The 56247-nt window shown below is 65.7% G+C and carries 55 protein-coding genes and 1 tRNA gene (2 of these 56 cut by a window edge); 33 read left to right on the top strand and 23 right to left on the bottom strand.

Going from position 1 to position 56247, the window contains the following annotated elements; all coding sequences use genetic code 11:
• Both L2Y96_RS15000 and L2Y96_RS14995 read left to right on the top strand, forming a co-directional pair.
• A protein-coding gene (locus L2Y96_RS15000) for a S46 family peptidase (protein WP_247327879.1) crosses the window boundary here: on the top strand, positions 1 to 562 show its final stretch. Its footprint begins 1559 nt before the window's first position; 562 of the gene's 2121 nt are visible here — the last part of the coding sequence; its start codon lies beyond the left edge, outside the window; the stop codon is at positions 560 to 562.
• A 100-nt stretch (positions 563 to 662) separates the two neighbouring features.
• The gene (locus tag L2Y96_RS14995; RefSeq protein ID WP_247327877.1) at positions 663 to 2825 is read left to right on the top strand and encodes a S46 family peptidase; all 2163 of its coding nucleotides are present in this window, start codon (positions 663 to 665) and stop codon (positions 2823 to 2825) included.
• A gap of 93 nt (positions 2826 to 2918) precedes the next feature.
• Here L2Y96_RS14995 and L2Y96_RS14990 read toward each other — a convergent pair whose 3' ends face one another.
• Positions 2919 to 3257, bottom strand: a complete 339-nt coding sequence (locus L2Y96_RS14990) for a hypothetical protein (protein ID WP_247327876.1) — start codon at positions 3255 to 3257, stop codon at positions 2919 to 2921.
• Between the two features lie 60 nt (positions 3258 to 3317).
• Between L2Y96_RS14990 and L2Y96_RS14985 the strand changes: the two genes are divergently transcribed.
• Entirely contained in the window at positions 3318 to 3674 is a 357-nt protein-coding gene (locus L2Y96_RS14985) for a DUF2750 domain-containing protein (RefSeq protein WP_247327874.1), read from the top strand.
• Between the two features lie 124 nt (positions 3675 to 3798).
• Here the strand turns inward: L2Y96_RS14985 and L2Y96_RS14980 are convergent, their stop codons facing one another.
• Together L2Y96_RS14980 and L2Y96_RS14975 are read right to left on the bottom strand one after the other, a co-directional pair.
• A complete protein-coding gene (locus L2Y96_RS14980; protein ID WP_247327872.1) occupies positions 3799 to 3999 on the bottom strand; it encodes a hypothetical protein in 201 nt (66 codons plus the stop codon).
• A 132-nt stretch (positions 4000 to 4131) separates the two neighbouring features.
• Positions 4132 to 5112: a hypothetical protein gene (locus tag L2Y96_RS14975; protein WP_247327870.1), complete on the bottom strand. Its 981-nt coding sequence runs from the start codon at positions 5110 to 5112 to the stop codon at positions 4132 to 4134.
• Between the two features lie 69 nt (positions 5113 to 5181).
• Here L2Y96_RS14975 and miaA point away from each other — a divergent pair, with 69 nt between their 5' ends.
• The 6 genes from miaA to L2Y96_RS14945 all read left to right on the top strand — a co-directional run bounded on the left by miaA (position 5182) and on the right by L2Y96_RS14945 (position 11443).
• Positions 5182 to 6117 (top strand): tRNA (adenosine(37)-N6)-dimethylallyltransferase MiaA, encoded by a 936-nt coding sequence (gene miaA / locus L2Y96_RS14970; protein ID WP_247327867.1) that lies wholly within the window; start codon positions 5182 to 5184, stop codon positions 6115 to 6117.
• 133 nt (positions 6118 to 6250) lie between these two features.
• A complete protein-coding gene (gene hfq, locus L2Y96_RS14965; RefSeq protein ID WP_247327864.1) occupies positions 6251 to 6508 on the top strand; it encodes an RNA chaperone Hfq in 258 nt (85 codons plus the stop codon).
• A 96-nt stretch (positions 6509 to 6604) separates the two neighbouring features.
• A complete protein-coding gene (gene hflX, locus L2Y96_RS14960) occupies positions 6605 to 7915 on the top strand; it encodes a ribosome rescue GTPase HflX (RefSeq protein WP_247327839.1) in 1311 nt (436 codons plus the stop codon).
• 152 nt (positions 7916 to 8067) lie between these two features.
• Positions 8068 to 9219 (top strand): protease modulator HflK, encoded by a 1152-nt coding sequence (hflK, locus tag L2Y96_RS14955; protein WP_247327831.1) that lies wholly within the window; start codon positions 8068 to 8070, stop codon positions 9217 to 9219.
• Positions 9216 to 10085 carry a protease modulator HflC gene (gene hflC, locus L2Y96_RS14950; protein ID WP_247327825.1) on the top strand — a complete coding sequence of 290 codons (870 nt, stop codon included), beginning with the start codon at positions 9216 to 9218 and terminating at the stop codon, positions 10083 to 10085. The genes hflK and hflC overlap by 4 nt, the downstream gene beginning before the upstream one ends.
• Positions 10086 to 10138: 53 nt before the next feature.
• Entirely contained in the window at positions 10139 to 11443 is a 1305-nt protein-coding gene (locus tag L2Y96_RS14945) for an adenylosuccinate synthase (protein ID WP_247327819.1), read from the top strand.
• Between the two features lie 182 nt (positions 11444 to 11625).
• Here L2Y96_RS14945 and L2Y96_RS14940 read toward each other — a convergent pair whose 3' ends face one another.
• Positions 11626 to 12714, bottom strand: a complete 1089-nt coding sequence (locus L2Y96_RS14940) for a sterol desaturase family protein (protein WP_247327806.1) — start codon at positions 12712 to 12714, stop codon at positions 11626 to 11628.
• Positions 12715 to 12803: 89 nt separating this feature from the next.
• Here L2Y96_RS14940 and L2Y96_RS14935 point away from each other — a divergent pair, with 89 nt between their 5' ends.
• The 6 genes from L2Y96_RS14935 to L2Y96_RS14910 all read left to right on the top strand — a co-directional run bounded on the left by L2Y96_RS14935 (position 12804) and on the right by L2Y96_RS14910 (position 18863).
• Complete coding sequence (locus L2Y96_RS14935) at positions 12804 to 13430, top strand: GNAT family N-acetyltransferase (RefSeq protein WP_247327804.1); 627 nt, start codon at positions 12804 to 12806, stop codon at positions 13428 to 13430.
• Positions 13427 to 14707 (top strand): bifunctional tetrahydrofolate synthase/dihydrofolate synthase, encoded by a 1281-nt coding sequence (folC, locus tag L2Y96_RS14930; RefSeq protein WP_247327802.1) that lies wholly within the window; start codon positions 13427 to 13429, stop codon positions 14705 to 14707. Before L2Y96_RS14935 ends, folC begins: the two co-directional genes overlap by 4 nt.
• An 88-nt stretch (positions 14708 to 14795) precedes the next feature.
• Positions 14796 to 15857, top strand: coding sequence for an SPOR domain-containing protein (locus tag L2Y96_RS14925; RefSeq protein WP_247327800.1), 1062 nt, complete (start codon positions 14796 to 14798; stop codon positions 15855 to 15857).
• A gap of 42 nt (positions 15858 to 15899) precedes the next feature.
• Positions 15900 to 16535 (top strand): CvpA family protein, encoded by a 636-nt coding sequence (locus L2Y96_RS14920; protein WP_247327791.1) that lies wholly within the window; start codon positions 15900 to 15902, stop codon positions 16533 to 16535.
• Positions 16536 to 16546: 11 nt separating this feature from the next.
• Positions 16547 to 18025 (top strand): amidophosphoribosyltransferase, encoded by a 1479-nt coding sequence (gene purF / locus L2Y96_RS14915; protein ID WP_247327790.1) that lies wholly within the window; start codon positions 16547 to 16549, stop codon positions 18023 to 18025.
• A 40-nt stretch (positions 18026 to 18065) separates the two neighbouring features.
• Positions 18066 to 18863: a ferritin-like domain-containing protein gene (locus L2Y96_RS14910; protein ID WP_247327789.1), complete on the top strand. Its 798-nt coding sequence runs from the start codon at positions 18066 to 18068 to the stop codon at positions 18861 to 18863.
• 10 nt (positions 18864 to 18873) lie between these two features.
• On the opposite strand, the gene L2Y96_RS14905 is transcribed toward L2Y96_RS14910, so the two are convergent.
• The 9 genes from L2Y96_RS14905 to L2Y96_RS14865 form a co-directional block, all read right to left on the bottom strand.
• On the bottom strand, positions 18874 to 19602 hold the full coding sequence (locus L2Y96_RS14905) for a UDP-2,3-diacylglucosamine diphosphatase (protein WP_247327788.1): 729 nt from the start codon (positions 19600 to 19602) through the stop codon (positions 18874 to 18876).
• Positions 19599 to 20339, bottom strand: a complete 741-nt coding sequence (locus tag L2Y96_RS14900) for a peptidylprolyl isomerase (protein WP_247327786.1) — start codon at positions 20337 to 20339, stop codon at positions 19599 to 19601. Before L2Y96_RS14900 ends, L2Y96_RS14905 begins: the two co-directional genes overlap by 4 nt.
• A 64-nt stretch (positions 20340 to 20403) precedes the next feature.
• Positions 20404 to 21924 carry a Ppx/GppA phosphatase family protein gene (locus L2Y96_RS14895; RefSeq protein WP_247327784.1) on the bottom strand — a complete coding sequence of 507 codons (1521 nt, stop codon included), beginning with the start codon at positions 21922 to 21924 and terminating at the stop codon, positions 20404 to 20406.
• Positions 21925 to 21968: 44 nt separating this feature from the next.
• Positions 21969 to 22478, bottom strand: a complete 510-nt coding sequence (locus L2Y96_RS14890) for a hypothetical protein (RefSeq protein WP_247327783.1) — start codon at positions 22476 to 22478, stop codon at positions 21969 to 21971.
• Positions 22475 to 23620, bottom strand: coding sequence for an MGDG synthase family glycosyltransferase (locus tag L2Y96_RS14885; protein ID WP_247327780.1), 1146 nt, complete (start codon positions 23618 to 23620; stop codon positions 22475 to 22477). Before L2Y96_RS14885 ends, L2Y96_RS14890 begins: the two co-directional genes overlap by 4 nt.
• Entirely contained in the window at positions 23617 to 25713 is a 2097-nt protein-coding gene (gene ppk1, locus L2Y96_RS14880; protein WP_247327777.1) for a polyphosphate kinase 1, read from the bottom strand. The genes L2Y96_RS14885 and ppk1 overlap by 4 nt, the downstream gene beginning before the upstream one ends.
• A 79-nt stretch (positions 25714 to 25792) precedes the next feature.
• Positions 25793 to 26899 carry a phosphate regulon sensor histidine kinase PhoR gene (phoR, locus tag L2Y96_RS14875; protein WP_247337054.1) on the bottom strand — a complete coding sequence of 369 codons (1107 nt, stop codon included), beginning with the start codon at positions 26897 to 26899 and terminating at the stop codon, positions 25793 to 25795.
• 228 nt (positions 26900 to 27127) lie between these two features.
• Positions 27128 to 27817, bottom strand: a complete 690-nt coding sequence (gene phoB, locus L2Y96_RS14870) for a phosphate regulon transcriptional regulator PhoB (RefSeq protein WP_045827901.1) — start codon at positions 27815 to 27817, stop codon at positions 27128 to 27130.
• Between the two features lie 101 nt (positions 27818 to 27918).
• On the bottom strand, positions 27919 to 29538 hold the full coding sequence (locus tag L2Y96_RS14865; RefSeq protein WP_247337052.1) for a M48 family metalloprotease: 1620 nt from the start codon (positions 29536 to 29538) through the stop codon (positions 27919 to 27921).
• A 136-nt stretch (positions 29539 to 29674) separates the two neighbouring features.
• Between L2Y96_RS14865 and grxC the strand changes: the two genes are divergently transcribed.
• The 3 genes from grxC (at position 29675) to L2Y96_RS14850 (ending at position 31493) form a co-directional block, all read left to right on the top strand.
• Entirely contained in the window at positions 29675 to 29944 is a 270-nt protein-coding gene (gene grxC, locus L2Y96_RS14860) for a glutaredoxin 3 (RefSeq protein WP_247327768.1), read from the top strand.
• Positions 29944 to 30342: a carboxymuconolactone decarboxylase family protein gene (locus L2Y96_RS14855; protein ID WP_247327766.1), complete on the top strand. Its 399-nt coding sequence runs from the start codon at positions 29944 to 29946 to the stop codon at positions 30340 to 30342. The genes grxC and L2Y96_RS14855 overlap by 1 nt, the downstream gene beginning before the upstream one ends.
• A 128-nt stretch (positions 30343 to 30470) precedes the next feature.
• Positions 30471 to 31493, top strand: coding sequence for an isocitrate dehydrogenase (locus L2Y96_RS14850; RefSeq protein WP_247327764.1), 1023 nt, complete (start codon positions 30471 to 30473; stop codon positions 31491 to 31493).
• A 1035-nt stretch (positions 31494 to 32528) separates the two neighbouring features.
• Here L2Y96_RS14850 and L2Y96_RS14845 read toward each other — a convergent pair.
• From L2Y96_RS14845 to L2Y96_RS14820, 6 genes are all read right to left on the bottom strand, one after another.
• Complete coding sequence (locus L2Y96_RS14845) at positions 32529 to 33068, bottom strand: hypothetical protein (RefSeq protein ID WP_247327762.1); 540 nt, start codon at positions 33066 to 33068, stop codon at positions 32529 to 32531.
• Positions 33069 to 33141: 73 nt separating this feature from the next.
• Positions 33142 to 34068 carry an aspartyl/asparaginyl beta-hydroxylase domain-containing protein gene (locus L2Y96_RS14840; protein WP_283248886.1) on the bottom strand — a complete coding sequence of 309 codons (927 nt, stop codon included), beginning with the start codon at positions 34066 to 34068 and terminating at the stop codon, positions 33142 to 33144.
• 100 nt (positions 34069 to 34168) lie between these two features.
• The gene (thiD, locus tag L2Y96_RS14835; protein ID WP_247327757.1) at positions 34169 to 34945 is read right to left on the bottom strand and encodes a bifunctional hydroxymethylpyrimidine kinase/phosphomethylpyrimidine kinase; all 777 of its coding nucleotides are present in this window, start codon (positions 34943 to 34945) and stop codon (positions 34169 to 34171) included.
• Entirely contained in the window at positions 34942 to 36330 is a 1389-nt protein-coding gene (locus L2Y96_RS14830) for a PhoH family protein (protein ID WP_247327754.1), read from the bottom strand. Before L2Y96_RS14830 ends, thiD begins: the two co-directional genes overlap by 4 nt.
• 82 nt (positions 36331 to 36412) lie before the next feature.
• The gene (locus L2Y96_RS14825) at positions 36413 to 36874 is read right to left on the bottom strand and encodes a peroxiredoxin (protein ID WP_247327751.1); all 462 of its coding nucleotides are present in this window, start codon (positions 36872 to 36874) and stop codon (positions 36413 to 36415) included.
• A gap of 24 nt (positions 36875 to 36898) precedes the next feature.
• Entirely contained in the window at positions 36899 to 37465 is a 567-nt protein-coding gene (locus L2Y96_RS14820) for a glycine cleavage system transcriptional repressor (RefSeq protein WP_247327748.1), read from the bottom strand.
• A 174-nt stretch (positions 37466 to 37639) separates the two neighbouring features.
• Between L2Y96_RS14820 and dapA the strand changes: the two genes are divergently transcribed.
• Entirely contained in the window at positions 37640 to 38533 is an 894-nt protein-coding gene (dapA, locus tag L2Y96_RS14815; protein ID WP_247337049.1) for a 4-hydroxy-tetrahydrodipicolinate synthase, read from the top strand.
• 40 nt (positions 38534 to 38573) lie between these two features.
• The gene (locus L2Y96_RS14810) at positions 38574 to 39164 is read left to right on the top strand and encodes a hypothetical protein (protein WP_247327745.1); all 591 of its coding nucleotides are present in this window, start codon (positions 38574 to 38576) and stop codon (positions 39162 to 39164) included.
• A 102-nt stretch (positions 39165 to 39266) separates the two neighbouring features.
• Here the strand turns inward: L2Y96_RS14810 and fdxA are convergent, their stop codons facing one another.
• Together fdxA and L2Y96_RS14800 are read right to left on the bottom strand one after the other, a co-directional pair.
• The gene (fdxA, locus tag L2Y96_RS14805; RefSeq protein WP_045827890.1) at positions 39267 to 39590 is read right to left on the bottom strand and encodes a ferredoxin FdxA; all 324 of its coding nucleotides are present in this window, start codon (positions 39588 to 39590) and stop codon (positions 39267 to 39269) included.
• A gap of 28 nt (positions 39591 to 39618) precedes the next feature.
• Positions 39619 to 39694 (bottom strand) — tRNA-Glu (locus tag L2Y96_RS14800).
• 184 nt (positions 39695 to 39878) lie between these two features.
• Here L2Y96_RS14800 and pcnB point away from each other — a divergent pair.
• From pcnB to pgi, 6 genes are all read left to right on the top strand, one after another.
• On the top strand, positions 39879 to 41246 hold the full coding sequence (gene pcnB, locus L2Y96_RS14795; RefSeq protein ID WP_247327742.1) for a polynucleotide adenylyltransferase PcnB: 1368 nt from the start codon (positions 39879 to 39881) through the stop codon (positions 41244 to 41246).
• Positions 41243 to 41728, top strand: a complete 486-nt coding sequence (folK, locus tag L2Y96_RS14790; protein WP_247327740.1) for a 2-amino-4-hydroxy-6-hydroxymethyldihydropteridine diphosphokinase — start codon at positions 41243 to 41245, stop codon at positions 41726 to 41728. The genes pcnB and folK overlap by 4 nt, the downstream gene beginning before the upstream one ends.
• A 132-nt stretch (positions 41729 to 41860) precedes the next feature.
• The gene (gene panB / locus L2Y96_RS14785) at positions 41861 to 42625 is read left to right on the top strand and encodes a 3-methyl-2-oxobutanoate hydroxymethyltransferase (RefSeq protein WP_247337047.1); all 765 of its coding nucleotides are present in this window, start codon (positions 41861 to 41863) and stop codon (positions 42623 to 42625) included.
• Positions 42626 to 42635: 10 nt separating this feature from the next.
• A complete protein-coding gene (gene panC, locus L2Y96_RS14780; protein WP_247327737.1) occupies positions 42636 to 43481 on the top strand; it encodes a pantoate--beta-alanine ligase in 846 nt (281 codons plus the stop codon).
• A 141-nt stretch (positions 43482 to 43622) separates the two neighbouring features.
• The gene (panD, locus tag L2Y96_RS14775) at positions 43623 to 44003 is read left to right on the top strand and encodes an aspartate 1-decarboxylase (protein ID WP_247327735.1); all 381 of its coding nucleotides are present in this window, start codon (positions 43623 to 43625) and stop codon (positions 44001 to 44003) included.
• A gap of 185 nt (positions 44004 to 44188) precedes the next feature.
• Positions 44189 to 45823, top strand: a complete 1635-nt coding sequence (pgi, locus tag L2Y96_RS14770) for a glucose-6-phosphate isomerase (protein WP_247327729.1) — start codon at positions 44189 to 44191, stop codon at positions 45821 to 45823.
• Positions 45824 to 45985: 162 nt separating this feature from the next.
• On the opposite strand, the gene parE is transcribed toward pgi, so the two are convergent.
• Together parE and L2Y96_RS14760 are read right to left on the bottom strand one after the other, a co-directional pair.
• On the bottom strand, positions 45986 to 47878 hold the full coding sequence (parE, locus tag L2Y96_RS14765; RefSeq protein ID WP_247327726.1) for a DNA topoisomerase IV subunit B: 1893 nt from the start codon (positions 47876 to 47878) through the stop codon (positions 45986 to 45988).
• A 220-nt stretch (positions 47879 to 48098) separates the two neighbouring features.
• On the bottom strand, positions 48099 to 49898 hold the full coding sequence (locus tag L2Y96_RS14760; RefSeq protein WP_247327723.1) for an aminopeptidase P family protein: 1800 nt from the start codon (positions 49896 to 49898) through the stop codon (positions 48099 to 48101).
• A gap of 84 nt (positions 49899 to 49982) precedes the next feature.
• On the opposite strand from L2Y96_RS14760, the gene pyrG reads away from it, so the two are divergent.
• The 7 genes from pyrG to truD all read left to right on the top strand — a co-directional run.
• Positions 49983 to 51662 (top strand): CTP synthase, encoded by a 1680-nt coding sequence (pyrG, locus tag L2Y96_RS14755; protein ID WP_247327716.1) that lies wholly within the window; start codon positions 49983 to 49985, stop codon positions 51660 to 51662.
• A gap of 134 nt (positions 51663 to 51796) precedes the next feature.
• A complete protein-coding gene (gene eno / locus L2Y96_RS14750; protein WP_247327713.1) occupies positions 51797 to 53095 on the top strand; it encodes a phosphopyruvate hydratase in 1299 nt (432 codons plus the stop codon).
• Positions 53096 to 53104: 9 nt separating this feature from the next.
• Positions 53105 to 53449, top strand: a complete 345-nt coding sequence (gene ftsB, locus L2Y96_RS14745) for a cell division protein FtsB (protein WP_247327706.1) — start codon at positions 53105 to 53107, stop codon at positions 53447 to 53449.
• Complete coding sequence (ispD, locus tag L2Y96_RS14740; protein WP_247327705.1) at positions 53449 to 54138, top strand: 2-C-methyl-D-erythritol 4-phosphate cytidylyltransferase; 690 nt, start codon at positions 53449 to 53451, stop codon at positions 54136 to 54138. Before ftsB ends, ispD begins: the two co-directional genes overlap by 1 nt.
• Positions 54135 to 54611 (top strand): 2-C-methyl-D-erythritol 2,4-cyclodiphosphate synthase, encoded by a 477-nt coding sequence (gene ispF, locus L2Y96_RS14735; protein ID WP_247327704.1) that lies wholly within the window; start codon positions 54135 to 54137, stop codon positions 54609 to 54611. Before ispD ends, ispF begins: the two co-directional genes overlap by 4 nt.
• Positions 54608 to 56035 carry a magnesium transporter gene (gene mgtE, locus L2Y96_RS14730; protein WP_247327703.1) on the top strand — a complete coding sequence of 476 codons (1428 nt, stop codon included), beginning with the start codon at positions 54608 to 54610 and terminating at the stop codon, positions 56033 to 56035. The genes ispF and mgtE overlap by 4 nt, the downstream gene beginning before the upstream one ends.
• A gap of 13 nt (positions 56036 to 56048) precedes the next feature.
• Positions 56049 to 56247 carry the start of a tRNA pseudouridine(13) synthase TruD gene (gene truD / locus L2Y96_RS14725; protein ID WP_247327699.1) on the top strand. It continues 818 nt past the right edge of the window, so 199 of the gene's 1017 nt are visible here — the first part of the coding sequence; it begins with the start codon at positions 56049 to 56051; the stop codon falls past the right edge of the window.

The raw sequence follows: 56247 nt of genomic DNA, 5'->3' as shown, positions 1-56247 counted from the left end.
TATCGAAGAAGAGAAGAAGGGCCGCGATGGCGACCTGCTGCGCCTGCGCCCGGCCTATATGGAGGCGCTCATCGCCTACCGCGAAAAGCAGGGCAAGGCCGTGTATCCGGATGCCAACTCCACGCTCCGCGTGAGCTACGGCAAGGTCACGCCGCTGGTTGCCCGCGATGCGGTTACCTACGCACCGCTCACGACGGTGCAGGGGATCGTGGAGAAGAACACCGGCAAGGTCCCGTTCGATGCGCCGAAGCCGCTGCTGGATGCCATCAAGAAGGGCGACTTCACCGGCTACGCCGACCCGAAGACGGGTGCCATGCCGGTTGATTTTCTCTCCAACCTCGACACCACGGGCGGTAACTCCGGCTCCCCGGTGCTCAACGCGAAGGGCGAACTGGTCGGCCTGAATTTCGACAGCAACTGGGAAGCGGTGAGCGCGAGCTGGATGTACGACCCGCGCTACAAGCGCGCCATCCATGTGGACATGCGCTACATGCGCTGGCTGATGGACAAGGTGTACCCCTCACCGGCGCTGTTGAAAGAACTGGGCGTCCCGGCGCGCTGACGACCACCGCGCGCGACGCCCCCCATGACCTTCGGCACATATCGCCGGAGGGTCATCCCCTGCAATTGTTATGTTGTAACGTTTCTCAGGAGATCACCCCATGCGTCGCCTCGCCCTGGCCGCGGCCCTCGCCGCCGGCCTCGTTCCTGCCGCCCATGCTGTTGAAGGCATGTGGCAGCCCGCTCAGCTGCCGAAGATCGCCGGCACGCTCAAGCAGCACGGCCTGAAGCTCGACCCGGCCACGCTCACCGACCTGACCGCGTATCCGATGGGTGCCATTGTCAGCCTCGGCGGCTGCACCGCCTCGTTCGTCTCGTCGGATGGCCTCGTGGTCACGAACCACCATTGCGGGTACGGCGCGCTTCAGTACAACTCCACCAAGGAAAAGAACCTGATCGAGCAGGGCTTCCTGGCGAAGAACTTCGCTGAAGAGCTGCCCGGCTCGCCGGACATGCGGGTGTTTGTCACTGAGGAAATTCGGGACGTCACCAAGGACGTGAACGCGAAGCTCACCGCGGGGATGAGCGGCAAGCAGCGCTTCGATGCGATCGAGCTGGCGAAGAAAGAGCTGGTGAAAGCCTGCGAGAGCGACGGCTACCGCTGCGATGTCTATACGTTCCACGGCGGCTACAGCTACCAGCTGATCAAACAGCTCGAGATCAAGGATGTGCGCCTTGTCTACGCGCCGCCCGAGTCGATTGGCAAGTTCGGCGGCGATGTCGATAACTGGATGTGGCCGCGCCACACCGGTGATTTCAGCTACCTGCGTGCCTACGTCTCGAAGGACGGCAAGTCTGCGACGTATTCGAAGGACAACGTGCCGTACCACCCGAAGCACGTTATCAAGGTGAACGCCGACGGCCTGGAGGACGGTGACTACGTGATGGTCGTGGGCTACCCGGGCCGCACCAATCGCTACCGTCTCGCCCAGGAAGTGCAGGGCGCGATCAGCTGGACCTACCCGACCCAGATCAAGCTCTACCAGGAGCAGCTGGATACGATCGCGGCAAACGGCAAGACCAATCCCGACGTGACGGTGAAGTACGCCAGCCTCGTCGCGGGTCTGAACAACTACCTGAAGAACTTCGGTGGTCAGCTCGAAGGCCTGCGCCGCGCCGATGCCGTGGCGGTGAAGCAGAAGCAGGAAGCCGAACTGGATGCGTGGCTGAAGAAGCAGGGCGGGGCAGAGAACCAGGCCTTGCTCACCGACATCGCGACGCTCAAGACCAAGCTGAAAGAGGGTGAGGTGACGCGCGAGCGCGACGCCGATCTGGCCCTTGTCGCCCGTACCCAGCTGTTCTCGAGCGGCGTGCGCCTCGCTCGCCTCGCGCATGAACGCACCAAGCCGGATATGCAGCGCGACGCGGGTTACCAGGAGCGCGACGAGGTACGTATCGAAGGCGCCCTGAAGCAGATGGAGCGCCGTTACGATGCCACGACCGATCAGGCGCTGCTGACCAACGCCCTCGTGCATTACGTGAGCCTTCCCAAGGACCAGCGTCTGCCTTCACTGGACCAGTGGCTGGCTGGCGCGTCCACGCGCACGGCGATCGAAGCGAAGGTGGCTGCGCTCTACAAGGGCAGCAAACTCGGCGATACCACGGAGCGCCTCAAGTGGTTCAAGGCCGATGAAAAGGCCATCTCCGCCAGCAGTGACAGCATGCTGAAGCTGGCCACGGCGGTCCTCCCGGACCTGAAGAAGATCGAAGACGCGGACGACGCCCGCGATGGTGAACTCGCGAAGCTTCGCCCTCGCTACATGCAGGCGATCATCGCCTGGAAGGAATCGCAGGGCCTGCCGGTCTACCCGGACGCGAACAGCTCGCTGCGCGTGACCTTCGGTAACGTGCAGGGCGTGGCCCCGCGCGATGGCGTGGCCTATGCACCGTTCACCACGGCGCAGGGCATCGTCGAAAAGGACACGGGAGTCGAACCGTTCAACGCGCCGAAGGCCGAGACCGATGCGATCAAGGCAAAGGCCTTCGATGGCTACGCGTCGAAGAAGCAGGGCACCTTGCCGGTCGATTTCCTCGCCGATCTCGACATCACCGGCGGCAACTCCGGTTCGCCGGCGCTCGATGCGGAAGGCCGTCTCGTCGGTCTGGCTTTCGATGGCAACTGGGAGTCGGTAAGCGGCGACTGGCTGTTCAATCCGAAGCTCAACCGCTCGATCCAGGTGGACGTGCGCTACATGCTCTGGGTCATGCACCACCTCGACCATGCCGACAATCTGCTAAAGGAAATGGGCGTCCCAGCCAAATAGCCCTTGTAGGAGCGCGCTTGCGCGCGATCTAACCTGCGACAAAGCTCAAAGAAAAGCCGCCCACGGGCGGCTTTTTTTGTCGCCAACGCCTGCTCAGAAAAAAATAAGCTGCACCAACTTGATGAACGCAAGCGAGGCGCCCATCGAGGCAGCGAAGAACCCCGCCCCCGCCACCAGTGGATACCACCGAGATTCCGCGTGGATCTTCGACGTCTCCGCGATGAGCTTCATGATCTCCGCACGGATCTTTTCCCGGTCTTCTTCGTCGCGCGTCACGTCTCGTGTCTCATATACCGCTGCCATCAGCCCTCCGATCGTATCGACCCCATGTGTCCATGCAAATCCTGCCATGGCTTTGCTCGGGCGCGATGTAGGTGCATGGCGTGTCATTGTGTAGGGGCGGTTGTGGTCGCGATCGTTCTGACGGACCATGTGTTTGACCCGTCGCCCCAGTGCAACGGGGCGGGGTGATTTTTCTGAGGGGTTCTTCCGATGTCCTTGCACCTTACAGCCGATCTTCAGGCGAGTTACCGCCGCTTCGTCACTCGCGTTCGTGAGACCGAAGTAGTCTGGGGACTGCGTAACGCGGAAGGCTGGGCGCAATGCCCTTCGAACGAGTACGAAGCTCGCGTGCTTCTGTTTTGGTCGCATGAGGCTTATGCAAGGCGTCATGCGGTCGAGGTGTGGGCAGACTACGCGCCTGCTTCCATCCCACTGGCCGAATTCCTGGATGCCTGGCTACCTGGCATGCACGCCGACGGAAGTGCGTTGGCGGGTGTCGAATTCAATGCCGACCTTGCAGGGCTTGAAGTGGAGCCGCGCGATCTCGCCATCGATCTTCTCACGTGAGATGTTGGGCGCGCGGTTGAGCGGGCGGGGTGAGTCCGGCCAGTCGTTCGACCCGGTCTTGCGATAAGCCTCAAAAAAAGCCGCTCATGGGCGGCTTTCTTAATGGCAACACATCCAGGGCACGTCATCCCTTCATCAGCATATCAAGCACCTTGATGAAGGTAGCGCCGGCAGCGAAGAAGGTTGTTGTGACTATGAACGGGGGCCACCGACGTTCCTGGTTCACCTTTAGTGCTTCGACAAGCAGTTTGTATGTCTCGGCCTGGAGCTTTTTCAGATCTTCTTCGTCACGATTCACGCCGTTTGTCTCTATTACCGCCGCCATGTGTTCTCCGAGGCTAGCACTCAGATTGTGCATGCTGAGCGTGTCACGGATGCCGTCGGCTTGGATGTAGGCGCAAAGCGCGTCTCCGTGTAGGTGCTGTTTTGCTGCTTACAGCAGAGCAGGCGTCCCTGCTTAGCGAACGGGTTTACAGCCTTCAATACAGGTGAGCCAAGCCTTGCGATGGGGATAATCGACAGTCATGCGGAAGGCCGAAAGCGCGTTCCCTCCAAGCGCGCCGTGGATCTCTTCGTCCATGAACCGGGATAGGCCTGTCTTATCGTCGAAGGCGCCGTCCGCGCGCTCGATAAACCAGACGGGGCCGATGCGCCATTCGCCCACGACGACGGAGGGTACGCGGATGGCGCGAGTCGCGTTTTTTGCGCCGAACAGGTCGTCAGCCGCTTCAATCAGGGGCCAGTCGGGATGTGACGCGTGCCAACGATTCATGATCGACGTAGTGATGTAGCTGCCTGCGGCAAAGCCGTCAGGCGCCACGGCGGTTGTCATAACGGCCCTGCCGGCGGTGGTCGGATGAGCGGTGGCGCCGGTATCCAGGAGCAAATCGATCTGCTCGCCTTCGATGGTCACGGCGATCCGCGGGTAGGGCGTTCCGAATTCTCCGGCCGCGTTGATCGGAAAACCCAGTGGTACCGCGTGATCGTCCGTGCCGGGCTTCCACGTGGTGTCTTCCAGCGTCAGGCGGCGTGCCGGGTAGTCAAAGGTCCATATGCCCTTGGCGAGATACCACGCGCTGACGACGCCATCCGTCATCTCGTCCCCGTGAGCATCCGGCGAGATCATGACGTTGTTGCACTGGTGGCCGCCAAGCGGTGGCAGCCCCTTGCCTGGCGTGAATGCAGGCGGCTCGACATAGCCGTCTGTGCCGAAGCAACGCGCGGGCTTCAGGCTTAGTGGCTTCGCCGCCGATGCCTTGAGCCACAGGTAGGCGCTGCCTCCGCCTGTATCCACATTCAGTCGGAGTAGCTTGCCGCTTGCCGTGGTCGGCGTCGCGATGAAATGGCCTGCTTCGTATGACGTGGGAATCACCGTCGAAGCCTGGCTGGCCCACGAAACCGACATGCCGAGAGCGGCGGCGAGCATCGCAACCTTCATTCTTCCGTTCCTCTTCCCTGCAGGAGCATGGATACTCGCAGCTTGCGTTTGCCCCGAACAGCCCGACCGATGACCCACGACACCCGTCCCCTCGCCATTTTTATCATGGGCCCCACGGCTTCAGGGAAAACGGCACTTGCCTGCGCGTTGTCGGATGTCTTTCCCGTTGGGCTGATCAGCGTCGATTCCGCACTGGTTTACCGCGGGCTCGACATTGGTTCAGCGAAACCGGATGCGGCGACGCTCGCGCGTTACCCGCATGAACTGATCGATATCCGCGACGCGGCCCAGCCGTACTCGGCGGCGGACTTTGCCGAAGATGCCGTGGCAGCCATGGCCCGGGTGGCCGGGCAGGGCAAGGTTCCGCTGCTGGTGGGTGGTACGGGTCTCTACTTCCGTGCCCTTCAGCGCGGGCTCTCCGAACTGCCAGAGGCCGACCCGGCGGTTCGTGAGCGCCTGGGCGCCGAAGCGGTCGAGATTGGCTGGGCGGCCATGCATGCCAGGATGGCCGCCATCGACCCGGCCGCTGGAGAGCGGATTCGCCCGGGCGATGCCCAGCGAATCCAGCGCGCCCTGGAAGTCTTCGAGCTCACTGGCCGCCCCATCACCGAATTGCAGAACGCCCCGCGCAAGCGCTTTCCCTGGCGGGTGCTGAAGGTGGCGCTCCTCCCGGCCAACCGGGCGGTGCTGCATGAACGGATCGCGGTCCGTTTTGACACGATGCTGGCCGATGGTTTCCTCGAGGAAGTCCGTGGCTTGAAGGCGCGCGGCGACCTGCATGCCGACCTGCCGGCCATCCGCGCGGTGGGCTATCGCCAGGCCTGGGAATTCCTTGATGGACAAGGGGATGCCCAGAACTTCCGAGACCGTGGTATCTATGCCACGCGGCAGCTCGCAAAACGCCAGATCACCTGGTTGCGTAGCGAGCTGGATGCACGTGTTTTCGACCCGGATCAGGGGGATCCGCTGCCGGAAGTGCGTAAGGCTGTGGCGCAGTTCCTGTAAATGCCACGATCATCACGCTGGCTGCTTCCAGCCAGCGTTTAAAAGCAGTTAAGATTCAAAGCACTTGGGCCGGGGCGCCGTTTTCGGCGTTTTTTACCCGGACCCGTACGAGAGGCGTAGGGGAGAAGAAAAAATGTCCAAAGGGCAGTCATTGCAAGATCCGTTTCTGAATGCGCTCCGCCGTGAGCGCGTGCCGGTCGCCATCTACCTGGTGAACGGCATCAAGCTGCAGGGCACGATCGAGTCGTTCGACCAGTTCGTGGTGCTGCTGCGTAACCAGGTGAGCCAGATGGTGTACAAGCACGCCATCTCTACTGTTGTGCCGAGCCGTAATGTCCGCGTTGGCGGCCATGAAAGCCACGCTGAAGCCGGTGGTGACGTCGAGGGTTGAGGGGCCCGCGGCGGAACCCATATCGGTAAGGGTGAGAACGGGCAGGCCATCGTGGCCTGTCCGCCTCCTCCTCCATCCATGAGGTCAATCCCCTAAGTGTTCGATAGGCAAAAGAAAGGCGACCGTGCCGTCCTGGTACTCCCGCATTCGCGCGGGGAAGGCGACGCGGCGCGCCGTGGCGAGGAATTCGCCGAGCTGGTCTCCTCGGCAGGCGCCGAGATCCTTACCAGCATCCCGGCCCGCGTCAGCGAGCCCAATCCCCGTTTCTATATTGGTAGCGGCAAGGCCGATGAAGTGGCCGAGGCCGTGCGCGCCCTCGAGGCGGATCTGGTCCTCGTGGACCACGTCCTGACCCCGGTCCAGGAGCGCAACCTCGAAAAACACCTGAAGACACGCGTGGTCGACCGCGCGGGTCTCATCCTGGACATCTTCGCCCAGCGCGCCCGTTCGCACGAAGGCAAGCTGGAAGTGGAGCTGGCCCAGTTGAAGCACCTGGCCACCCGTCTTGTCCGCGGCTGGACCCATCTGGACGCCCAGCGCGGCGGTGCCATCGGCAACCGTGGCCCGGGTGAAACCCAGCTCGAAACCGACCGCCGCCTGCTCGCTGAGCGCGTGAAGATGCTCACCAAGCGGCTCGAGAAGGTGCAGACCCAGCGCGACCAGCAGCGTCGTGCCCGCCTGCGCAACACGGTGCCGCGCGTGGCCCTCGTCGGCTACACCAACGCCGGTAAGTCCACGCTGTTCAACGCGTTGACCACCGGTGGCGTCTACGCGGCCGACCAGCTCTTCGCCACGCTGGACCCCACGGTCCGCAAGATCGACGGCCTGTCCTGCGGCCCTGCCGTGGTGGCCGATACGGTCGGTTTCATCCGCGAACTGCCGCATGACCTGGTGGCGGCGTTCCGGGCCACCCTGGCCGAGGCGCGCGACGCCGATCTGCTGATCCACGTGAGCGATGCCGCCGACGAGGAGCGGGAACTCCTGCGCCGGGTCGTGAACTCGGTACTCGAAGAGATCGGGGCCGGGGACGTACCCCAGCTTTCGGTCATGAATAAGATAGATCTCATCGAGGATGCTGAGCCTCGGGTGGATCGGGGTGACGACGGCAAGCCGCGCGCCGTGTGGCTGTCGGCTCATTCAGGCGCCGGCCTCGAAGGCCTTCGTGAGGCCCTCGGCGAGCTGCTTGGCGGCGACCGAATCCACGCCGACGTGGTCCTGCCCCTCACCGCAGGCCGCCTGCATGCCCGGCTTAAGGCCGCCGGCGCTATCGCGGGCGAGGCCATCGACGAGAACGGCTGGCAGCTGGAAATCGACGCTCCGCGTTCGGTACTGGCCCCCCTGGTGGGCGATGACGTCCACGGCTCGCCCTTGCGCGAACTCATCGATCCGCCCCACGCCGAGCATTGAGCGGGGCGGGTCTGCTAGAATTCACAGTGTTTGCGTGCCCGATCGGCGCGGCGCCGGGTGTTCACGCGCCTGCCGCCTCCCCCCGTCGCCCGGGCTCGCGCTGAAGGCTTTCCAGCCGCCCACCCTCCAGTCCCCGAAGGAGACTGTCGCCCATGCCCTGGAACGAACCCGGCAACGGCCAGAAGGACCCCTGGAACCGCAACCGGCAAGGTCAGCGCAAGTTCGACCTGGACAGCCTGCTGAAGCAGTTCACCTCGCGTTTCGGCCGCCTCGGCGGCGGTAGTGGCGGCGTGCTGGCTATCCTGCTGGTCTTCGTCGTGGCGTGGCTGCTCGTGTCGAGCTTCACCGTGATCGATGCCCGGCAGGTAGGTGTCGTGCTGCGCTTTGGCGAGTTCTCGCGCGTGCTGCCCCCGGGCATGCACCTGAAGGCCCCGAACCCGATCGAAACCGTGACCAAGGTGGAAACCACCCAGGTCCGCACGGTCTCCGATACGGTCTCGATGCTTACCCGCGACGAGAACATCATCTCGATCGATTTCAACGTCCAATACCAGGTTTCCGACGCGCGGAAGTTCCTCTTCTCGAACGCGGACCCGGCGGAAGGCATGCTGAAGAATGCCGCCGAGGCCGCCGTGCGCTCGGTGGTGGGCGCGAATGCCATGGACAACATCCTGACGACCGGTGCGGATGCCCCGGCCGCCGCCAGCACGGCCGCCATCCCGGCCGTGACCAGCGCGGTCGACGCCAGCCCGGCGGCCAAGGAGAGCCTTCAGCAGCAGACCCGGTCCATCCTGCAGAGCACGCTCGACATGTATGACTCGGGCATCGCCGTCACCAGCGTCAGCTTCCAGAGCGTTTCGCCGCCACGCGAAGTGAAGGACGCCTTCGATGACGTGAACGCCGCGCGTGAAGACCGCCAGCGTGCCGAGAACGACGCACTGGCCTACCAGAGCAAGCTGTTGCCCGAGGCGCGTGGCCAGGCCGCTGTCATCGCAGGTGCCGCCGAGGCGGACCGGGTCGAGCGTATCGCCGTCGCCACGGGCGACGCCGACCGGTTCAGCCTCCTGCTCAAGGAATACCGAGCCGCGCCGGATGTGACCCGCCGCCGCCTGTGGCTGGAAACCGTGGAAGACGTCATGAGCCGCAACTCCAAGGTCGTCGACGGCAGCAACGGCAAGAACATCCTGCAGCTGCCGGTGGAATCCGGTGGCAACACCAGCGTCCGCAACGTGCCGGGTGTTGGCACCATCGTGCAGTCGGCCACCACCGATGCCGCGCCGGCCGCGCAGGGAGGCAACCCATGAAGATCATTTCCGGTCTCGTCGTTGTCGCCCTCGTGCTGCTGGGCTTCAACAGCTTCTTCGTGGTGAAGGAAGGCCAGAACGCGCTGCTCCTGCAGTTCGGCCGCATCGTTCACTCGGACTACAAGCCGGGGCTGCACTTCAAGGTGCCGGTGGCCCAGCAGGTCGTCACGTTCGATAACCGCATCCTCGGCCTCGATGCCCAGCCCGAGCGCTATTTCACCCGTGAGAAGAAGACGGTCTCCGTCGACTTCTACGTGAAGTGGCGCATCGCTGATCCGGCCGCGTACTACCGCGCCACGGCAGGCGATCCGACGGCGGCCATCGGCCGCCTCACCCCGGTGGTGAAGGATGCGCTGCGCGACGAATTCAACTCGCGCCCCCTGGAAGACCTGATCGGCGGTGGCCGCAAGGACATCACGGGCCATGTGCGCGAGCGCACCGACGAAGTCGCACGCAAGAATCTTGGCGTGAGCGTGGTCGATGTCCGTATCAAGCGGATCGATCTGCCGGCCGAGGTCAGCGAATCCGTCTACAAGCGCATGCGCACCGAGCGCACGCGCCTGGCCAACGAGCTGCGTTCCACCGGCCAGGAGAATGCGCAGAAGATCCACGCCGATGCGGATCGCCAGAAGGCGGTGATCCTGGCGGATGCCAATCGCGATGCCACCTCGGTGCGCGGCGACGGTGATGCCAAGGCTGCGGCGATTTACGCGGCGGCGTATGGCCAGGATCCTGAGTTCTTTGCGTTCTACGGCAGCATGCAGGCCTACAAGAAGGCCTTTGCCGATGGTAAATCCACGCTCGTGCTCAAGCCAGATTCCGAATTCCTGCGCTACCTCACCGACGGCCCGGGCCGTCAGCGCTAAAAACGTCTCCACATCGCCCTACCGGGCACATGCAACCTAAGAGAACCACCACCATGGGTAAGTCAGTAGTCATTCTCGGCGCGCAATGGGGCGACGAAGGCAAGGGCAAGATCGTCGATCTGCTCACCGAGCGCGTCGGTGCCGTCGCACGCTTCCAGGGCGGCCACAATGCCGGCCACACGCTGGTGATCAAGGGCAAGAAGACCGTCCTTCACCTGATCCCGTCGGGCATCCTGCGTGACGACGCGCTCTGCCTCATCGGCAATGGCGTGGTGCTTTCGCCGGCCGCGCTCATGAGCGAAATCGCTGAGCTGGAAGCGCAGAACGTTGATGTGCGCGCCCGCCTGAAGATCTCGCCGGCCACCCCGCTGATCATGCCGTACCACATCGCCGTCGATAAGGCGCGCGAAGTGGCGTCCGGCGCCAAGGCCATTGGCACCACGGGTCGCGGCATCGGCCCGGCGTACGAAGACAAGGTGGCCCGCCGTTCGATCCGCGTGGCCGACCTGATGTACCCGCACGAGCTGCCGGAGAAGGTGAAGGCGGCGGTCGAGTACCACAACTTCGTGCTTACCGAGTGGCTGAAGGCCGAGCCGGTCGATTACCAGACCGTCCTCGACGAAGCGCTTACCTGGGGCGAGTACCTGCGCCCGATGGTCGACGACGTCGCCACCATCCTGCACGACGTGCGTCGCGATGGCGGCAACATCCTGTTCGAAGGCGCGCAGGGCGCGCTGCTCGATATCGACCACGGCACCTACCCGTACGTCACCTCGTCGAACACGACGGTCGGTGGCGCTCTGGCCGGTACCGGCGTGGGCGCTCGCGACATCGATTACGTGCTCGGCATCTGCAAGGCCTACGCCACGCGCGTCGGCGGCGGTCCGTTCCCGACCGAGCTGAACGACGAGATGGGTGAGCTACTGCGCAAGAAGGGCAACGAGTTCGGTGCCAGCACAGGCCGTCCGCGCCGCTGCGGCTGGATCGACCTCGTCGCGCTGAAGCGCGCCGTGCAGATCAACGGCATCGATGGCCTCGCCATCACCAAGCTCGACGTGCTCGATGGCCTGGAATCGATCAAGGTCTGCATTGCGTACGAATACCGCGGCAAGCGTCGCGAGCTGGCCCCGCTCGATGCGGACGGCTGGGACGAGTGCAAGCCGGTGTACCTCGAGTTCCCGGGCTGGGAAGAATCCACCGCGGGTATCCGCGACTGGAACAAGCTCCCGCCGGCCGCCCGCGCGTACCTGCGCGCCGTGGAAGAGCTCTCGGGTTGCAAGCTGGCCCTCGTGGCCACCGGTGCGGATCGTGACGACACGATCATCCTCGACGATCCGTTTGGTGGTGCCGACTGCTAAGTCGCACCCGCCGGGTTTGTTACCGGTAACGAAAAAGGCCAGCCTTCGGGCTGGCCTTTTTTGTGCTTCTTCGTGGCTTCATCGCTTTGTAGGTTTATCGCGCGCAAGCGTGCTCCTACAGTGGGTGCCGCGCTCTTGTAGGAGCGCGCTTGCGCGCGATCCCCTCAACGCCCGATAGCCCTCTACGCCTGCGATTCCTCTGCAAACGTACTTGCGGTCGATTTGGGCGTACACGCCGCGCCAGCATGCAACGCATGCAGATCGATATCTCTCACCGAGATTGGGCGGTAATCCTCGCCGAAGGCCACTTCGCCGAGCTTCCAGCCCTGCCGGCTGGTGATCGCGCCCCAGAATCGGCGGAACGCAGCCCAGTGCAGGCCCACCAGGTTCTTGTCGTTATCTGAATCGACCATCGGGTCACCCACGCCAGTAGGGCGGATCGGCTCACCGTGCAAAGCCGTGCCGAACACGGTGTCCCAGATCGAGAACACCTGCCCGAAGTTGCAGTTGTGCAGGTTGGGACGATCCGGGTCTACGAGCATGTGGTGCAGGCGATGGAAGGTGGGCGATACGAGGAGCCGATCAAACACGGGTCCGAACCGAATGCGTACGTTCGCATGCGAGAAGTTCTGCACCAGTTCGCCGAGCAACACCAGCCATGCGAAATCGGTAGGCGCCACGCCGATCACCACGCCGACGCCCGCCAGCACCATCGATTGCAGGAAACCATCGACAAGGCTGCCACGGTCATTCGTCCAGCAGCTCATCTGACGGGTGCTGTGGTGCATGCTGTGCAGCGCCCACCACCAGGGCAGGGCGTGCTGCAAACGGTGCATCCAGTAGTACACCAGGTCGTAAATCACGTAGTACACGACGAACAGGGCCAGCGGGTGGTCCTTCAGCATCGGCACCCAGTGCACGATGCCGAGCAGGGATTCGTCGCCCGGGCTGCTATCCGTACCGCCGAAATAGTTGGCGATGGGCGTGAGCACGAGGTAGCTGAACATCGGGAAGATGCCAAGCAACATCATCAGCGTGTACTGCCAGTCGACACGGGTGAGGTTGCGGTGCTCCCAGCGTTCCGCCGGGATCATCGATTCGAGCGGGCGGAACAGGAAGGCGATGATGCCGACCTGGAGCAGGGAGATGAGGATGGCCTCGGCGATTTCGCGCGGGTCGCCCGCCAATCCGCCGAGGTGGAGCCAGGCGAGGAAGGGCGTGATGGCGTGGAGGCTTGTCCAGTCGACCAGATGGGTCCAGGGCGCGAACATCGGGTACCTCGGTAGTGCTTGTGCCCGCACAGGTGCGTACGGGCGATTGCCCCATTAAGCTTTAGCGCTCTTTCGTTTCGCTTTCCGCCATGCGCCTTATTCCTGGGATCACGGTCACGCCGTACGTGGGGCAGGGCATCCTGCCCGTCGTTGAGGAACTCGCCGGGCTGCGTATCGCCGTGTTTCGCGACTGGCCCTATCTCTACGAAGGCGATCTGGCCTACGAGCGCGATTACCTCGCCGCCTATGCCGCCTCACCGCGCAGTGTGTGCGTCGTGGCGCGCACCGGCGAGGGCGAGGTCGTGGGCGCGTCGACGGGCATCCCCCTTGCGGATGACGGTGAAGCGTTCCACCAGCCGTTCATGGAGCGCGGCATCGCCCTGGATGACGTCTTCTACTTCGGCGAATCCGTGCTGTTGGCGCCCTGGCGTGGTCGTGGGATCGGCCACGCCTTCTTCGATGCCCGGGAAGCCCATGCCCAGGCGTGCGGTGACTTCCGCTGGACGGCGTTCTGTTCCGTACGTCGCGACCCGCTCGACCCGCGAGCACCCGACGGCTACCGTCCCAACGATGTGTTCTGGCGGGGCCGTGGCTACGCTCCCGCCGAAGGCATGAGCTGCACGCTATCGTGGAAGGAGCGCGGCGATGGCGCGGCCACGTCGCATACCCTCGATTTCTGGATGCGCGGCATCGACCGCGCGGAGCAGCACGCATGACCCGCACCCTGGCTGAGTGGCTCACCTATCAGGAAACCACGAACGTGCACGAAATCGAGCTGGGCCTCGATCGCGTGCGCAACGTGTGGGAGGCCATGGGCTCGCCGCGCCCGGCGCCGCTTGTCATTACAGTCGGCGGCACGAACGGCAAGGGTTCGACCGTGGCGCTGCTTGAAGGCATGTTGCGGGCTGCCGGTTATCGCACCGGCTGCTATACCTCGCCCCATCTCGTGCACTACAACGAGCGCATCCGCATCGATGGTGTCGACGCCGCCGATGCGGACCTGGTGGCGTCGTTCGAGCGGATCGAGTCGGCGCGGGGCACGATCGCGCAAACCTATTTCGAGTTCGGCACGTTGGCCGCCATCGACCTGATGGCGCGCGCCGGCGTCGACGTTGCGATCCTTGAGGTGGGTCTGGGTGGCCGCCTTGACGCGGTGAACATCATCGATGCCGATGCCGTCGTCATCACCACCATCGATCTCGATCACCAGGCATGGCTGGGCAACGACCGGGACAGTATCGGCCGGGAAAAGGCCGGAATCGCGCGGGCAGGGCAGCCGACGGTCGTTGGTGAGCTGGCTCCGCCTGAGGGGCTGCTGGCGGCGCTGCGCGATGCAGGGGCTCACATTGAGTTGGCGGGCTCCTCGTACTGGTGGGATGTGCCGGCGTCCGGCCCGGCCGTCGGCACGTGGCGCTGGCTGCATTCCGATGGCACGACCCTCGATCTCCCTCGCCCTGCGCTGGCCGCGCCCGTGCAGTTCGCCAACGCCTCGGCCGCGATCGCGGCGCTGCACGCCTTGCGCGCACGTCTTCACGTACCTGCCGCCGCCGTGGCCGAGGCGCTGGCCCAGGTGCGGGTGGATGGCCGCCTGCAGCGTGTGGGCGAACGTCCGTTGACCCTGGTCGATGTCGGCCACAACCCCCAGGCTGCGCGGGCACTCGCCGAGTGGCTGGATGCGCAGCCGGGCGATGGTCAGGTGCTCGCCGTGTACGGCGCGCTCGGCGACAAGGATGTAGCGGGCGTCGTCATGGCCCTGGGAAGCCGCGTGGATCGCTGGTTCCTCGCGGGGCTCGATGGCGATACGCCGCGTGGCCTGCGGGCGGAGGCGCTTGGCGAGGTGTTCGATACGGCGCTGCCCGAGGCGATGCGTCAGGCTTATCCCGACGTAGCCTCGGCCTGGCAGGCGGCTCGCGAGGCCGCGGGCGAGGGCGATACGATCCTGTTGTTTGGCTCGTTCTTCGTCGCAAGCGCCGCCCTCACGACGCGCGTGTGAACGCCGTTGCGGGGAGGGGCTCCGGGCACTCCCCATTGCCGGTTATAATCGCGGCGATCCGCATTGCGCCGGCCGAATGGAGCTTTCCTTGAAAACACGCCTGCTGGGTGCCGCCGTCCTCATCGCCTTGCTCGTCCTGATCGTGCCGATGCTGTTCTCCAGCACGCCACCCAAGAGCGATACCGACCAGACGGTCAGCCTTGAGATCCCGCCGGCACCGGACCGCGAGTTGCAGTCGCGCACGCTGGATGTTTCCCCGAATGGCGCCGCTTCGCCCGCCGCTACCCCGGCGCAGGCCGTGGCCTCACAGGCTGCCGCCACACAGGCTCCGCCTGCCACGGCGCCCGTCGCGGCACCGGCCACGACGCGCACCGCACCGGCCGCCGCCGTCACCCCGGGTAGCGGTAGCCGCCTCGCCTCGGTCGATATCGCCTCGCGCAAGCCGGCCGATGCCCTGCCGGAAGATTTCGCCCCGCCGGCCGCCAAGCCGGCGAAGCCGGCGCCCGCTACCCCGGCACCGGCCACGCCGGCCGCTACCCCTGCGGCGCTCCCGGCGGGCACCGCCGCGCGTGGCAGCTACTCGATCAACCTCAGCGCCTATGCGGATCGCAGCAAGGCCGATGCGGTCGTGCAGAAGGTCCGCGCGCTCGGGTATCCGGTCAGCACGGCCGCCATGAACCAGGCCGGCAAGTCGCTGACGCGCGTCACCGCAGGCCCGTTCGAGACCCGTGCCGCCGCCGAGGCCGCGCGCCTGAAGATCACGGCCGCCGTCCCGGGCGCCCCGGCCTCGCTGTCGTCGAAGCCCGAAGCGCAGACGGCTGACGTCCCGGCCCCGCCGAAGCCCGCTGCCGCGCCCGCCGCGGCACAGCAGCAGGCCCAGGCCGCCGCCGTGCCGGCCGCCGCGCCGCGCGCCGGTGGCTTCGCCGTCCAGGTGGCGGCGGTCAGCAGCGAAGCGGAGGCCACCCGGCTTCGCGACAAGCTGCGTGGCGCGGGAATCGCCGGCTACGTGGATAGCATCGCCTCAAGCACTGGTGCCAAGCTCTGGCGCGTCCGCGCCGGGCCGCAGACCCAGCGCGACGATGCGGTGCGCCTGAAAGATCAGATCAAGGCCAAGGTCGGCCTCGATGGCGTCGTGGTGTCGGCCCCGTAACGGGCCGCCCCACACGCCGGTCGTCACATGGGGAGCAGCGCAGTGAACTGGGCCGATTACGTCATCCTGGCGGTGCTGTTCATCTCGGTCTTGATCGGGCTGGCGCGCGGCCTCATTTCCGAGGTGTTGTCGCTGGTGATCTGGGTCGCAGCGTTCTGGATCGCCTGGGCGATCGGGCCGCAGCTGGCGCATTACCTCGAAGGTTCGGTGTCGAACCCCACGGCCCGGGTGGGCCTGGGCTACACCATGGCGTTTGTCGTCGTCCTGGTGGTCGGCGGGCTTATCCGGTTCCTGATGTCGCGCCTGGTGGCGAGCACGGGCCTGGGGGGTACCGACCGCCTTTTCGGCATGTTATTCGGGCTGGTGCGGGGCGTGCTCATCGTCAGCCTCGTGGTATTTGCCCTGGGTTTTACCCCGCTGCCGCGTGATCCCTGGTGGCGTGAATCCATGATGCTGCAGCAATTCCAGGCGCCTGCCGCCTGGATCGGCCAGCAGATTCCGGCGAACGTGCGTGATTACATGCACCCGCCGGAAGCGTTGAAGAACATGAAATTGCCGGACGTCCAGCTCCCCAGCAAGGACGATCTCATGAAACTGCGCGATCTGCCGATCCCCGGGCAAACGCGCGACAATAGCCAGGCTCACCCCGCTGCCGCTTCCACGGCGGCCTCTTCGTAGAAGGCAACACCATGTGCGGAATCATCGGCATCGTCGGTACCACGGAAGTGGCATCGGCCCTGTATGACGGCCTGACCGTCCTGCAACATCGCGGACAGGATGCCGCCGGTATCGCGACCGTGGATGGCGCGCGCCTGCGCCTGCACAAGGGCAACGGCCTCGTGCGCGATGTCTTCAACTCCGCTGGCGTCGGCAAGCTGCGTGGCCGCATCGGCCTCGGCCACTGCCGTTACCCGACGGCAGGCTCGGAGGGTACGGAAGAGGCCCAGCCGTTCTACGTGAACTCGCCCTACGGCATTGCGTTCGCGCACAACGGCAACCTGGTCAACACCGAGCAGCTCCGCAAGGAGATGTTCGAAGACGACCGCCGCCATATCGATACCGATTCCGATTCGGAAGTCCTGCTCAACGTGCTGGCGCACGAGCTGCAGCTGGAAGATCGCGGCGACCTTACCCCCGAGCATGTCTTCAAGGCCGTCTCGCGCGTGCATGCGCGTGCCCGCGGTGGTTACGCCTGCCTTGCCCTCGTGCTGGGCTATGGCCTCATCGCCTTCCGCGACCCGAACGGCATTCGTCCGCTGGTGCTCGGTGAGCGCGAGACGGCCGAAGGCCGCGAGTACGCGGTGGCCTCCGAATCGGTGGCGCTCGATGTGCTCGGCTTCAAGCGCACGCGCGACATCGCGCCGGGCGAAGCCGTGATCATCACCGAAGGCGGCCAGCTGTTCTCGCAGCGCTGCGCCGAGGGCGCGGTGCATTCGCCGTGCATCTTCGAATACGTGTACCTCGCCCGTCCCGATTCGATGATCGAGGATGTGTCCGTGTACAAGGCACGCTTGCGCATGGGCGAGAAGCTCGCCGAGAAGATCCTGCGCGAGCGTGGTCCCGACCACGGTATCGATGCGGTCATCCCCATTCCCGACACCTCGCGCACCGCGGCCAGCTCGCTGGCCCAGGCGCTGGGCGTGCCCATGCGCGAAGGCCTGGTCAAGAACCGCTACATCGGCCGTACCTTCATCATGCCGGGGCAGGGTGAGCGCGTGAAATCCGTGCGCCGCAAGCTCAACGCCATCGACCTGGAATTCCGCAAGAAGAACGTGTTGCTCGTGGATGATTCCATCGTCCGCGGTACCACCTCGAAGCAGATCATCCAGATGGCGCGCGACGCGGGCGCAAAGAACGTGTACTTCGCCTCGGCCGCGCCGCCGGTGCGCTACCCCAACGTGTACGGCATCGACATGCCGGCCGCGTCGGAACTGATCGCTGCCGGTCGCACGGTCGAAGAAGTGGAAAAGCTGCTCGGCGCCGACTGGCTCGTTTACCAGGATCTCGATGATCTGGTCTGGGCCGTCGCCGATGGCAACGACGATCTGAAGAAGTTCGATACCTCGTGCTTCTCTGGTGAATACGTGACCGGCGTGGATTCGGCGTTCCTCGAACAGCAGGAAGCCCTGCGTTCCGACAACGCCAAGTCCGAGCGCCGCACGGCGTAAGGCTGTGCGCGGCACGCCTCGCGTGCCGCGCCGTCAGTAGATGCAGGATCTCCACGCCGCTGCCCGGCGCTGCCTCGAAGCCGCCGACCCGGCTGAGAAAGTGCGGCTTACCTTCGAGACCTTCGCCCGCCTGCAGGCGGGCGAGCTTGCGCCTGACCCTGCGGCCGCCGAACCGAAGCCGATCACGCTGCCGGGCCGTCCTGAGCGGCCGCGCCTCGTCTCCACGCGCCAGCTTCAGCAGCGCGGCCTGGGCACGCCCGAGGGGCGCATCGCGCTGGTGCACGCCATCGCGCATATCGAATTCAACGCGATCGACCTGGCGTGGGATGCGGTGTATCGCTTCCATGGCAAGCCCGCGGCGTATTACGCCGACTGGGCGTCGTGCGCGAATGACGAGGCGCGGCATTTCATGTTGCTGCAGGGCCGCCTTGGCGAGTTGGGGCATACGTACGGCGATTTCGATGCGCACAACGGCCTGTGGGAGATGGCCGAGAAAACCGCGCATAGCGACACCGCGCGCATGGCGCTGGTGCCGCGTGTGCTCGAGGCGCGTGGGCTGGATGTGACGCCCGGGATGATGGAGCGCCTGCGCCACCAGAAGGACGAGCGCACGGTGGCGATCCTGGAAGTGATCCTGCGCGAGGAGGTGGCCCACGTGGCCGCAGGTACGCGCTGGTTCCACTGGTGCTGCGCGCGCGATGGCATCGAGCCCGAGGCCACGTTCGCGCAGCTGCTCAACGATTACATGAATGGCTCGCTGCGTGGGCCGTTCAATCTCGAGGCGCGGCGCGAAGCCGGCTTCTCCGAAACCGAGCTGGCCTGGCTCGTCACTCTCTGACCTACCTGCCTTACGGCAACGTCAAGCCGCGCAATTCGACGCTATCAGGCTCAATGCGCAGCACCGACCCATGGTCATACCAATCGCCCAGCACGATGCGCTGTGCCGGCGTGGCGCCAAGGCTGAAATCGTGCACGGCAGGGCGATGCGTGTGGCCGTGGACAAGGCGCGCCACGCGCGCGTGGCGCATGGCCTCTTCGACGGCGCCCTGGTTCACATCCATGATCGTCTCATCGATGCGCCCTGTGCGGGATTTGCTATCGCTGCGGGCCTGTGCGGCGAACGCACGGCGCGCGGCGAGCGGCATGGAGAGGATCTGCTGTTTCCACGCGTCCGTGCGAACCTGCTTGCGCACGGCCTGGTACTCGACATCGTCGGTGCACAGCACATCGCCATGCATCAGCAGGGTCGGCACGCCTTCGATATCGTGCACGGTGCCGTCGTCGAGCAAGGTCATGCCGGCACGCGACGCGAAGGTCTCGCCTAGCAGGAAATCGCGGTTGCCCACCATGAAGTACACCGGCACGCCGGCATTGCGCAGGCCCTTCGTGGCCGTGGCGATGCGGGTGGGGAGCTCGGCGTCGTCATCGTCGCCAATCCACGCTTCCACGAGATCGCCGAGGATGTAGAACGCCTTCGCGCTGCGGGCTTCGTCCGAGGCAAGGTACTGCTCGAAGAGGGTGGTGATCTCGGGGCGGGCGTCGTCGAGGTGGAGGTCGGCGATGAACAGCGTGGTCATGGCGTGGTCTTGGCCGCCGGCTTCTTGTCGGTCTTCTTCGCCGGGGTCGCAGGCTTTGCTGGCTCGGCGGCCGGAGCGGCCGCAGGCGTGGCCGCCGTCGACGAGGCGGCCGGCGTGGCCTTCTCTTCGCCTACGACCTGTGCGGAATTGATGATGACCAACGGATTCGGCACGTCGCCGACGAACGGACCCTGTGCCTTGGTCGGCACCTTGGCGATCTTGTCGACCACATCCATGCCCTGGGCCACCTTGGCGAACACCGCGAAGCCCCAGGTGAGGCCACTCTGGTTGCTCACGTAGTCCAGCCGGCGGTTGTCGACCAGGTTCACGAAGAACTGCGAGGTGCCCGAGTTCGCATCGGCGCCACGCGCCACGGCGACGGTGCCGCGCAGGTTGGAAAGGCCGTTGTCAGCCTCGCTGGGAATCGGCGCACGGGTGCGGCGCTGGGTCAGGTCGCGGCTGTAGAGACCGCCCTGGACCATGTAGCCATCGACGACGCGATGAAACACCGTGCCGTCGTAGAAGCCATCGCGCACGTACTGCAGGAAGTTGGCGACGCTCTTGGGCGCCTTCTCCGGAAACAGCTCGAGCGTGAAATCGCCCATGGAGGTATGGATGACGACCCGGGGGTGCTCCACGGGGCCGGGCGCGGGCGCCGCCGGCTTGGCCTGCTGCTGCTGGGCCAGGGCGGCGGCAGGCAGGGCGAGGAGGAGGCTGGCGAGGACGGCTTTCAGCATGGGCAACCGGTTCGTACGTAAGGACAACCCGACCATGATACCCCCTTGGCGGGGGCAGTCAGGCTTATTCGGTAACGATCTCGAGCTCGAGACCCAGTTCGGCCAGCGGCTCGCGCTCCTGCTCCAGGTCGGCTTCGGTCAGCGGGTGCTGATCGAGCCAGTCGGCGGGCAGGGTGAGGCGCAGGCGCTGACGGGTAGCGTTAACGCGGATGCGCGGCAGCGACTCAGCCCGGCGTGCGCGCCGGAACAGCACGGCGAGGCGGAGGATGGCCGTGATATGCCGTGCCGGTGGGCGGTAGCGCACGGGCAGGGCGGTGATGACGGATTTCTCCGGCTTGCGCCGGTGCGATTCGACGATGGCCGCCAGCAGTTGCTGCTCCTGCCGCGAGAAGCCGGCCATATCGGCGTGGCGCAGGATGTAGGCGCCATGGCGCTGATGCTGGCTGTGCGCGATGGCCAGGCCCAGCTCGTGCACGCGCGATGCCCACGACAGCCACTCCCGGCCGTCGTCGTCGAGCTTCCATACCTTGGCGAGCTGGTCGAATAACGACAGCGCCGTGGTCTCCACGCGGCGAGCCTGTGCCCTATCGACGCCATAGCGCGCGGCGAGGGAATCGATGCTGGCCATGCGTGGATCGGTACCGGCCGAACGGCCGATCAGATCCCACAGCACGCCTTCGCGCATGGAGCTTTCAGAGACGCGGAGCCGCTCGATGCCCAGCGCCTCGAACGCGGCCTCGAAGATGGCGACGCCACCGGCGAACACTTCGGCGCGGTCCTCGGCGAGGCCCGGCAGCTTGAGCGGGGCGCCCGTGGCCCCCTGTTCGATGAGGGCTTCGCGGACTGCCGCCAGGGCATCCGGCGTAATCCCGTCATCGGAGAGCTTCATCGCGCGGACCACCGAGCCGATGGCCTTGGCCGTACCCGAAGAGCCGTAGGCATCGGCCCAGCCCGCTTCGCGGTAATCCTCGGAGAACTGCTGCAGGAGCACGCCGATTTCGCGGCGGGCCTTCTGCCAGCGTTTGCGGGTGATCTTGCCGCCGGGGAAGAAGCGCAGCGTGGAGGCGATGCAGCCCACCTGCACGCTCTCGGTGAGTAGCGGCGAGGTGCCGCGCCCGATGATGAATTCCGTGCTGCCGCCGCCGATATCGATGACCAGTCGGTGATCGCGCGAAGCGGGTAGGTCGTGCGCGGCGCCCAGGAAGATCAGGCGGCCTTCTTCACGGCCCGAAACGATTTCCACGGGGTGGCCAAGCGCTGCCTCCGCTGCCGAAAGAAAGGCATGCGGCGAGGCGAGGCGGCGGACCGTGTTGGTGGCGACAGCGCGGATATGCAACGCAGGGATGCCCGCGAGGCGCTGGCCAAAACGCGCGAGGCTGCCGAGTGCCGCCGCGCGGTGCGCGGCATCCAGGGTGCCATCGGGGCGCAAGCCGACCGCCATGCGCACCGAATCGCGCAAGCGATCGATGACCCGCGGTTCGCCGTGTTCGTAGCGAGCGACCACCATGTGGAAGCTGTTGGAGCCGAGGTCGACGGCGGCGAGGAATTCGCCATCGTTGATCTGCGATTTACCTGATGTGGCCAAGGGAGATGTCCGCAGCGGCGTATTCGGGGAATTTTGTCACGGCTTTACTGCCGAGGGGAAATGGCAGCGCGCGATTTCGGCATGGCCGAGAGGGCGTAAAGCAGGATACACAGGAAGCCAAATACCCAGTAATCCGTAGGGGCAGGGCCCCACCAGTGGCGGTGCCAGGGCACATTTTCAGGGTTGAAACGCGCCAGGCCAAAGGCCGGGTTGAGTATGAACCACAGTCCGTCCTCGGCAACCCAGAACAACATGACGCAAGCGATGATGCGCACCTGCGCCCGCCAGCTCCAGAAGCCGCGGAACACCATGGGAAAGTGGAAAAACAATGCGATGAACGGGAAAACCCATGCGTGATAGCCCGTCATCGGCCGGCCGCCCCACAGCAGGTCGAGCAGCCAGTGGTTTTCGATCCGCCATGTCGGCAGGCTGGTTGCCCAGCCGTGCGGCCCTTCGATTTCCACCTCGACATGCGCGAACAGGAAGGCGAGCAGGAAGGTGAACGCGGCAGTGGCAAGGACGGAGACGATCCGCCGGCGCGGTGAATGGCTCATCGGTGGCCCAGTTGCGCGAGCACGGTGTCGATCACGTCGCGCGCGGCATGCGGTTTGCCGATAGCGCGAGCGCGCTGGCTCATGGCGCTGAGTTGCGCCGGGTCGTCGCGTAGCGCCTGCACACGCCAGGCCAGCGCCACGCCATCGATCGCCTTCCACGCGGCGCCCTGTTCCAGCAGGTAATCCGCGTTGCGCTCTTCCTGGCCAGGGATCGGTGCGTTCACGATCATCGGCAGGCCCATCGCAAGGCATTCCGACGTGGTCAGGCCGCCCGGCTTGGTGATGGCAAGGTCGCAGCACGCCATCAGGCGTTCCACGTGCTTCGTATAGCCCTGCGGGAACAGACGCCCGGCATGCTTGCCGGTAGCGAGCTTGCGCAGGCGGCCGAGCATGTCCTCGTTGCGTCCGGCTAGCACCACCAGCTGGAAATCACCGCCGGCGGAGAGCAGTGTGTCAGCGAGCTCATCGAGTGCGCCCACGCCAGCGCCACCGCCCATCACCAGGTAAGCGGCGCGCCGCGGGTCCATGCCGAATTCACGCGAAAGCGCGTCCCGGTCATGCGCCTCGGCGAACGCAGGCATCACCGGGATACCGGTCGTGTGCACGCGCGTGGCAGGCAGGCCCACGGCGTGCATGCGGTAGGCGATCTCGGGGCTACCCGCGAAATAGCCTGACATGCCCGGCACCACCCACATGCGGTGCAGGTCGAAATCCGTCACCTGCAGGTACACCGGCGCCGTCACACGGCCCTTGCGAATCTGCCGGGCCAACATCTCGGCCGGCAGGAAGTGTGTGCAGATGATGGCGTCCGGGGCGAAATCGGCGATGGCGGCACGCAGGCGCCGTGTGTTCAGGCGCTCGATGGTGCGCCGCATGCGCTGCACGACCGCATCGGGCCGCGCATCGTCCGTAATCCGGTAAAGCATGCCCCACACGCGCGGATAACGCGTGATCAGGCCCAGGTAGAAATCGGCATAGATACGCCGGAAACTCGAGGGCACGTAATCCATGACATCGAGATGGCGTGCCTCCACGTCGGCGCCCTGCGCGGCGAGTGCCACCACGGTCGCCTCGAGCGCGTCCGCGGCACGCACGTGCCCCGCGCCCGCGGACACCGACAGGAGCAGGATGCGCCGCGTCACCCGCAGTACTTGGCCAGCAGCGCTTGTTGCGCCGAGTGCGGCAGCTCGCCCTTCGCCGGCTGGCGACGGGTATAGCGGCCATCGGCACCCAGCATCCAGGCCTGGGTGTTGTCGCGCAGGTAGTTCTCCAGGGTTTCCTCGTACACACGCTTGAACAGGTCGGGTTCCAGGATGGGCACGCCTACCTCGATGCGGCGCATGAGGTTGCGTTCCATCCAGTCGGCGCTGGCGCAATACAGCTCGGGTTCGCCGTCATTGGCAAACCAGTACACGCGGCTGTGCTCGAGGAAGCGGCCGATGATCGAGCGCACGCGGATGTTGTCCGATACGCCTTTGATTCCCGGGCGCAGCGTGCAGGCGCCACGGATGATCAGATCGATCTGCACGCCCGCTTGCGAGGCGCGGTAAAGCGCTTCGACCACGTGGGCTTCGTTCAATGCGTTGAGCTTGGCCGTGATGCGTGCGGGGCGGCCTGCGTTCGCATGGGCGATCTCGCGCTCGATCTTGCCCATGACACTGCTGTACAGCGTAAACGGCGAATGCAACAGGCGCTTCAGCTGGATCATCGGGCCGAGGCCCGATAGCTGCTGGAATACCTTGTGGATGTCCTCGCCGATCTCGGGATTCGAGGTCATCAGCCCGATGTCGGTGTAGCCGCGGCTGTTGCCCTGGTGGTAGTTGCCCGTCGACAGGTGCACGTAGCGGCGCAGGCCCGCACCCTCGCGGCGCACGATAAGCAGCATCTTGGCGTGGGTCTTGTAGCCGACCACGCCGTAGACCACCTGCACGCCAGCTTCCTGCAGCCGGTTGGCCAGGCCGATGTTGGCTTCCTCGTCGAAACGCGCGCGCAATTCGATCACCACGGTGACGTCTTTGCCGTTGCGCGCGGCATCCACCAGCAGATCGACCAGCGGGGAATCCTTGCCGGCGCGATACAGGGTCTGCTTGATGGCGAGCACGCCTGGATCCTGGGAGGCGCGGCGGAGCAACTCCACCACCGAGGCGAACGACTCGTACGGGTGATGCATCAGGACATCGCGCTCGCCGAGGACGTCGAACTCGTTCACACCCTTGGCGAACGCCGGTGTCAGGCGTGGTGTGAAGTGCGGGAACTTGAGTTCGGCGCGGTCGAGCTGGTCGTAGATAACGCCGGCGCGGATGATGTTGACCGGGCCATCGCAGCGGTAGATATCGGCGTCTTCCAGCTGGAAGTTCGCCATGAGCATATCGGTGATGGCACGCGGGCAATCCGCGCCCACTTCCAGGCGTACGGGGCGCGCATAGCCGCGGCCGGCCAGCTCCTCGCTTAGCGCGCGGGCGAGGTTCTCGACCTCGGCCTCTTCGACCACGAGTTCGCTGTTGCGCGTGACGCGGAACTGATAAGCCGCGCAAACCTGGAAGCCGGGGAAGATCTCGTCGGCGAAGGCTTGCAGCACCTCGGCGAGAAAGACGAAATCGCCGTCGTTCCCCGAGACTTCCGACGGGATGCGGATGATGCGGGGCAGGGAACGCGGTGCGCGGACCAGGGCCATGTGGCCCTCGCGGCCGAACGCGTCGCGGCCCTTGAGCACCACGGCGAGGTTGAGCGTCTTGTTGAGGATGCGCGGGAACGGGTGTGCCGGATCGAGACCCAGTGGCGAAAGCACCGGCATGATCTCGTTCTGGAAGTAGCCCTGCAGCCAGCGCCGTTGCCGGTCGGACCAATGGTCGCGGGTGACGAAGCGGATGCTCTCCGCATTCAGCGCCGGCCCGAGTTCCTCGTGCCAGATGCGGTAGATCTCGCTGACCAGCTCCAGCGTGCGCTCGCGGATGCGCGCCAGGATCTCGCCCGAGCCGAGGCCATCGGCACCCGGGAGGGCAGCGCCGAGCGCATGCTTGTGCTTGAGCACGGCCACGCGTACCTCGAAGAACTCATCGAGGTTGTTGCTGACGATGGTGAGGTAGCGCAGGCGCTCCAGCACCGGCACGTCAGGATCGCTCGCCTGGGCCAGCACGCGGAAGTTGAACTCCAGCGCCGCCAGCTCACGGTTGATGTACAGCTCGGGAGCCCCGAGGTCGACCTTTGCGCTCATGCGTTCCGCGGCCCGTTTCATGACCCCCGATGGTGGACCATCGGGGGGCGTCGCGGAAAGAGGCAACGCAGCAACCTGCGGGCGCCGGACAGCCATCGTTTCAGGCCGGGGTGCCCGCGATGTCGTGCAGGCGGGAGCCGTCGAGCAAGCGGTCGGTGTTGAAGACGCACGCGAAGGTGGAGCCCTTGCCCGGCTCGCTCTCGATCGAGAGGCGCGCCTGGTGCAGGTTCAGCACGTGTTTGACGATGGAAAGGCCCAGGCCCGTGCCGCCGGAATCGCGTGAGCGGCTGGAGGAGACGCGATAGAAGCGCTCCGTGAGGCGGGCGATATGGGCGGCCGGGATACCGAAACCGGAATCCTGTACCGAGAAGCGTGCGCCGCCATCGATGGCGGCCCAGCGGATGGCGATCTTGCCGCCGGTGGGCGTATAGCGCACCGCGTTGCCCACGAGGTTGCCGAAGGCGCTGTGCAGGTCCTTGGTGGACCCCAGCAGGTCGTAGCCCGTGGCGACGTCCAGCGAAATGGTATGCCGGCCCTGGCTCAGGGCTTCGGCCTCCTTGCGCAGGGAGGCGAGCAGCGGGGTCATCTGCACGTGTTCTTCGGCGAGATGATCCTGCGTTTCCAGGCGCGAAAGCGTCAGCAGGTCTTCGACGATCTGGCCCATGCGCTTGGACTGCGCGCGCATTTCATCGAGGACGGGCGCAAGCTCGGGCACATCTTCCGGATCGAGCAGTTCGAGGTAGCCGTGGATCACGGTGAGCGGCGTGCGCAGCTCGTGCGAGACGTTGGCGACGAAATCGCGACGGATCTGTTCGAGGCGGGTGAGGTGGCTGGTATCGCGGGCCAGCAGTACGCGCTGGCGGCTACCGAACGGCAGCAGCGTGGCCGTGATATGCCGGTTCGGGTGGCCGGGTGCCGTCACGTCGGTGAGCGGCTCGCGGGCGCCATCGTCCAGCCAGTCGGCCAGCTCCGTGTTCTTCAGTACTTCGGTGATGAAGCGGCCGCGGTCACGCTGGCCCTTCAGGCCAAGCAGTTCCTCCGCCGCGTGGTTAAACCAGCGGACGTGCTGCGCGTGATCCAGCAGGACCACGCCATCGGGGAGGGAACCGGCCGCGCTGCGCAGGTCGCGGAGGCGGGAGGCGATACGGCGTGTGCGTGTCATGAGACGGTCATGCTCAGGGTGGGGTGTTGCAGGCGTTTGCAACATTGGCCCGGCCATATGACGGAACAGCGACAGCAGCACGACGATTTCCAGCAGAGCGATAACGGCTATGCCGGCTAGCGTCGAACCCGCGAGCGCACCCACTGCGCCACCCGCTATCAGCAGGGCGGCACAGGAGGCTGGCAATCGCCAGGAAGTCAGGAAGCTGGGTGGCATGGCGGGTTAACCGTCGGTCTGGTGGTTCGCACCATAACGCGGTGGGCCCGCGTTAGCCTAGGTATTGGCGGAGAAGCGGTAGCCGGCGCCGCGCACGGTCTGCACCATGTCGTCGAGCTTCCACGGTTCCAGGGTCTTGCGCAGGCGGCGGATGTGGACATCCACCGTGCGTTCTTCCACATAGACGCTGCCGCCCCAGACGTGGTCGAGCAGCTGGGCGCGCGAGTACACGCGCTCCGGGTGGGTCATGAAGAAGAACAGCAGGCGGTACTCGGTGGGGCCGATCGGCACCGCGTCGTCCCCCGCGAACACGCGGTGGGCCGGGCCATCGATGCGCAGGCCACCCAGTTCCACCACACCGGAGCCATCATCGCCCTGGCTGCGGCGGAGCACGGCCTTGATGCGGGCGATGAGTTCGCGGGTGGAGAAGGGCTTGATCACGTAATCGTCCACGCCGGCCTCGAGGCCGTTCACCCGGTCCATCTCCTCGCCGCGGGCGGTGAGCATGATGATCGGGATTTCGCGGGACAGTTCTTCCCGGCGCAGGCGGCGAGCCAGTTCCAGGCCGCTGGTGCCGGGGAGCATCCAGTCGAGCAGGATCAGGTCCGGCACCCGCTCGGAGATGGCCATCTGGGCGGCGCGGGCGTCGGCGGCGTGTGCCGCATCCATGCCCGCCTTGCGAAGCGCGAAAGCGACCATGTCGCGAATCGATGCTTCGTCTTCCACGATGAGAATGCGTTTGTGCACGCTGTGAACCGCTTGGTGGCTGTGACCGTCATATTGCAGCCACGTAGTGTTACACGGCAATGACAACGGTCACATTCGCCTGTTGCCGATAAGGCGCAGGGCTATTGCTGGGTGCGGCCGTCGGGGTTGTCATCGGTCGCCACGCGGCGCTTGCGCAGTTCCAGAAGGAGTGGGGTGAGGTCGGCAATCTGGGACTGGATGCGCGAGCGCTGGTAGAAATCGAGGTCGTCGCGCTTGAGCAGGCGGCGCAGCTGTTCCATGGCATCGAACGGGCGGCCCGAGAGGTAGGCCGCGTTCGCGTAGGCCTCATCTGCACGGATGCTGTCGCCGGCACGCTCGCTGGCCTGGGCATACGTGCGGAAGATTTCGGGGTCGTCGCTGCTATCGAGCATGGGGCGGAGCAGGGTGACAGCCTGCTGGGCGCTGCCGACGCTGCCCTGGACGGCGAGTGCCTTGGCGTAGCCGAGGGCGACGGCCACGTTGCGCGGGGAATTGGCGTGCAGGGCCTTATAGATGGCCAGGGCGTCGCCATATCGGCCAGCGTCCATGTACGCATCGGCCATCGCCAGCCGCAGCACGACGCTGTTGGGGAGCGTGGCGAGCAGGGGCTGGAGCTGTTCCACCGCCTGGCTGCCCCGGTTGGTCCGGGTAAGCGCCACGGCGTACCCATAGTGGTTGGCGGCGGTGTCGAAATCCTTGCGCTTCAGGTTGGTCGCGTAATACGAGGCCAGCTTGCCGGCATCGCCGGAGAGCACGCGCACGCGCTCGCGCATCAGTGCGTAGGTATCACCTGCGCTCTCCTTGGCCACGTTCACGCCGGCCGTTGATAGCGTCGTCGGGTCCTTCACGTAGATCACCGGCGCGGTGTTCTTTTCCCAGTAAGCCTTGTCCAGCGTGGGCAGCTTGGGCCGCTCCTTGCTACTGGCCTCGAGTACGCGGGCACGGGCGCGGGCATCGCTGATGCGGTCCAGGGTCACCGGGTGGGTCTGCAGCAGTGCGGGCAGGGCATCTTCGCCCTCGCCAACGCGCAGCGTGTCCTGCATGCGGCCGAAGAAATCGGCCATGGCCTCGGGGTTGAAGCCTGCATTGGACAGGGTCTGGATGCCGGCGCGGTCGGCTTCGATTTCATCCTTGCGGGTGAAGTTGATCTGCCGCTGCATCAGCAAGCCCTGGCCGCCCATGAGGACGCCGGCGGCCGCGTCGCCGCCGGCGCCGCCCGCACCCGCCGCGATGGCGCCCAGCAGTACCAGGGCGAGGAGGGGCGCGTCCTTCTTCGACGCTTCGAAAGCGCGATACAGGTGGTTCTGCGTGATATGGCCGATTTCGTGGGCAATCACGCCCGCCAGCTCGCTCTCATCCTGGGTGATATTGATCAGGCCGGCATTCACGCCGATATAGCCGCCGGGCGCCGCGAAGGCGTTGATCTGGGTATCGCGGACGATGAAAAACTGGAAATGGTCCTTCGGCCGGGCGCTGGAGGCGACCAGCCGAAAGCCCAGGTCATTGATGTACTGGTCGAGCAGCGCATCGTCGAGGGTGAGGTCCAGTGCATGCATCTGGCGCAGCATCTGGGCGCCGTACTCGTCGGCCTCCCGCGGGCTGATCAGCGCGTTGGCGGAGCTACCCAGGTCGGGCAGGCGCACGGCATCCTGCGCGCCGGCCACGAAGGTGGCGGCGGTGGTGGCGGCGAGGAGCAGCAAGCGGGGAAAGGGCAGGCGCATAAGTGCCAAAACGATACCACCACGGGGCCGGATCCGGCTTGGACCACAGCGGGCGGCCCGGGTTCGCCCCGGGGTTGTAGAATAAGCGCCAGGCCGCCATTTAGCGGTAATCAGAGCGTTCGGAGACACCGGTTCCATGAGCACCCCCGAGATCACCATCTATTCCACCGCGGTCTGCCCGTACTGCGTCGCCGCCAAGAACCTGCTCAAGGCCAAGGGCCTGGCGTGGAACGAGGTACGCATCGACATGGACCCGGCCCAGCGCGACCTCATGCTCGAGAAGAGTGGTGGCCGCCGCACCGTGCCGCAGATCTTCATCAACGGCACCCACGTGGGCGGATTTGACGACCTCGCCGCCGCCGACCGCAGCGGCCGCCTGGCCGAGATCCTCGAGGCCGCGCACTGATGGCTACCGACAAGACCCGCGTCGAGGAATTCACCGCGTTCCGCAAGCGTATGAACGAGCGCATCCTGGGCGAAGACAACCAGGTGGTGCGTCGCTTCTTTGCGCTGGATACCCAGACGTACCGCGAGGGCGCGCTGGATGTGAAGACCAAGGAGATGCTCGGCCTGGTCGCTTCCATGGTCCTGCGTTGCGATGACTGCATCAGTTACCACGTGGCCCAGTGCAAGGAAGCGGGCGTGAACCGCGATGAGTTCTTCGAGGTCTTCAGCGTGGGCCTGGTCGTCGGCGGCTCCATCGTCATCCCGCACCTGCGTCGCGCCGTCGATTTCCTCGATTCACTGGAAGGCGAGCCGGCCCAGGCGGATGCCGCGGCCTGCGCCGACCATTCCAACGGCTGATACGCCGCCCCCCGTGGGCGGCATCCTTGTAGGAAGCGGGCAAAATCGCCGATAATTGGGCGATTTTTCTTCCCCAGGCACGCTTTCGGGCGTGTCTTCAGTCCCGCTTCCTTCCAGGAGTAAACCCCATGAGCAAGACCATTGCCGTGATCCCCGGCGACGGTATCGGCCCCGAGATCATGGACGCGACCATCCGCGTCCTCGATGCCCTCGACTGCGGCCTGACCTACGATTTCGTGGACGCGGGCATGGTGGCCCTCGAGAAGCACGGCGACCTGCTCCCGCAGGCCACGATCGATGCCATCGCGAAGCACACCGTGGCGCTCAAGGGCCCGCTCACCACGCCGATCGGCGGTGGTTTCACCTCGATCAACGTGACCCTGCGCCGCAAGTTCGACCTGTACGCCAACGTGCGTCCGGCGATCAGCTTCCCGGGCACGAAGGCGCGTTTCGAGAACATCGACATCATCACGGTGCGTGAGAACACCATGGGTGCGTACATGGCCGAAGGCCAGACGCGCGAGGGCACCGGTGAGAACGAGGTGGCCGTCTCGGTCATCCGCAACACCCGCCCGGGCATGGAGCGCATCTGCCGCTACGGCTTCGAGATGGCGCGCGCGAAGGGCCGCAAGAAGGTCACGGCCGTGCACAAGGCCAACATCATGAAGACCTCGTCGGGCCTGTTCCTCGACGTGGCTCGTGAAGTGGCGAAGGATTTCCCGGATCTCGAGTTCCAGGAAATGATCGTCGATAACGCGTGCATGCAGCTGGTGATGAACCCGTGGCAGTTCGACGTGATCGTTACCACCAACCTGTTCGGCGACATCCTGTCCGACCTGTGCGCTGGCCTCGTCGGCGGCCTGGGTCTTGCCCCGGGTGCGAACATCGGTAAGGGTGCGGCGATCTTCGAGGCGGTGCACGGTTCGGCGCCGGATATCGCGGGCCAGAAGAAGGCTAACCCGTGCGCGCTGCTGCTGGCGGCGGCGGATATGCTTGATCACCTGGGTATGGTGGCGAAGGGCACGCGTCTGCGTGCGGCGATCAGCGATGTGATGAATGCGCGCGATCGCACGACCCCGGACGTGGGCGGCACCGGCAACACCGATACCTTCGGCGACGCGATCGTCGAGCGGATCAAGGCCTCGGCGTAATCGCCCCGGCTCCGCGGTAACGAAAAGCCCGGCCTCAGTGCCGGGCTTTTTTGTGCTCGCTCGATACGGCTCGCCTTCGGCTTCGCGTTGCTCGGCTTCGCCATCGCTTTAGCGCTCGGACGTGGTCGCAGGAGAGCCCTCGGCGCCCACCCTCGCTGCTCAGACAGGTCCTCGTCGTTCGAAAAGGAGTGCCGCTGACGCGGCAAATGTACTTATTGCCCTACGGGCGCGAACCGGCAGCCGGGCGGGGCTTTTCGACGAGACGTCCCTGTCTCGTCGAAAAGGAACGGCCATCCATGGCCGTCCCCCCTGCGGGGCTGTTCCCGCCCGGCTGCCTCGCCTGCGAAACTCGCCTCGAGGGTGGGCGCCGAGGACTCTCCGAGACACTGAGGGCGTGTGATGGGAGAGCCAGCACCATGGTCGTGGCGGCCGGCCTTGTCGCCCGAGGTACAACCCCACCGACAACCCAACGCCCACCCAACGCCTCCCCGTAGGAGCCCACCCTGTGGGCGACGCCGTTCGCGGCAGAGTCCGGGTCTTGCGGCGTCTGGCTCTTGATCGATCGTGCCGTACGACAGGGCCTGGGCGTTGAGGCGAAAGATGTCGCCCACAGGGTGGGCTCCTACGGCCGGGTGTTTCAGTTGTTTGTCAGGTGCGGGACGCCGCCAGGTCAGGCGTGTGGGCGGCGGTGGCTTTCCCATCGATCAGCCTCAGTGTGTCCGAGAGGCCTTGGCGCCCACCCTCGAGGCGAGTTGTCGGAGACGAGGTGGGCGGACGGGAACAGCCGCCGCAGGCGGGGCCGGCCATGGATGGCCGGTCGTTTGAAACCGAGCCAGGGAAGGCGAGTTTCAAACCCCCGTCCGCACGCCGGTTCGCGCCCGTAGGGCAATAAGTACATGGCCCCGGAGGGGCATCCTTTTCGAACGTTGGAGACTTGTCTGAGCAGCGAGGGTGGGCGCCAAGGGCTCTTTCCGGAAACGTCCGAGCGCAAACGCGATGGCCAACGGCCGAGCCCCGCGAAGCCGAAGGCGAGCCCTATCGCTCAGGGGGCATCGTCAACGCAGCCACCTGCGAATCGCTGTCGCCGTCAGCGGTCGACGTGTTTTGCAAGGCGCGCTGGCATACGGTCAATTCGGACGGATAACGCGACGCGCAATAAGTCACCCACTTACGCACATTCCGCGCACGCTGCGACGGCAGCAGGTGGCCCGTCAGTGGACCCTTCGCCTGGCCCGTCACCTCCTTCAACACCGCCATCAAACCATCGTGCACATACCACGGCTGGTACTGCACATCATCGCGGCCCGGCGCACCGTGCACCCAGATCGACTGCTCCGCCAGCCGGCGGCTATCACCCAGGTGCGAAATCACATAGGGAACGCCCGCCTTGCCCAGGCCCATCAGGCGGCGAAACGCCACCGCCTGCGACGCGGCATCCAGCGTGGTGTCGTTAACGAGGCGGGCGACGAGGGGGCCGAGGTCTTCGGCGGGAGGTGCCGTGGGTGTAGGCGGTGCAGCGGCTGAGGCCGCCAGCGGAGCCAGTAATGCGAACGCGACGATCCAACGCTGCTTCATGCCCTTCACTCCGTTCAGGCTCACCCCGTCCCGAGTATCGCGCCACCCCGACCGGCGGCGCGTGAAGAATCGTTTAACCCCGGAAGAAGGGGTAAGGCGCGAGAAACACCAGCCACACCATCACCACGATGCCGATGTACTTCAGCACGCGGAACAGCCTGGGGTTGGCCTTCTTGAACTTGCGGGTGCGCTCGCGACCGCGCTGGTTCAGCGCGAACATGCGGTTCACGAAGCCGACCTGTTCCTTGCCGTCGTCGCTATTGGGCGAGGCGGTGATCGAGCCCATGAACGCGCCGACGCGCTTGTTGATCGCGGTCATCAGGCCGAATTTGAGCGGGCGCTCGACATCGGCGAACAGGATGACGCGGGTCTGGTCGGTGCGGTTTTCCGCCCAGTGCACGTAGGTTTCGTCGAAGACCACATCCTTGCCATCGCCCCACGCGTGCATTTCACCGTCGACGAAGATGCGGCAATCATCCGAGTTCGGGGTGATCAGTCCGAGGTGGTAGCGCAACGAGCCGGCGAACGGGTCGCGGTGCGGGTTAAGGCGGCTGCCCGGCGGGAGCAGGGCGAACATGGCCGCTTTCACGCTGGGGATGGAGTTCAGCAGCTTGACCGTTTCCGGGCACAGGGCTTCGGCCGAAGCGAGCGGCTCGCCGTACCACTTCAGGTAGAAGCGCTTCCAGCCCTGCTTGAAGAACGAATTGAACGAGGCGTCGTTGTGCTTCTCGGCGGAGCGGATGTAGCCCTCGTCGAACAGGTGCATCGCTTCTTCGCGGATCTTTTGCCAGTTGCCCTGCAGCAGGTCGAGCTGGGGGAAGCCGCTGCGGTCGAGGATCGGGCGCGCCGGCACGGCCGAGAATGCATACATCAGCAGGTTGTAGGGCGCGAACAGCGCCGAATGGTCGACCAGCTGGCGATCGAAGCGCAGGCGCGAGCGGCCACGCAGGTGCACGAGCAGCACGCACAGCGTGAACAGGATCAACAGGTACAGGACGATGAAGCGGGGCCCGAGGAGATTCATGGGGTTGCACTCGAAAGGACGGGCGATACATGCGGCCCGGAACGGCCCGTATCAACGCGCATAGGATACTCCGGCCTCAGTGCCCCAGCACGTGCACGGCGCCGCCGCCGGGCCGCCAGGCGCCGCGGAAAGCCTTGTCCAGCCAGGAAATGGCCGCCCGGACAGCCGCCTGCGGCGCTTTGCCCCGGGCCAGGTGGGCCGTGACGGCCGAAGCCAGGGTGCAGCCGCTGCCGTGCCCTTCGAAAGGCAGGCGGGGATGGTGGAAGGCGAGCACGCCGCTCGCGTCGTAGTAGCGATCGACGATCTCGCGGCCGCTGCCATGGCCGCCCTTCAGCAGGATGCCTTGCGCGCCCATGGCGAGCAGGTCGGCGCCTGCTTCATCGAATGCCTTCCCGATCTTGCGGCCAAGAAGCGCCTCGGCTTCGGGCAGGTTGGGGGTGAGGATGTCGGCCAGCGGGATCAGCCGCGTTACGAGGGCCTCCAGCGCGTCCTCGTCGAGAAGACGCGCGCCGCTGGTTGCGATCATCACTGGATCGACCACGAGCCATGCGGGCTGACGCGCAGCCATCTCTTTCGCGACAAGGCGGGTGATGGCCGCGCTGCCGAGCATGCCGGTTTTCACGCCGGCTACGGGAAAGTCGTTGAACACCGCATCGATCTGCGCGCGCACGTGCGCGAGCGGCACGGTGTGCACGGCGGTGACACCGCGTGTGTTCTGCGCGGTGACGGCCGTGATTGCCGTGAGCCCGTGCGTGCCCAGCGTGTGGAATGTCTTCAGGTCGGCCTGGATCCCCGCACCACCGCCGGAATCACTTCCGGCGATGGTGAGGGTGTTGGGTTTCGCTTTCGTCACAGTGCCTCGGAAGCGAAATCGGCCAGGCGGGAACGCTCGCCGCGCTTCAGCGTGATGTGGCCGGAGTGGGCCCACATCTTGAAGCGATCCACCGCGTAGGTCAGGCCCGAGGTGGTTTCGGTGAGGTATGGCGTATCGATCTGCTCCACGTTGCCGAGGCACACGATCTTCGTGCCCGGACCGGCACGGGTGATCAGTGTTTTCATCTGCTTCGGCGTGAGGTTCTGCGCCTCGTCGATGATGAGGTAACGGCTGAGGAAGGTACGGCCACGCATGAAGTTCAGCGAGCGGATCTTCACGCGCGAAGCGAGCAGGTCGTTGGTGGCCTGGCGCCCCCATGAGCCGCCTTCTTCCGGATTGGCGAGCACCTCGAGGTTATCGGTGAGCGCGCCCATCCACGGGGTCATCTTTTCCTCCTCGGTGCCGGGGAGGAAGCCGATGTCTTCGCCGACCGATACCGTGGCGCGGGTCATGATGATTTCGCGGTAGCGCTGCTGGTCCATGACCTGGGCGAGGCCGGCGGCAAGCGCGAGCAGCGTTTTGCCCGTGCCCGCGGTGCCGAGCAGGGTGACGAAATCCACGTCGGGATCCATCAGCAGGTTCATCGCGAAGTTCTGCTCGCGGTTGCGCGCCGCGATACCCCACACGCCGTGCGCGGCGTGGGTGTGGTCGTCGAGCAACACCAGCTTCGCCTTGCGGTGATCCTCGTCGCCACGGATCTCCAGCACGCGCAGCTCGACGTCGTTCTCGCCTGGCATGTACAGGCACTGGTTCGCGTACCAGAGTTCGTCGTCGCGTACGTCGACTTCGTAGAAAGTGCGCCCGCGCTCGTTCCACGAGCGCAGCTCGGGGTGCAGGCTCCAGAAATCTTCCGGCAGCTGGTCGGAGCCCGTGAAGAGCAGGGCGAAATCATCTAGCGCGCGGTCGTTCTCGTAGTCCTCGGCGGTGATGCCGTAGATCGAGGCCTTGATGCGGAGGTTGATGTCCTTGCTGACCAGGATGACCGGGCGGTCCGGGTATTGGTCGCGCAGGTCGATGACGGCGGCGAGGATCTGGTTATCCGCCTTGCCGTTGCCGTGGCTGGTACGTTGCTGGAAGAACAGGCGGCCCACCGCGCCGCGCTTGAGCTTGACGCCCTGGGGGTTGCTGAGTTCGACACCTTCGCGGAGGCCATCGTGCCCGCCGCGTTCGATCAGCTCGTTGAGGAAGCGGCTTACCTGGCGGCCGTTACGCGAAACTTCCGAACCACCTTTCTTCTTGTCGTCCAGTTCCTCCAGCACCGTCATCGGTATGAAGACATCGTGTTCTTCGAAACGGAACAGCGAGGTCGGGTCGTGCAGGAGCACGTTGGTGTCGAGGGCGTAGATGCGCTTGCTTCCACTCATGCGGAAGTGACCTCATGCGGAGGTTGCGAAACCCGGCCATGTGGCCGTGGCCGGGGGAGGGAGCCGCGTGGCGCGGTGTCCGTCACGCGGTGGGAACGCTCTCAAGGACGGCCTGCGCATGGCCGGGGATTTTCACCCCGCGCCACTCCGCATGTAGCTTGCCGTCGGGGTCGATGAGAAAGGTGCTGCGTACGACACCCATGTAGCGCTTGCCGTAGAGCACTTTCTCGTGGATGACGTCGAAGGCCTGGCACCAGGCTTCATCGGCGTCGGAAACGAGGGGGAAGGGCAGCTCGTGCTTCGCCGCGTAATTGGCGTGCGAGCGGACGGAATCGCGGGAGACGCCGATAACTTCGGCGTTGCGCGCCTGGAACTGCGCGTAATGGTCGCGGAAATCCTTCGCTTCGTTCGTGCAGCCGGGCGTGTTGTCCTTCGGGTAGAAAAACACCACTACCCATTTGCCGGAGAGGGATGACAGCGCCAGCGTGGAACCATCGCCGAGCGTGCCCTTGAGTTTCGGAACCTTCTTGCCCTTGCCGATCATGTGGTGCGTTGTATTCCCTTGGGGTCAGAACTTGACGGGGTCCATGATGGCATCGAGGTTGAGGCCATCGCACAGTTCGAGGAAATCGTCGCGCAGTGCAGCGATATGCGTTTCCGAGGGGATGCCGATGGTCATCTGCGCCTGGAACATTTCGGCGCCCGTCTGCATGGCCTGGTAACGCATGGACGAGAGTTGCTCGACGCTGATATCGCGCCGCGAGAAGAATTCGATGATTTTGACGAGGATGCCAGGGCGATCCGCCGCGATCACTTCAACCAGATACGGCAGAAGATGGGCGGTGGGCTCGCGCGGGGTCGTGCGGTAATGCACGAGCTGCAACTCTTCGTCGCGCGCCAGCTTGCCCACGGCCGTTTCCAGCTTGGCCACGGCATCCCACGAGCCCGAGGCCAGCAGCATCACGGAGGTATCGTTGCCGATGGTGGACACCCGCGCGTCGGCCAGGTTGCAGCCGGAATCGGCAATGCGCTTGGCGAGGGCGAGGATGGGCGCGCGGTGCGCCGGCGACAGCGTCGAAATGAGTAACTGGTTATCGGCGGCGCTGCGTGCTACGGAACGATTCAAGGCCTTCACTACCCATGGCGCGGCCCGCGGGGCGCGGGGCGTCGCTGTTGGCCCGAGCTTAACGGGCGCCGTTGGACAGTAGCAAGACACTGCGGCGGCCCCATGCCGGCACCCGCAGGCGAATGGACTCCCCGGAAACGCCCCGGTAACATGCGAAGGGCTGGTTCCTCAATGGGTTTCACCTTGGATATCTCCGGAAGCATCACCGCGCTGGCAACCCCGTTTGCCGCCGACGGTTCCCTCGATCTCGACGCGTTCGGCCGCCTGCTCGATCAGCAGCTGGCTGGCGGCACCCAGGCGGTGGTCGTCGCGGGCTCGACGGGCGAATCGCACTTCCTCGAGCATGACGAATTCAAGCGCCTGCTGGCGTTTGCGGTGAAGCACATCAATAAACGTATCCCTGTCATCGCTGGCACGGGCGAGGCCGGTACGGCCAAGACCATCGCCACGACGCGCCTGGCCAGGGAGCTGGGCGCCGATGCCGCCCTCGTGGTGGCGCCGTTCTACGTGCGCCCCACCCAGGAGGGCATGCGCCGGCATTTCCTTGCCGTGGCCGACCAGGGTGGCCTGCCGGTCATCCTGTATAACGTGCCGCCCCGCACTGGTTGCGATATCGCGCCGGAGACCGTGGCTGCGCTCCGCGACCATCCGGGCATCATCGGAATCAAGGAAGCGCGCGGCGACGCCGAGCGAATCCAGGCGATCGCGGAACTTATTCGTCCCGATTTCGTCTACCTCAGCGGCGACGACGGCTCGGCCCACCAGGCCATGCTGGCCGGCGCTGCGGGCACCATCTCGGTGGTGGCCAATCTCGTGCCGGGGCCTTTCCGTGAGTTCTGCGACGCCGCCCGTTCGGGCAGCGCGGAGCGCACGGCCAGCGCCACGGCGCGCCTGGCACCGCTGATTGACGCCCTGAACTGTGCGCCAAACCCGATCCCCGTGAAGGCCGGCCTGGCCTTGCTGGGGCTGGGTCTGGCGGCGCCCCGCCTGCCCCTGGTCGAGCTCGAGCCCGGCCCGGCGCTGGCAAAAGTGCGCGAAACGCTCGCGGCTCTGGCACCATTGGCGACTGCCGCCTGAAGCACCTCATTAAAAACGGATTCCAACGGAACCTTTGTTCATGAAGAAAACCTCGTACGCGCTGGTCGTCCCGGCACTGCTCCTGTCCGTCCTGGTCGTTTCCGGCTGCGGCGCGTTCCGCTCCACCAAGCAGTGGGAAAAGGCCAAGCAGGAATCCCCGCTGGAAATCCCGCCGGGCCTGGATACGCCGTCGACCAGTGCGGCTCTGGTGATCCCTGACGTGGGCGCGGGTTCGGGCGCCACCGGTGGCTCGGCCCCGGCTGCGGCTCCGGTCTCCGATGGTTTCATCCTGGCGGATGCCCCGGACGCTGCCTACAAGCGCATCGGTGAAGTCCTCTCGGTGGGCGATGTCGGTACGGTCACGGCCCACGACGACGACACCCACACCTACCAGATCGCCGCCACGGCTGGCGCGCCGGAAGCCAAGCGTGGCTTCTTCAAGCGCATGTTCGGTGGCAAGAGCCCGGAGCAGGAGCAGGATCAGGCCGGTTCGGCCGCCGCGGGTGCCAAGCACTCGGTCGTGCTTACCGTGAACCCCAGTGGCGCCGGTTCGGAAGTGCGCGCCCAGGGCGATGCCAATGGCGTCCGCCGTGTGGTCGACGCGTTGAAGTCGCGTCTCGACGTTAAGTAATCCCGGCCCCGCCCGGAACAAGAAGGCCGCCCCCGGGCGGCCTTTTTTGTGCCCGTTCTAGAGGCATAAAAAAAGGCCCCGAAGGGCCTTTTCGCTACCTGCTCAGCGCTGGAGCAGGTCGATCTTGTTGGGTTTGTTTTCCCAGTCCTTGGCGTCCGGCATGCCATCCTTGCGCTCGGTGATCACCGGCCAGTCCTTCGAGAGGTCGGCGTTCAGTGCCACGAACTGCTCCTGCCCGGCGGGGACGTCGTCCTCGGGGTAGATGGCGTTGATCGGGCATTCCGGCTCGCAGAGGGTGCAGTCGATGCACTCGTCCGGATTGATGACCAGGAAGTTCGGGCCTTCGTGGAAGGCATCCACGGGGCAAACCTCGACGCAGTCCGTGTATTTGCACTTGATGCAGTTGTCGGTAACGACAAAGGTCATGCGAACGGTTCGGCGCCGGAAAGAAAAGTGGTGCTCCCTACGAGGTTCGAACTCGTGTTCCAGCCTTGAGAGGGCCGTGTCCTAGACCACTAGACGAAGGGAGCGGGGTCGTACGAGACGTACGAAGCGCGCTAGTATATCCAAATTCCGGCCGCTGGCAACGCTTTTACTACCCGCTCGTCGGATTGGGTCGAATTCGTTACATTTGGCCCGTTCATCCCGACACCGGTTGCCGGTGGGGGCAGCTACTTGACCGGGCGCGGATGCGCCCGCCAGGACACCGACCGCTTGAATTCCGAAACGAGGAGTGACGTTCCGCCCGGGCTACGCATCATCCCGCGCGAGCAGCACTCCATTTCCCGCAAGAACATCAGCAAAGCCGCGCTCCGCGTGCTTTACCGACTCCACGACGCCGGGTTCGCCGCGTACCTGGTGGGCGGCGCCGTGCGCGACCTCCTCCTGGGCGGCCATCCCAAGGATTTCGACGTGGCCACCAATGCCACGCCGGAAGAGGTGAAGGGGCTGTTCCGTAACTGTCGGCTGATCGGCCGCCGGTTCCGCCTGGCCCATGTCGTCTTCGGCCCCGAGATCATCGAGGTGGCCACCTTCCGTGGCACCGGTGAAGAGGGCGGCGAAAGCGAAGGTGACCGTCACATCGTCGATGGCCGGATCGTCCGCGACAATATCTGGGGCACCATCGAGGAAGACGCGGTGCGCCGCGATTTCCGGGTCAACGCGCTCTACTACGATATCGCCGACTTCAGCGTCCGCGATTACGTGGGTGGCATGCAGGATCTGGAAGACCGGACGATGCGTCTCATCGGCGACCCCGAGCTGCGTTATCGCGAAGATCCGGTGCGCATGCTGCGTGCCGCACGCCTTGCCGCCAAGCTCGGCTTTACGATCGCGCCTTCCGCCGCCGCACCGTTCAAGAAGCTCGGCCACCTGCTGACCGAGGCCTCTCCGGCTCGCCTCTTCGATGAATCCCTGAAGTTGTTCCTGGCCGGACACGGCCTGAAGAGCTTCAAGATGCTCGAAGCGTGCGGCCTGCTCGAGTTCCTGTTCCCAGCCACCGCCCGCGCGCTTGAGCGTGGCGATACGGCGCTGCGCGCGCTGGTCGAGCAAGGCCTGGCCAACACCGATGCACGCATCGCCGAAGGCAAGTCGGTCACGCCGGCGTTCCTGTATGCGGTGCTCCTGTGGGGCGAAGTCCGTGACCAGGCCCATGGCTGGATGGCGCAGGGCTTCGATATGAACGAGGCCTGGCAGCGCGCCGCCGTCCATGTGGTGGGTGAGCAGTGCCAGCGTGTCGCCATCCCGCGGCGCTTCACGTTCACGATGGAAGAAATCTGGGCGTTGCAGCCGCGCTTCGAGCAGATCCACCGCAAGCGCGTGTTCCGCCTGATGTCGCATCCGCGCTTCCGCGCTGCCTTCGATTTCCTGCTGCTGCGTGCACACGAATCCTCAGGCATGCGTGAGCTCGGCGAGTGGTGGGCACATGCCCAGCAACTCCCGCCGGAAATGCTCGCCGCGGCGCTGGGTGGTGGTGGCGTACCGCCGCACGATCCCTCGACGGTCTCGGCTACCGCGCCGGCCCGCAAGCGTCGCCGCCGGCGCAAGCCGACCCGCGGCAAGGGCGATACGAGCGGCGCGTGAGCGTGGTTGCGCTCATTGGCCTGGGTGGCAACCTGGGCGATGTCCGGTCGCGGCTCGATGCCGCGATCGAAGCGCTGGACGCCGTGCCGGGGATCCGCGTCACGGCCCGGTCGCGGTTCTACCGCACCCCGCCATGGGGCCCCGTGGCCCAGCCCGACTTCGTGAACGCGGCCATTGCCGTGGATACGTCACTGGATGCCCATGCGCTGCTTGATGCGTTGCTCGCGACCGAGCGTGCCTTTGGCCGCGTCCGTGATGGCGAGCGCTGGGGGCCGCGTACGCTCGACCTGGACCTGCTTGCCTATGGCGACATCGTGATGGCGGACGAGCGGCTGACCGTGCCGCATCCGCGTATCGCCGAGCGTGCCTTTGTCCTGCTTCCGCTTGCGGATATTGCCCCCGGGGCCGTCTTGCCGGGCCTGGGGCAGGTGGCTGGCCTGTTGGCGGCGATCGACGCGGCTGAATGCATCCCGCTCGCCTGATCCGGATTCCTTGAGCCCCGGGCCAATCAGGCGGACAATTCGAATTTCACCCAACGAGGCGACAAGAGCGTGTACGTCGAAAAAACGAGTGCGCCGGCGCGTAAGCCGGTGACCGTGCCGGGCCTGAAGGCAATGAAAGCCGAAGGCCGGAAGATCGTGATGCTCACCGCCTACGATGCGAGTTTTGCCGCGCAGCTGGAATCCGCCGGGGTCGATGTGGCGCTGGTCGGCGACTCCCTCGGCATGGTCGTGCAGGGCAGGTCGAGCACGTTGCCCGTCACGGTCGATGAGATGGTCTACCACACGGCTGCCGTAGCGCGCGGCCTCGGTGCCACGCTGCTGGTCGCTGACCTGCCGTTCATGAGCGATCGCGACGTGCCGTCCGCGATGGAGGCAGCCGCGAGGCTCGTCGCCCAGGGTGGCGCGGCCATGGTCAAGATCGAAGGTGCCGGGCGCATCTGCGAAGTCGTCGCCGCGCTCGCCGAGCGCGATATCCCTGTGTGCAGCCATCTGGGCCTCACCCCGCAATCGGTGAACAAGTTCGGCGGCTACAAGGTGCAGGGCAAGACGGAGGACGCGGCGGAGAAGCTGTTCGCCGATGCGAAGGCCGTGGAAGCGGCGGGCGCCGACCTGCTGGTGCTGGAATGCGTGCCGACGGCGCTGGCCGAGCGGATATCGAAGGCGCTTTCGATCCCTGTCATCGGCATTGGCGCGGGTGTCGGGTGCGATGGCCAGGTGCTCGTCGTCTACGACATGCTCGGCCTTACGCCGGGCAAGCGGCCAAAGTTCTCCAAGGATTTCCTTGCTGGTCGTGATTCCATTCCGGCAGCGATCCGCGCGTATGCGGATGACGTAAGGGCAGGGACGTTCCCCGGCCCGGAACACAGCTTCAGCTAACGAGCCAGCCATGCAGACCGTAACCGATGCCGCCGCCCTCCGCGCCACCATCCGTGGCTGGCGCTCCGCCGGCCAGATCGTGGGCTTCGTGCCCACCATGGGCAACCTCCACGAGGGCCACCATTCGCTGCTGAAGCTGGCCCGTGCCCGCGCCGACCGCGTGGTGGCCTCCGTGTTCGTGAACCCCACCCAGTTCGGCCCGGGCGAGGACTTCGAGCGCTATCCGCGCACCCTGGCGCAGGACCAGGTGGGTCTGGCTGAGGCCGGTTGCGACGTGCTGTTCGCGCCGGAAGTGGCCACGATGTACCCCTTTGGTGCGGCGGGCAGCGTGAGCATCCACGTCCCGGGGGTCACCGAAACGCTCGAGGGCGCCCATCGCCCGGGCCATTTCGATGGCGTGGCTACCGTGGTTTCCAAGCTGTTCCACCTGGTCCAGCCGGATTTCGCCGTGTTCGGCCAGAAGGATTTCCAGCAGCTGAAGGTCATCGAGCGGATGGTTCGCGACCTGTCGCTGCCGGTGAAGATCATGTCGGGCCCGACCCTGCGGGACGAGGATGGACTGGCCAAGAGCTCGCGCAACCAGTACCTCACGCCGGCCGAACGCCAGCGCGCGCCCCAGATCTACGCCACGCTGACCCAGATGCGCGACCTGTTCCGCCAGGGCCACAACTGGCAGGCGCTGGAGCAGGCCGCGCGCGCCCGGCTTGAGCGGGCAGGCTTCGTGCCCGACTACGTGGCGATCCGCCGGGCCGACGACCTGGCCGAGCCGGGCCAGGACGAGCGCGAGGGCCTGGTGGCCCTGGTCGCCGCCCGTCTGGGGGCCACCCGCCTGATCGATAACCTGCCTTTCGACTGAAAGCCTTCACGAACGGGCACTTGCGTTTCCGACCCCGCTCCCCCATAAAGCGCCTCGACACCGAGGAAGCCCATTCACGACGGTACGGGCTACCTCCGTTAGAATGGGCGTTTTTGTAACCGCCACACCGCAGAGACCGCCATGCACCTCAACATGCTCAAGTGCAAGATCCACCGTGCCACGGTGACTCACGCCGAGCTGAACTACGAAGGTTCCATCGCTATCGATGGCAACCTGCTGGACGCCGCGGGCATCCGCGAGTACGAGCAGATCCACGCCTGGAACATCAACAACGGCGAACGCTTCGTCACGTACGCGCTGCGTGCGGAAGAGGGCTCGGGCATCATTTCCGTGAACGGTAGCGCCGCGCGTCGCGTGTCGACGGGCGACCTCGTCATCATTGCCGCCTTCGTGGGCCTGTCCGAGGCCGAGATGGCCAAGTACCAGCCGGACCTGGTGTATGTGGATGCGGACAACCGCATCACCCATACCAACCATTCGATCCCCAAGCAGGCCGCATAAAAACGTAGGAGCCCACCCTGTGGGCGACATCTTTCGCCTCACCGCGCGGGCCCTGTGGGGTTATCGCGAAAGGCGTCGCCCACAGGGTGGGCTCCTACGATGAATTGGGCGCTGTCCATACAATCCACTTACGTTGCAGTGCGGTAATATCGGAGCTTCCCTCCGTCGCACCCAAAGTGGAAGCCATGGATTCAAACCACGTCCCCGTGCCGTCGTTCGATGAGCACAAAAGCCGCCTCGCCGGTACCACCCTCCGCACGCTCGTCAACGACGCCTCCCGTGGCGATCGCTTCCGCAAGCGCATGGGCCCCATCCTCCTCGACATCACCCGCCAGAAGCTGGATACGGCGGCGCTGGATGCCGTAGGCGCCTACATCGAGAGCACCGGCTGGCAAGCCGCGCGCGACGCGATGTTCGAAGGCAAGCACATCAATACGTCCGAAGACCGCGCCGTGCTGCATACCGCCCTGCGCGGTGGTGCGTCGCGCCACCCGGCGGCCCCGGCCGATGTCCGCAAGGAAGTCGCCGAGGCGCTCGACCAGATGGAAAAGCTGGTCAATGCCGTGCACAAGGGCGAGGGCGAGTCCGTCGGCCTGATCGGCCGTGTCACCGATGTGGTGAACATCGGCATCGGCGGCTCGGACCTGGGCCCGCGCCTGGCTGTCCACGCGCTCGAGCAGTTCCATGTCGACGGTATCCGCAGTCACTTCCTCACCAACGTGGACGGTCAGGCCGCCTACGATCTGATGAAGCATCTCGACCCGGCACATACGCTGGTCATCCTGGTCTCGAAGAGCTTCAACACGCAGGAGACCCTGCTCAACGGTGGTGTGTTCCGCGACTGGATCCTCAAGGCCAACAAGGGCGACACCGCGAAGACGGCGAAGCACTTCATCGCCGTGAGCTCGAACGTCGAAGCCGTGAACAAGTGGGGCGCCGCGCAGGTGCTGCCCATGTGGGATTACGTCGGCGGCCGCTTCTCGCTGTGGTCGGCGGTCGGCGCTTCCATCGCCTTCGCTATCGGCATGAACGGCTTCCGCGATCTGCTCGCCGGTGCCGCCGAAGCGGATGACCATTTCCGCAGTGCGGAGTGGAAAGACAACCTGCCGGTGCTGCTTGCCGCGGCCGAGCTGTGGAACCGCAATATCCTCGGCACCACCAGCCGTGCGGTCATCCCGTACGTCGATTACCTCGCCGACCTGCCGTCGTACCTGCAGCAGCTCGAGATGGAATCGCTGGGCAAGCACGTGCACCCGACCAACGGCAAGCACGTCACGGGTTCGACCGTTCCGGTCGTGTGGGGCAGCATCGGCACGAATGCGCAGCACGCGTATTTCCAGGCGCTGCACCAGGGCACCGATATCGTGCCGCTGGAGTTCATCGGCCTGGTGAAGCCGGCGCACCCGCTGCGCGAAAATCAGGATGTGCTGACCTCGAACCTCCTTGCCCAGGCCGCCGCGCTGTCGCTTGGCAAGACCTTCGAGGAAGCGCTGGCTGAAGCCAAGACCGGTACCGAAGAAGAGCGCCGCGCCCTGGCCGCGCAGCGCACCTTTGAAGGCAACCGCCCCAGCAGCGTGTTCATGCTCGATTCGCTCACCCCGCATTCGCTGGGTGCGCTCATCGCGCTGTACGAGCACAAGGTGTTCATGCTCGGCCACCTGTGGGGCATCAATGCGTTCGACCAGTGGGGCGTGGAGCTGGGCAAGGTCATCGCCAAGCAGATCTACCCCTCGCTCGCGAACGACAAGGATGCGGGCGATATCAGCCAGTTCGATGCGGCCACGCGTGGCCTGATCGAAGCGATCCGCGACCGCCGCTGACCCGGCTTCGCGACGCCGCTTTCGTAGGAGCCCACCCTGTGGGCGACATCTTTCGCCTCACCGCGCAGGCCCTGTCGCGTTATCGCGAACGGCGTCGCCCACAGGGTGGGCTCCTACAGAAAGCCAAAAAAAGAGCCCGGCGATTGCCGGGCTTTTTTTGGATCAGACCTCGAGGGTGGCTAGGTCGCCTTTCTCTTCGAGCCATTGCTTGCGATCGCTTGCGCGCTTCTTCGCCAGCAGCATGTCCATCAGTTTCGCCGTGCCGTCATCCGACTCGACGGTGAGCTGCACGAGACGACGCGTATCCGGATGCACAGTGGATTCGCGCAGCTGTGCCGGGTTCATCTCGCCCAGGCCTTTGAAGCGGGTGACCGAGACGGCGCCCTTCATCTTTTCGCGTTCCACCTTCTCGAGCATGAGGCGCTTCTCTTCCTCGTCCAGGCAGTAGAACACCTGCTTGCCCACGTCGACGCGGAACAGCGGCGGCATGGCGACGAAGACGTGGCCTTCGCGCACCAGGGTGGGGAAGTGGCGAAGGAACAGCGCCGAGAGCAGGGTGGCGATGTGCAGGCCGTCGGAATCCGCATCGGCCAGGATCACGACCTTGCCGTAACGCAGGCCGCTGAGGTCATCCTTGCCCGGATCGCAACCGATGGCCACGGCCAGGTCGTGCACTTCCTGCGAGGCGAGCACGGCGGTCGACTCGACTTCCCAGGTGTTCAGGATCTTGCCGCGCAACGGCATGATCGCCTGGAAGTCCTTGTCGCGGGCCTGCTTGGCCGAGCCGCCGGCCGAATCGCCTTCCACGAGGAAGATTTCGGTGCGGGTGAGATCGGTGGAGGCGCAGTCGGCGAGCTTGCCGGGCAGGGCGGGGCCCGAGGTGATCTTCTTGCGCACCACCTGCTTGGCCGCTTTGAGGCGGGCGCTGGCGCGTTCGATCGCCAGCTGGGCGATCTTCTCGCCGAGATCCACGTGCTGGTTCAGCCACAGGCTGAAGGCATCGTGCACGACGCCTTCAACGACGCCCGCCGCATTACGCGACGAGAGACGTTCCTTGGTCTGGCCAGCGAACTGCGCATCCTGCAGCTTGACGCTGAGCACGAACGCGAGGCGCTCCCACACGTCTTCCGGCGCGAGCTTGACGCCGCGCGGCAGCAGGTTGCGCAGGTCGCAGAATTCGCGGATGGCGTTCGTGAGGCCCGAGCGCAGGCCGTTCACGTGCGTGCCGCCCTGCGCGGTGGGGATGAGGTTGACGTAGCTTTCCTGCACGAGCTCGCCTTCCGGCAGCCAGCACAGCGCGACGTCGACCGTGTCGGTCTCGCGCGCGAAGTGCTTCACGAAGAGATCGGCTGGCAGCGCTTCGGCGCCCTGCAGTTCGGCGCGCAGGTAATCCTGCAGGCCGTCTTCGAAATACCACTCGGTGACTTCGCCCGCGGCGGATTCATCGTGCAGGCGCACGGTGAGGCCAGCGCAGAGCACGGCTTTCGCGCGCAGCAGGTGCTTGAGCTTGGAGACGAGGATGCGCGGGGAGTCGAAGTACTTCGGATCCGGCCAGAAGCGCAGCGTGGTGCCAGTCTTCTTCTTGGGGACGGTGCCGATGACTTCGAGCTCACTGGCGCGGTCGCCGTTCTCGAAGCTCATGCGGAATTCCTGGCCCTCGCGGCGGATGGTGACATCCACGCGGGTCGAAAGCGCATTCACCACCGAGACGCCCACGCCGTGCAGGCCGCCCGAGAAGGCGTAGTTCTTGTTCGAGAACTTACCGCCCGCGTGCAGGCGGGTGAGGATCAGCTCGACACCGGGGACCTTCTCGTCCGGGTGGATATCCACCGGCATGCCGCGGCCATCGTCGCTGACCTCGACCGAGCCATCATTGAAGACCGTGACGTCGATGGTCTTGGCGTGGCCAGCCAGGGCCTCGTCGACGGAGTTATCGATGACTTCCTGCGCCAGGTGGTTCGGGCGCGAGGTATCGGTGTACATGCCGGGGCGGCGCTTGACCGGGTCAAGGCCACTGAGGACTTCGATGTCTGAGGCGTTGTAGCGAGTATTCATCAGGCGGGGAGTCGTTTCGTTAGCCGGGCAGGATGGGTGACGGTCGCAGGTCGGTCAAGTGTGCGGCCAGGCGATGTCACTCCATGAGATTCAGGTCACGGTGCCACCGCCCTGTAGGAGCCCACCCTGTGGGCGACGCCTTTCGTACCGCCGCCACAGGGCCTGTTGGGGTTTCGCGAAAAGATGTCGCCCACAGGGTGGGCTCCTACGGGGATTGGCGTTATAGCGGGGCGCAGTGCCATTCGAGCCAGGCGCGGTCTTCGCCGTCCAGCAGGGGCGACAGGGCCGCCCGCACGGTGGCGTGGTAGTCGTCCAGCCAGGCCCGTTCCGAGGGCTCCAGCAGGCGCGGCTCCAGCCCGCGGCGGTCGAATGGGCAAAGCGTCAGCGTTTCAAAGGAGAAGAACTCGCCGAACTCGGTCTCGTCAGCCTGAGTCACCACCGCAAGGTTCTCGTGGCGGATGCCGTAGCGGCCGGGCTTGTAGAGGCCGGGCTCGATCGAGGTGATCATGCCCGTCTCCAGCGGTACCAGAGGCCCGCCGGCCACGGGCGGGCGGATACCGTGGGGGCCTTCATGCACATTCAGGAAGTAGCCCACGCCATGGCCGGTGCCGTGGCCGAAATCCATGCCGGCCGCCCAGAGCGGTGCGCGGGCCAGCGCATCGAGCTGCGGGCCGCTGGCTCCCTTGGGGAAGCGCGCGCGGGAGAGGGCGATCATGCCCTTCAGCACCAGCGTGGAGTCGCGTTTTTGCTCGTCGGTGACCGGGCCGAGGGCCAGTACGCGAGTGATGTCGGTGGTGCCGCCGAGGTACTGGCCACCCGAATCGATCAGCAGCAGGCCCTTGGCCGCGAGCGGGCTGAAACCGGCTTCGGTAGCGCGGTAATGCGGCAGGGCGCCGTTGGCCTGGTAGCCGGCGATGGTCGAGAAGCTCTCGCCAACGAAACCCTCCTGCGCGGCGCGGGCCTCGCGGACGATCGTGTCCACATCCAGCTCGGAGAGCGGCTGGCCGCCAGCCACGCCCGCCTCGATCCGGCGGAAGGCACGGGCGAGGGCGGCGCCGTCGCGACGCATCGCATGGCGGATGTGTTCCAGCTCTTCGGGCGTCTTGCGGGCCTTGGCGGCCGTGGACGGCGCCGGGCCGCGGATCTGGCGGACGCTGGCGGGCACGCCTTCAAGAACCGCGACGACCACCTTGGCCGGATCGATCAGGAGGCTTGCATCATCCGGCAGGGCCGCCAGGGCAGAGGCAGCGGTGCCGTAATCGGCCACTGAGACCCCGTCGGCGGCCAGGGCGGCCTTCACGGTTGGCGGAAGCTTGCCGCCATCGACGAACAGCGTGGCGTGGTCGGCTTCGACCAGCAGGTGGGCCAGGAAGACCGGGTTGTAGTCGACGTCAGCCCCACGCAGGTTGGTGAGCCAGGCGATATCGTCGAGGCTGGAGACCAGGTGGTGCGTCGCGCCGGCGCGGCGCATGGCCGTGCGGACGTGCTGCAATTTGTCGGCCCGGCTCACCGGCGCGTAGGCAGCGGCGTGGGCGAATACGGGGGCGGCGGGGCGGGCGGGACGGTCGGCCCAGGCCGCGCCGGGCAAGTCCAGGTCGGTGCGCAGCGTGGCGCCGCCGGCCTGAAGCCGCTGGGCCAGGCTCTCGGCGGTGGCCACGGAGACGCTATCGCCAGCCACGGCCACCACGGCGCCATCCGGCAGCTCGCTGGACAGCCACGCCGGGGGCTCCGGCGTCTGGGCGACGTGCTGTTTCATCAGCGGCAGGCCACTGCCGGCCAGTTCGGTCTCCGCCTGGGAGAAATAGCGGGAATCGGTCCACAGGCCGCCGCCCTTCGCGGTCACCACCAGGGTGCCGGCCGACCCGGTGAACCCGGAGAACCACTCCCGGGCCTGCCAGCGCGGCGGCAGGTATTCGGAGAGGTGGGGGTCGGCCGTGGGGACGACGACGGCGGCGACACCGGCGCGGGCCATGGCGGCGCGCAGGGCTTCGAGACGGGCGGGGATCGGGGATGTGCTCATCCCCCCATGTTAAGCGTTCAGCGAACCCCTCGCGAGCGGCCCGGCCCTCGTGTAAAATACAAATTTCCAGCACTGGCTGCTCGCATGACTCCCCTGATTTTCGTCACCGGCGGTGTGGTGTCTTCCCTTGGGAAAGGCATCGCAGCGGCGTCGCTTGCCTCCATCCTCGAGGCGCGTGGTCTTTCCGTGACCATGATGAAGCTCGATCCCTATATCAACGTGGATCCGGGCACCATGAGCCCCTTCCAGCATGGCGAGGTGTACGTCACCGATGACGGCGCCGAAACCGATCTGGACCTGGGCCATTATGAGCGCTTCGTGCGCACCCGCCTCACCGGCAAGAACTCGATCACCTCGGGCAAGATCTACGAGTCGGTGATTCGTAAGGAACGCCGTGGCGATTACCTCGGTGCCACCGTGCAGGTCATCCCGCACATCACCGACGAGATCAAGCACTCGATCCACGAGGCCACCCGTGGCTTCGACGTGGCGCTGGTCGAGATCGGCGGCACCGTCGGCGATATCGAATCGCTGCCCTTCCTCGAGGCCATCCGCCAGCTGCGCATCGAGCACGGCCCGGAGAAGTGCATGTTCGTGCACCTCACCCTGGTGCCGTACATCAAGGCCGCCGGCGAGATCAAAACCAAGCCGACCCAGCATTCGGTAAAGGAACTGCGCTCCATCGGTATCCAGCCCGACGTGCTGCTGTGCCGTTGCGAAGAGCCGCTGCCCGATGGCGAGCGCCACAAGATCGCGCTGTTCACCAACGTGCCGAAGAACGCCGTCATCAGCACCATCGATGTCGATGTCATCTACAAGCTGCCGATGTGGCTGCACGAGCAGGGCCTGGACGAACTCGTCATCAAGCGCCTTGGCCTTGATGCCGGCCCGGCCGACCTTTCCAGTTGGGTGCGCACGGTGGAAGCCGTCGAGCATCCGCGCGATGAAGTCACGGTCGCCATCGTCGGCAAGTACGTGGAACACAAGGATGCCTACAAGTCGCTGGGTGAAGCCCTGCGCCATGGCGGTATCAAGCAGTCCACCCGCATCACCCTGGACTGGATCGATTCGGAAGATGTCGAAGCCCGCGGCGCCCGCGCCGTGCTTGGCCACGCTGACGCCATCCTGGTGCCGGGCGGCTTCGGCAAGCGCGGCTTCGAGGGCAAGATCCTCGCGGCCCAGTTCGCCCGCGAAGCCGGTGTTCCTTACTTCGGTATCTGCTACGGCATGCACGCCGCGGTGGTGGAGTTCGCGCGCAACACCGCCGGCCTCAAGCAGGCGGATTCGAGCGAGAACGACCGCAACACGCCGGACCCGGTCATCGCCCTGATCACCGAGTGGACCACGGCCTCGGGTGAAACCGAGCAGCGCACCGAGCGTTCCGACCTCGGCGGCACCATGCGCCTGGGCGCACAGGAATGCCGCCTCAAGGCCGGCACCCTGGCTCGCGAGCTGTATGGCGAGGATGTGGTGCGCGAGCGTCACCGCCATCGCTACGAGTTCAACAACCGCTACCGCCAGACGTTCGAAGACCTCGGCCTCGTCATCTCGGGCAAGTCCATGGACGACCTGCTGGTGGAAGTGGTGGAACTGCCGCAGAGCGTGCACCCGTGGTACCTCGGCTGCCAGGCGCACCCGGAGTTCACCTCCACGCCGCGCGAAGGCCACCCCCTGTTCATCGGCTTCGTCCGTGCCGCGCGCGAGTACAAAGCCGTGCGCGATGGCGAAAAGCTGGCGACGCGCTCCGAAGAATCGGCCGCGTAACGCTATGATGGGCATCGCCCGGCGCCGTTGTGCGCCGGGCACGTCTTCAAGGGGCCCAGGGGCCTCCCAAGGTACCGGCGCCGCGATGAGGCCGGGTACCGTGCTCCGTCATTCCAACTCGTAACGGGAAGCGCATGACCACGTCCATCACCAAGATCCACGCCCGCGAAATCCTCGATTCCCGCGGTAACCCCACTCTCGAAGCCGAAGTCACCCTGGCTGACGGCTCGTTCGGCCGCGCGGCCGTCCCCAGCGGTGCCTCCACCGGCACCCGCGAAGCCGTGGAACTGCGCGACGGCGACAAGTCGCGTTATGGCGGCAAGGGCGTCAAGAACGCCGTGGCCAACGTCAACACCACCATCGCCAAGGCGCTGGCCGGTTTCGACGCGGTCGACCAGAAAGGCCTCGATGACAAGCTCATCGCCCTCGACGGCACCGACAACAAGGGCAAGCTCGGCGCCAACGCGCTGCTGGGCGTTTCCATGGCCGCCGCGCACGCCGCCGCCGCTTCGAAGAAGCAGGCGCTGTGGCAGTACCTGATGGTCAACGGTGGCGGCTCGCTGCCGGTGCCGATGATGAACATCATCAACGGTGGTGCCCACGCCGATAACAACGTCGACGTGCAGGAGTTCATGGTGCTGCCGGTCGGCGCGCCGAACTTCGCCGAGGCCCTGCGCTATGGCGCCGAGATCTTCCACGCGCTGAAGTCGGTGCTGAAGGGTCGCGGCCTGAACACCTCGGTGGGCGATGAAGGCGGCTTCGCGCCGAACCTGAAGTCGAACGTCGAAGCGCTCGATACGATCCTCGAGGCCGTGAACAAGGCGGGCTTCAAGGTCGGTAGCGAAATCCTGCTCGGCCTCGACGTGGCCAGCTCGGAGTTCTTCAAGAACGGCAAGTACGATCTGGAGGGCGAAGGCAAGGTCTTCACCCCGGAGCAGTGGGTCGACACGCTGGCCTCGTGGGCGAAGCAGTACCCGATCGTCACCATCGAAGACGGCATGGCCGAAGGCGACTGGGACGGCTGGGCACACCTCACCAAGGTGGTCGACGGCGCCATCCAGCTCGTCGGCGACGATCTCTTCGTCACCAACCCGAAGATCTTCCAGGAAGGCATCGACAAGAAGATCGCCAACGCCATCCTGATCAAGGTCAACCAGATCGGTACGCTGTCGGAAACGCTGGAAGCCATCGCCATGGCCGACCGCGCGAAGTACGCCGCCATCGTCTCGCACCGTTCGGGCGAAACCGAGGACACCACGATCTCGGATATCGCCGTGGCTACCACCGCGACCCAGATCAAGACCGGTTCGCTGTGCCGCACCGATCGCGTGGCCAAGTACAACCAGCTGCTGCGCATCGAGGAAGCGCTGGGCGCGCAGGCGAAGTATGCCGGCCGCAACGCGTTCCCGAACCTGACCAAGCTCCCGGGCTAACCAGGTCCCGTGAGCAACGCGGCACTCCTGCGCTGGGTCGGCCTGATCCTCGTCGTCATCCTCATCGCGCTGCAGCTGAAGCTGTGGGTCGGCGGTGGGGGGATGGCCGAGGTGGAGTCCCTGCGTGCATCGGTCAAGAACCAGACCGATGAGAACGCCACGTTGCAGAAGCGGAATGCTGCGCTCGCGGCCGATGTGGAAGACCTCAAGCACGGTGAACAGGCCACCGAAGCGCGTGCGCGCCAGGAACTGGGCCTGATCAAGCCGGGTGAGACGTTCTACCAGGTGGTGGAGCCGGGGGCCGCGACCAGCGCGCCGCCGCCTCCGCCGCCCGTCACCGCCGGCGACCAGTAATGGACGCGCTCTGGTGCGTGATACCGGCCGCCGGCAAGGGCGTCCGGGCCGGCGGCGACCGGCCGAAGCAATACCAGCACGTGGCCGGCCGGCCACTGCTGGACCACACCCTGGAGCGGCTGGCCGCCCATCCGCTGATCGCCGGCCTGATGGTGGTGATTGCGGCGGATGACACCCATTTCGCCGCTGTCGACCATGTCCTCGGCAAACCACTGCTGACCGCGGTGGGTGGCAGTGAACGTAGTTATTCCGTGCTGGCGGGCGTCGATGCGCTGCCGGCCTCGGTAGCGTCCGATGCCTTTGTCCTCGTGCACGACGCGGCGCGCCCGTGCGTACGCGCTGACGACATCACGCGCCTGATCACTCTCGCCGGGACCGGCGAGGGCGGCCTGCTGGGTGCGCCCCTGCGTGACACGCTGAAGCGCGCGGACGACTCGGGCCACAGCCTGGCGACCGAGCCCCGCGATGGCCGATGGCGGGCCTTTACGCCACAAATGTTCCGCCGCGCCGGCCTGGCGCGTGCACTCCGCCTTGCCGCCGACGCCGGTATCGTCGTCAGCGATGAGGCCATGGCCATCGAGCGGGCAGGCGGCAAGCCGCTGCTCGTCGAGGGCTCGGAAGACAATATCAAGGTGACCACGCCGGCGGATTTCGCCCTGGCGGAGTTCCTGCTCGGGAGGACAAGATGATTCGCATCGGACAGGGATTCGACGTGCACGCCTTCGGCGAAGGCGATCACGTGATGCTCGGCGGCGTGCGCGTGGCGCACAAGCAGGGCGTGCTGGCGCATTCCGATGGCGATGTCGTGTTGCATGCGCTGTGCGATGCGCTGCTTGGCGCGCTGGCGTTGGGCGACATTGGCAAGCATTTTCCGCCTTCGGACGAGAAGTGGCGTGGCGCCGATAGCCGTACCTTCGTGCGTGCGGTGCGTGAACTCGTACTGTCGCGTGGCTACGTGTTGGGCAACGCTGACGTCACCGTGATCTGCGAGGCACCCAAGGTGCTTCCGCACGCGGATGCCATGCGCGTGAACATCGCGGCGGATCTCGGCGTCGATATCGACCGCATCAGCATCAAGGCGACTACGACGGAAACGCTCGGTTTCACCGGTCGCCGCGAAGGTATCGCGGCCCTGGCCAGTGTGCTGGTGCAGCCGGCGTGACCGAGCTGGAGGCCCGCACGCCGGCGCCGCGCCTGCAGGATCGCATCGAGACGGTCAATGACCTGCTGCGTCGCCGCGAGGCCATCGAGGCGCTGGATGCGATCACGCCGGCTGGCGATGCCGCGACGCTCGAGCGGATCGATATCCAACTCCAGGCGACGCTCGATGGCCTGCACCCGGCGGACCTGGCCGATGTGCTGGAATCGCTGCCGCTGGAGGATCGCCTCGCCGTATGGCAGCGCGTGCGCAGCGACCGGGATGGTGAAATCCTCCTTGAGGTCTCCGATTCGGTCCGCGAATCGCTGATCGCCGATATGGACGACCGCGAGATCCTCGCGGCCGTCGAGCCGCTGGATGCGGACGAGCTCGCCGACCTTGTCGACGACCTGCCCACCGAGGTGCTGCCGGAACTGATGGCGAGCCTCGACGCGCAGGAGCGCGAGCGCGTGCAAGCCGCCATGTCCTACGAGGACGACCAGGTTGGCGCGTTGATGGATTTCGACATGGTCACCATTCGCGAGGACATCAGCCTCGAGGTGGTCATGCGTTACCTGCGCCGGTTCGACGAACTGCCGGCGCAGACCGATAAGCTCTTCGTGGTGAATGCCGACCACGTGCTGACAGGCGTGTTGCCCCTGCACTGGTTGCTGGTGAATTCGCCCGACAAGATGGTCCACGAGATCATGGCGCCGGACGTGAATACGTTCCGCCCCGAAGATGATGCCTACGATGTGGCGCAGGCCTTCGAGCGCTACGACCTCGTGACCGCGCCGGTGGTCGATGCGCAGATGCGCCTGATTGGGCGCATCGCTGTTGACGCGATGATCGATTTCATTCGCGAGGAAGGCGAGGCGGAAGCGCTCTCGCGCGGCGGTCTCCGTGAAGAGGAAGACATCTTTGCCTCGGTCTGGAAATCGGTGCGCAACCGCTGGGCATGGCTGGCGACCAACCTTGTCACGGCGTTTATCGCCTCCCGCGTGATCGGCCTGTTCGAGCATTCGATCGAGAAGCTGGTGGCGCTCGCCGCACTGATGCCCATCGTGGCGGGCATCGGTGGCAACTCCGGCAACCAGACCATCACCATGATCGTCCGCGCCATGGCACTGGAGCAGATCAGCACGGGTCACGCCAGCCGTTTGTGGCGGAAGGAGCTTGGCGTCGCGCTGATCAATGGCCTGCTCTGGGGTGGCGTGATCGGCATCGTCGCCTGGCTGCTGTATCACAGCGCTTCGCTTGGCCTGGTCATGACGGCGGCGATGACGCTTAATCTGCTGCTTGCCGCTTTCATGGGTGTCGGCATCCCCATGTTGATGGTCAAACTGGGCCGGGATCCGGCGCTGGGCTCCAGCGTTTTGATTACCGCCATGACCGATAGCGGTGGCTTCTTTATTTTCCTTGGGCTTGCCACCCTGTTCCTGATGTAAAGGCGTGACCCCGATGAGCGAGAACGAACTTCCCTTCGCGTTTGGCGCGCCGCCGCTGCGTGCCCGCCTGCGCAGCCAGCCTGAGGATTTCTTCGTGGAAGAAATCCTCGGCTACGAGCCGGACGGTGCGGGCGAGCATGCCTTCGTGCTGGTCGAGAAGCGCGGTGAGAACACCGACTGGGTCGCGCGCGAGGTGGCAAAGTTCGCCGGCA

The organism is Luteibacter aegosomaticola (assembly GCF_023078475.1).
In the GTDB taxonomy this organism is placed as follows: domain Bacteria; phylum Pseudomonadota; class Gammaproteobacteria; order Xanthomonadales; family Rhodanobacteraceae; genus Luteibacter; species Luteibacter aegosomaticola.
The sequence above is the reverse complement of the archived record's forward strand: the minus strand, read 5'-3'. Positions and strand labels throughout refer to the sequence as shown.

What these genes read in the sequence shown, in the direction of transcription:
- L2Y96_RS14890 (WP_247327783.1), bottom strand. Translation starts at nt 22,478, where the DNA reads ATGAGCCATTCACCGCGCCGGCGGATCGTCTCCGTCCTTGCCACTGCC.
- L2Y96_RS14760 (WP_247327723.1), bottom strand. Translation starts at nt 49,898, where the DNA reads ATGAGCACATCCCCGATCCCCGCCCGTCTCGAAGCCCTGCGCGCCGCC.
- L2Y96_RS14810 (WP_247327745.1), top strand. Translation starts at nt 38,574, where the DNA reads ATGAAGAAAACCTCGTACGCGCTGGTCGTCCCGGCACTGCTCCTGTCC.
- panD (WP_247327735.1), top strand. Translation starts at nt 43,623, where the DNA reads ATGCACCTCAACATGCTCAAGTGCAAGATCCACCGTGCCACGGTGACT.
- L2Y96_RS14935 (WP_247327804.1), top strand. Translation starts at nt 12,804, where the DNA reads ATGCGCCTTATTCCTGGGATCACGGTCACGCCGTACGTGGGGCAGGGC.
- L2Y96_RS14975 (WP_247327870.1), bottom strand. Translation starts at nt 5,112, where the DNA reads ATGAAGGTTGCGATGCTCGCCGCCGCTCTCGGCATGTCGGTTTCGTGG.
- hfq (WP_247327864.1), top strand. Translation starts at nt 6,251, where the DNA reads ATGTCCAAAGGGCAGTCATTGCAAGATCCGTTTCTGAATGCGCTCCGC.
- miaA (WP_247327867.1), top strand. Translation starts at nt 5,182, where the DNA reads ATGACCCACGACACCCGTCCCCTCGCCATTTTTATCATGGGCCCCACG.
- L2Y96_RS14990 (WP_247327876.1), bottom strand. Translation starts at nt 3,257, where the DNA reads ATGGTCCGTCAGAACGATCGCGACCACAACCGCCCCTACACAATGACA.
- L2Y96_RS14910 (WP_247327789.1), top strand. Translation starts at nt 18,066, where the DNA reads ATGCAGGATCTCCACGCCGCTGCCCGGCGCTGCCTCGAAGCCGCCGAC.
- L2Y96_RS14945 (WP_247327819.1), top strand. Translation starts at nt 10,139, where the DNA reads ATGGGTAAGTCAGTAGTCATTCTCGGCGCGCAATGGGGCGACGAAGGC.
- L2Y96_RS14980 (WP_247327872.1), bottom strand. Translation starts at nt 3,999, where the DNA reads ATGGCGGCGGTAATAGAGACAAACGGCGTGAATCGTGACGAAGAAGAT.
- parE (WP_247327726.1), bottom strand. Translation starts at nt 47,878, where the DNA reads ATGAATACTCGCTACAACGCCTCAGACATCGAAGTCCTCAGTGGCCTT.
- fdxA (WP_045827890.1), bottom strand. Translation starts at nt 39,590, where the DNA reads ATGACCTTTGTCGTTACCGACAACTGCATCAAGTGCAAATACACGGAC.
- folC (WP_247327802.1), top strand. Translation starts at nt 13,427, where the DNA reads ATGACCCGCACCCTGGCTGAGTGGCTCACCTATCAGGAAACCACGAAC.
- L2Y96_RS14865 (WP_247337052.1), bottom strand. Translation starts at nt 29,538, where the DNA reads ATGCGCCTGCCCTTTCCCCGCTTGCTGCTCCTCGCCGCCACCACCGCC.
- L2Y96_RS14855 (WP_247327766.1), top strand. Translation starts at nt 29,944, where the DNA reads ATGGCTACCGACAAGACCCGCGTCGAGGAATTCACCGCGTTCCGCAAG.
- panC (WP_247327737.1), top strand. Translation starts at nt 42,636, where the DNA reads ATGCAGACCGTAACCGATGCCGCCGCCCTCCGCGCCACCATCCGTGGC.
- panB (WP_247337047.1), top strand. Translation starts at nt 41,861, where the DNA reads ATGAAAGCCGAAGGCCGGAAGATCGTGATGCTCACCGCCTACGATGCG.
- hflC (WP_247327825.1), top strand. Translation starts at nt 9,216, where the DNA reads ATGAAGATCATTTCCGGTCTCGTCGTTGTCGCCCTCGTGCTGCTGGGC.
- eno (WP_247327713.1), top strand. Translation starts at nt 51,797, where the DNA reads ATGACCACGTCCATCACCAAGATCCACGCCCGCGAAATCCTCGATTCC.
- L2Y96_RS14900 (WP_247327786.1), bottom strand. Translation starts at nt 20,339, where the DNA reads ATGCTGAAAGCCGTCCTCGCCAGCCTCCTCCTCGCCCTGCCTGCCGCC.
- L2Y96_RS14845 (WP_247327762.1), bottom strand. Translation starts at nt 33,068, where the DNA reads ATGAAGCAGCGTTGGATCGTCGCGTTCGCATTACTGGCTCCGCTGGCG.
- L2Y96_RS14905 (WP_247327788.1), bottom strand. Translation starts at nt 19,602, where the DNA reads ATGACCACGCTGTTCATCGCCGACCTCCACCTCGACGACGCCCGCCCC.
- ppk1 (WP_247327777.1), bottom strand. Translation starts at nt 25,713, where the DNA reads ATGAAACGGGCCGCGGAACGCATGAGCGCAAAGGTCGACCTCGGGGCT.
- pgi (WP_247327729.1), top strand. Translation starts at nt 44,189, where the DNA reads ATGGATTCAAACCACGTCCCCGTGCCGTCGTTCGATGAGCACAAAAGC.
- L2Y96_RS14985 (WP_247327874.1), top strand. Translation starts at nt 3,318, where the DNA reads ATGTCCTTGCACCTTACAGCCGATCTTCAGGCGAGTTACCGCCGCTTC.
- L2Y96_RS14830 (WP_247327754.1), bottom strand. Translation starts at nt 36,330, where the DNA reads ATGAGTGGAAGCAAGCGCATCTACGCCCTCGACACCAACGTGCTCCTG.
- hflK (WP_247327831.1), top strand. Translation starts at nt 8,068, where the DNA reads ATGCCCTGGAACGAACCCGGCAACGGCCAGAAGGACCCCTGGAACCGC.
- L2Y96_RS14940 (WP_247327806.1), bottom strand. Translation starts at nt 12,714, where the DNA reads ATGTTCGCGCCCTGGACCCATCTGGTCGACTGGACAAGCCTCCACGCC.
- phoR (WP_247337054.1), bottom strand. Translation starts at nt 26,899, where the DNA reads ATGTTGCAAACGCCTGCAACACCCCACCCTGAGCATGACCGTCTCATG.
- pyrG (WP_247327716.1), top strand. Translation starts at nt 49,983, where the DNA reads ATGACTCCCCTGATTTTCGTCACCGGCGGTGTGGTGTCTTCCCTTGGG.
- purF (WP_247327790.1), top strand. Translation starts at nt 16,547, where the DNA reads ATGTGCGGAATCATCGGCATCGTCGGTACCACGGAAGTGGCATCGGCC.
- L2Y96_RS14995 (WP_247327877.1), top strand. Translation starts at nt 663, where the DNA reads ATGCGTCGCCTCGCCCTGGCCGCGGCCCTCGCCGCCGGCCTCGTTCCT.
- grxC (WP_247327768.1), top strand. Translation starts at nt 29,675, where the DNA reads ATGAGCACCCCCGAGATCACCATCTATTCCACCGCGGTCTGCCCGTAC.
- ispD (WP_247327705.1), top strand. Translation starts at nt 53,449, where the DNA reads ATGGACGCGCTCTGGTGCGTGATACCGGCCGCCGGCAAGGGCGTCCGG.
- L2Y96_RS14825 (WP_247327751.1), bottom strand. Translation starts at nt 36,874, where the DNA reads ATGATCGGCAAGGGCAAGAAGGTTCCGAAACTCAAGGGCACGCTCGGC.
- L2Y96_RS14850 (WP_247327764.1), top strand. Translation starts at nt 30,471, where the DNA reads ATGAGCAAGACCATTGCCGTGATCCCCGGCGACGGTATCGGCCCCGAG.
- ispF (WP_247327704.1), top strand. Translation starts at nt 54,135, where the DNA reads ATGATTCGCATCGGACAGGGATTCGACGTGCACGCCTTCGGCGAAGGC.